We start from the raw sequence: 57671 nt of genomic DNA, 5'->3' as shown, positions 1-57671 counted from the left end.
GACAGCTTCCGTCCTCTTTTATAAGTCCAGCCGCCCTATCTTCCGCGTGTTCTTTTGCCCCATAGCCAGTTCCGACAAGGACTCCGGTCACGCCGAAGTTTTTTCCTGCCTGCGCGTCGATGCGCTTGTCCCCGATCATATAGGAATGCACCTTATCAATGCCCTCCGGCAGATCTCGCTCTGCCATCTCAAACATTCCCGTCTCCGGCTTGCGGCAATGGCATTTTTTCTTATAAAGTCCAATCCCATGCTCCGGGTGGTGCGGGCAATAGTAGAACGCATCTACGTGTGCTCCGTCACGCTCCAGCACCTCATTCATATAATCATGAAGGATTTTTACATCCGCCTCGGTATAGTAACCTCTCGCCACGCCCGCCTGGTTGGTAATGACGATCACCTTATATCCGGCCTCGTTCAGGAGACGGACTGCCTCTGCGGTGCCGTCAATCAGCTTCAAATCTTCTTTTCGGTGAAGATAATTGACCTCCACGTTCATCGTACCGTCACGGTCAAGGAATACTACTTTACAGTTATCTTTACACATGGAATGTATACTCCTTATCCGGCATCTGCACCTGAATATCACGGTAATCCCAGCGGTCCTCATCGCAGATCCAGCTCTGTGCACCGCGCAGTTCGAAATTCCAATCCATCAGCTGTCCGCCTGCCGCTTCCAGACGGTGCGCCACCTGATGTTTAACGTTGTATGGGCAGTACACAAGAAGGAAGCCGCCGCCGCCAGCACCTAAAAGCTTTCCGCCGAGGGCGCCCGCTTTTTTCGCCTCGTCATAGAGCATATCAATCTGCGGATTTGTGATCTTGCTGCTCATCCGCTTCTTGCTCTCCCAGCCGTAATCCAGGAGGCGGCCGAAATTGTGGAGATTTCCCTTTAAAAGCTCGTCCTTCATCGCATAGGAAAGCGCCTTTACCTCGCACATCGCCTGAAATGCATCCGGTTTCTTATAGTTGCTCACCTGATCCTTGATAATATTCGCAGATACATGGATATTGCCCGTGTAGCATAACAACAGGTTATACTGCAGCTCATTGATAATATCGCGGCGGATGCGGAGCGGGTTTACCACGACGTTGTTGCGTCCGTGAAATTCGATAAAGTTAAAGCCGCCGAAGGTCGCCGCATACTGATCCTGATAACCGCCGGAAATCCCCAGATCGATCCGCTCCACGCCGTAAGCCAGATCCGCCATCGCATAATTATCCAGAGTAATTCCTTTCCAGCGCGCCATCGCGGTCAGAAGACTTACCATGACGGTCGAGGAGGTTCCAAGTCCCGAACCAGCCGGAGCATCACACTGTAAATAAACCTCGCATCCCTGCTTGATATCCATCGCCCGCAGCGCTGCCGTGACAAGATCCAGCCGTCCATCGCAGACGTAATTTTCCTTCGCATTGTACTTGACTGTCATATCAAAATCCAGGGAATGAACCGTGATCTGGTCATCATCCCTCGGAATGATCGAACAATATGCATATTTATTGATAGTACTTCCGATAATGGCACCGCCCTGTTCTACACAGAATGGTTCTACATCCGTACCGCCGCCGCCAAAGCTCACGCGCAGCGGCGCTCTTCCTCTGATTACCATGTAATGTCTCCTTTTCTTACGTCCTCCTGAAACCGGAAATAATCCTCCGGCACACCGATATCAATAAAATAGCCATCATTTACGATGCCGCCGAGACGTCTTCCCTCCTGCATCCACCTGGGGATGCACTCATTTTCCAGCGAAACTTTTCCCTCCGGAACCTCGTCCAGCAGCGCCCGCTTCATCAGGTACACACCGCCGTTGATCGTGCCCGCCCCAGTATTGCCGTTTTTCTCATTAAAAGCGGTCAGCAGCCCGTCAGTCAGGCGCGCCGCCCCATAACGGGAAATATCCGGCACACCGCGCAGAACCAGCGCCATCTCCAGATTTTTTTCCTGCTGGATCCGTCTCAAATCGCCGAAATCCATCTGATAAAATGTATCGCCATTCAGGACAAAAAACTGCTCGTCCGTCACATATTTCCCGGCATTCTTGATCGCGCCCGCCGTGCCGAGCAGCTCTTCCTCATACGCATACCGCGCCCGGATGCCAAACCGCGATCCGTCTCCAAAATATTCTTCCACCATGCCGCCCTTATAACCGACGGCAAAAATAATATCATCAATTCCGCTTTTTTTCAGCCCCTGAAGCACATACTCCAGAAACGGCTTACCTTCAACCAGCGCCATCGGTTTCGGACGATCGCTTACCACACTGCGAAGCCGCGTCCCCAGTCCGCCAGCCAGAATGATTGCCTGCATACTGTACTTCCTTTCTGTCTGTTGTTTCCAACTCAATTTTTACTGTTTTTATACTGAAAGATACAATTTTTACTTTTGTCAATCTGTCAACCGCTATTAAGTCCAGTTTAACTTATATATCTTACCACATTTCCCTAATGATTTCCACTAGATAGGGCGGTTTTATGCTGCTCCAACTCCTGTTACTGTTCACACATGTGTGCCCAGTAACGGGAGCTTGTCAATGCTTCGCATTCCAAATCGGCATGATTCGACAGATTTTTTTATTTGGCAGACACTCTGTTCCGTGCTACAATCTTGGTTATAAATTGGGATTTGGAGGAAATGCATATGGCACGTGATATGACAAAAGGAAATATAACCGGACACCTGATCACCTACGCGGTTCCGCTGGTGTTCGGCAACCTCTTCCAGCAGCTCTACCACACGGTCGATTCGGTAGTCGTCGGACAGTTCTACGGAAAAGAGGCGCTGGCGGCAGTCGGTGCGGCGGGTCCGATCATGAATATCCTGACTTTTCTGATTGTGGGACTGTCACTCGGCGCATCGATTTTGATGGCAAGCTACTTTGGAGCAAAAGATTACCAGCATTTGAAAGATGAATTTGCGACCTCTGTACTCTCCGGACTGCTTTTGACCATCGTGCTCTCCGGAATCTCACTGGCCGGAAGCCGCCTGTTTATCCGCCTGACGCAGACGCCGGAAGAGATATCGGCGCAGGCATCCTTGTATTTGCAGATTATCTCGCTGGGTCTTATTTTTACCTTTTTTTACAATATTTTCTCCGCCGCCCTGCGTGCGATCGGAGATTCCAGAGCGCCGCTCTATGTCCTGATCCTGACGACCATTGTCAATGTATTTCTGGATGTATTCCTGGTTGGCATCTGCCGCCTCGGTGTTCCCGGTGCGGCAATCGCTACAATCATCTCGCAGGCAGTCTCTGCGCTCGCCCTCTTTGTCTATATCTGGTCGAAAGTGCCGCTCTTACGGCTCGGCATCCGGGATCTGAAACTGAAAACCTCGATGCTCAAAAAAACGATCGATTTCAGCTCCATTTCCGCCGTCCAGCAGACGATTCTCTACGTCGGCCGCCTGCTCGTCCAGTCCGGCGTCAATGCGCTCGGTGTCGATGCAGTTGCCGCTTTTAATGCCGTCTCCATCATCGACAGCTACGTGCTCGCCCCGGGCGACAGCCTCGCGGCATCTATCACGACGTTCTCCGCACAGAACCTCGGCGCGAAAGAGTATGACCGGATTCCGAAAGGGCTTCGGAAAATGCTGGTGATTGCAGAAATTTATATTATTTTGACAGCGGTGGTCGTGCTGTTCTGCCGTCACCCGCTGCTCGGCATTTTCTTGAAGCCGAATGAAACGGAGGCGCTGCGTCAAGGCATGTCCTATCTGGTGCCGATGGCTAGTTTTTACTTCATCAGTGGTATCACCAATACCTTTCAGGGATATTACCGGGGAATCGGGCACCTGATGATCACCCTGTTCGCGACTCTGGTGCAGATTCCGATCCGCGTTGTGATCAGTTATGCGCTGTTTGGACGGCTGGGAATTCAGGCTGTAGCGATTGGTACGACGATTGGATGGGCTTGTATGGTGGTATTTGAGCTTTTGATGTATCGGAGGTATGGACGGGTGGAAGCGCTGCGGAAGAACGATCGGTAATATAGCTTGCTTTCGCTACATCTGTTCGCCTGTGTCGGACTTACGTCCGCCTCATTCGGACAGATGGCTCAAGATGCGTACAATCGATAAACTGAGAGCCTGCAGCATGACGGCGTAGCTGCCTCTTTTCTTCCTTGAATAACTTTAAATTATCCTTACGCAAGAAAACGATCAGAAGCACATTCCCCTGATCGTTTTCTTTATTATATATAATTTTCTATCTTTTACTATTTTTTATTCAAAATCTTCCTTAATCACATTCCAAGCCGCATCAATACTGAAATGCTCGCGGATATAAACCTGCGTTTTCTCTGCCAGGTCTTCCAGGCGTTTTTCGTCTTTGTAGAGCTCTACGACTGTCTCGGCAAATTCGTCCGGCTGATCCTTGACGAGGAGAACTTTTTCTACATCCGGGATTCCCTCGCTGCCGACGGAGGTGGTGACGATGGGGGCACCGTTATAGATGGCTTCCACCACCTTGCCCTTAACACCTGCGCCGTAGCGGAGCGGTACCACTACAATCCGGCAGTTCCGGTACAGGTCTGCCAGTTCTTCTTCACTTACAAAACCTTTGACGATGATGCCGTTTCCTGGCTGTTCCAACGCTTTGATCTCGTCGGTTACTTTGGAACCTACAATGTAGAAGTTGACCTTGATCTGTTCCCGGATCTTCGGGAATACTTCTTTCGCGAACCAGAGCACCGCGTCTGCGTTCGGCGGATGCGCAAAGCCGCCGACAAACAGGAGTCCTTCCCGTTTGGCGAAGTCTTTGTTCAGATTCTGTAAAAACTCCTCATAGACATATGCCGTGATCGCCTTGACCGGAATCGTCTCATCAACGGCGTGGATCGCCTCTTCTTCGACGTAGGACGGATAATAAGACACCGCCACTTTGTGGAAGAGTGAAAACTCGATCGATTTCCAATATTCGGATTCCTGACGCTTCTTCACATCGCCGGTCAGCTCATACTCGCGGAACTCACGCATAAAATGAAGGTCGTGACCGTAATAAATCATCTTGATATCCGTGTGTTCTTTGATAAAATCCACATATTTTGTCGCGATATGCGGACGGTTCAGATATGCCACGTGGATATCTTTTCCATTTTTCACCAGCCAGTCCCAGATACCGGTCAGGTATTCCTGTCCGTAGAGGACCTCGATCCCCATCTGCTGCAGCGTAGACGTATACGGTTCCTCATGGAGGTAATTATCTCCGATAAATTTAACAACATACCCCTTTTTCAGGAACATTTTCAGGTACTGGAACGTTGTCTTGGAACCAGCGTCTTTGTCAAAGGTCGGCACATAGTGATCGATCACGACAATGATCTTTTTGCCCATGCTGCGCTCGCGTGCGCGGAATGGATTCGGATTGCCGTTGTTGACGCACTGGTTCTTAAACTCTTCTTTCCATTTTTCTTTGAGCTTCTCGCTGTTTTCCACCTGATACCGTTTCAGACCGGTTCCGTTGACATCCGTTCCGTTGGAAATGCCTTCGAAATGGATGACCTTGGATTTTGGCTGGTAAACGACGCGGTAGCCCGCTTTCCGCACCTCAAATGCCAGATCCGAATCTTCGCAGTACGCCGGGGCAAACCGCTCGTCGAAACCGCCGATCTGCTTCCAGAGTGCGGTGGATAAAAGGATCGCTGCGCCGGAAATATAGTCTACATCCTTGACGTAGTTATATTCTGCCTTATCCGGATCGTCGAGGCGGCCGTAATTCCAGCCGGAACCATCGCTCCAGATGATGCCGCCTGCCTCCTGTAAACGTCCATCCGGATATACCAGCTTAGATCCTACCATACCGATGGTGGAGTCAGATTCAATGAGATTTACCAGGGAGCTGAGCCAGCCTTCTGTTACCTGGGTATCGTTGTTTAAAAACATCACATATTTGCCGCGCGCCGCCTTGGCCGCCTGGTTGCAGTTGCGCAAGAATCCCTGATTGGTCTGATTGCGGCAGATCACCAGGTTATCGGCAAACTCCGCCAGATGCTCGGTGGCATCGGTTGAAACGTCATCTGCGATGATAACCTCATAACTCACATCCTTCGTATGCTCCAGAATCGACTGCAGGCACAGATAGGTATAGTGAATCTGATTGTATACCGGAATTACGATGGAAACCGTCGGATTTTCTTCCTTCGGAAGGTGGATTTTTCCGTAGGTCAGGTACTCCTCACCGATCTCAAAATCACCTTTGATAAGGTTCTTTCCTTCCCCGGTCGTGTACATCTTCATCATTTTGCCCGGATGGAGAATCGTCCGTTTCCAGTAGCCGAGCTTCTTGCGGCGTACCGTGCCCTTTGGATAGCACCGGTTAAATGCCTGTCCGAGCTTGCGGCGCACCTTGAAAATGACCGCCTCATGACCATTTAAGTAGGTCAGCGTCTTGCCAAGCTCTGCATTTTCATGGCGCAGATCGGAAATAATAACGTCCAGATTCGCCACGTGGTTATTCGTCAGGCGCTGTACCTCCTGCACTTTGCGGAGTGCCGTATCTTTTTCCGAATTTTCTGCCCGGAGCGCATCCAGACGCTCGTTTGCCCTTGCAAGTTCTCCGTCCACATGAGAAAGATCGGCTAATGTCTTCGTTTTTACCATGTAATCTTCTTGATAGGTGCGCTGGTTTTCCCCGTGCACGTACTCCTGGAAGCCCCGCTCCATCGCCTCGTAAAGCGAAAGCAGCTTCTCATCCGCCTTCACATACTCCGGGAACTGTCCGATAAATTCCCGCTCGGCCTGACCGCCCAACAGGCTCTTATAACGGCGGTAGAAATAAACCAGCGTCCTGTATTTCACAAAGCCAGCCGGAACCGGGAATAAGAAGACCCACTCATAGTCAATTGCGTAGGTTCCGTCCGCCGTCACCAGCATATTTTCAAAAAGGGCGTCAATGTTGGAAGCGCTGTAGCTCTCGTCCGCAAGAACTGCCCCTAAAGAAGCCCACCCGCCGCCATTTTCTGTTTCTTTATCCCGATAGGAATCCAGCTCGCCCAGCGCATTAAATACCTTGATAAATTCCGGTGTCACCGCAAATGGTTTGCGTTCCTCCGGGCGGATGTTGTAGATCTCATCCATCGCAGTCCGGATCGCGGAAACCTCCGCATCCGCGCCCTGGGCAGTCAGAATTTCTCCCAGAAGTTCCGCCCGCGTTTTTCCCTCTAAATACGGAAATACTGCTGTCATTCCCTCGTCCCGAAGCTCCGGTTTTGCCAGTTTCAGGGACGGATTCTGACGGTCAAGCACCTGATATTTTTCTTCGAAGGACTGGATGTGCGCCTTTCCCTCCGGATAGAGCGCCGTCTTCCAGACCTCGCGGGTTCCATTCTTTTCACGGATCTCTGTCCGGATCTGGAAGCAGTCTTCGCGGGTGCGGTTGTATTTCACATAGATAACGTCCTGTGAAGCATTCTCTGCTTCCGGCGCAGCCTGTCTCTGCCAAAACACCAGAAATGCATTCGCAAATTCCGGGAACCGTCCGTCCTCGCAGGCTGCATCGAGCGCCGCCCCCATATCCATCAGCATATACTGCGGACAGTCATAGACCGGTAACACACCGGTCAGATCGCCTTTTTTCGGCAGATAGGCATCTGAAAAAATCTCTCCCGCCGTCCGGTAATCCGGCATCGGATAGTAAAATTCCCCGCCCGGAAGCAGCTGCTTCATTTCGTTCCAGGAAAGTGCGCCTGTCTCCCGCTCTGCGCCTGCCATGTATTTCACGCCAAACCAGTTGGAAGCCGCCGCAATCAAGGTTCCATGAGCAGAAAGAAGCTGTTTTGCGGCTGTCATCTGCGCCGCGCGTCCAGCCCTATCTGCCGCCGTCAAATCCCCGATCAGCACTACATATCCATATGTCCCGCCGCACTTTTCCGCTTCCCTCGCATACGTCTCCACATCCGCACAGACATAGCGGATCTTCGCCACCAGCTCCGGCTCTGTCTGGAAACGACGGCGTACTACCTCCAGATTTTCTTCGGAAACATCCAGCACCGTTACCGATGATAAACGTCTGGCAAGCAGCCCTGTCAGCGCGCCCGCGTCCGCCCCGATCTGCAGCGCCTGCTGTTCCGGGTCAAATTGGCACCAGTCCAACAGGTTTTCCCGCAAATCTGCCAGTGCGTACAGATAGGAAAGCTTCTTATTTTCCCGCAGCGCCTGGCGCCGGTCACTGCCGTATTTATCAAACAGAGCAATCAGCTCCTGATTGATTTTTTTCATCTTATTTCTCCTTTTATCATGCCTGCAGATCTTCCTGTGCCGCCTCATCCGCACTAAGCGACTCCGCCTGCTTCGCTGCCTCTCCGGCCGGCGATAACCTGACTGCTACATCCGGCTCCATGTCGTAGACACCGACCGTATTCTTATTGGAAATAACGGTAATATTGGCCACATCGTAGAGACGGTGGTACACCACGTGCTCGCCGCCCTCAAATCCGGTACAGCTCATGGACAGCAGGTATTCGCCGCCCTGCAGGGTCATCTTCTGCGTAAACGCGACATCGTAAATATCGCCCTCCTTGACCGGATGGACATCCGTTCCCTCAAACAGGGTGTTCGTGCCGGTCAGGTCGGTTCCCTTCTTATCCTTGATCGTATAAGTAAAGATCGGTGCCTGAATCGGTGCATTGAAACGGATGCGCTCGCGGATGGTAAACTCTTCGCCTTTTAAGAGCAGGTTAGTGATATTGCCGCGCGCGTCCACCAGTCCCAGATCGAAGATCTGCGCCCTGCCGTCGCCGTACTCCTCGCGGTTTGCGTTGATCGTCAGCTTGTCGCGCATTAAGCCCGGCTTTTTCGCCGTTTCTCCGTTCAAAGCAGCCGGATTTCCGGTACCGTCCGATGCTGAAGCGACTCCATTTTCTGCGGTGCCATCCACTGCCCCGGAGCCGTTTACATTTCCGGCATCGTTATTTCCAACCTCATTTTCAGATGCACCGTTCTCCGCACTTCCGGCTCCTGATTTCTCCGCTTTTATTACCTTGTCCCCGGAAAAATCGTTCATCACCTCCAGCTCGGCGCGCAGCGCGTCCATCTGTCCTGCCAGAATCTTTTTATAGAGATCGACCATCTTGCCAGCCGAACCCTGTGCGATAAATTCTCCCTTATTGAGCAGCACTACCTTATCGCAGTATTTGATGATACTTCCCATATCGTGGGTTACCATGATGATCGTCGTGCCGTTTTTGCGGATCTCCTCCATGCGGCGGTAGCACTTGGACTGGAAAAAAACATCCCCGACCGAGAGCGCCTCATCGACGATCAGGATCTCCGGCTCGACGTTGATCGCAAGCGCAAATGCCAGACGCACGAACATACCGCTCGAGTACGTCTTGACCGGCTGATAGACGAAATCGCCAATCTCGGCAAAATCGAGAATCTCCGGCAGCTTTGCATCCATCTCTTTTTTGGTATATCCCATCATCGTACCGTTCATATAGATATTTTCGATACCGGTGTAGTCCTGGTTAAATCCGGCTCCCAGCTCCAGCAGCGCCGAAATTTTGCCGCGCACCGTCACCTCGCCGGTCGTCGGCGTGAGAACGCCGGTAATGATCTTAAGGATCGTCGATTTACCCGAACCATTCGTACCGATGATGCCGACCGTCTGACCTTTTTCAACCGTAAAGGAAAGATCGCTCAACGCGTAGAAATCCTTGTGGTATTCTTTATGGCTGACGCTCAGCGATTCTTTCAGCCGGTCGATCGGTTTATCATACAGCCTGTATATCTTGGTCACATTTTTCACTTCGACCGCGTACTTCTCTGCGTTCTCCGCCTCTTGTGCCCCTGTGTTTGTTGTATTTTCAGCAGACATATATCTTTCTCGTTCCTCCTGTTCCACTATTCTCGTAGTATAGCATGTTTTCTATGTTTCTTGCAATTCCTGTACGCAGAAAAACACACCTCTTTCTATGTACTCACGAAAAACATTCGTATTTTTTTGTGAAATGTTTTGTATTTTCTTGACAATATCCAGATGCTATGCAAAAATCATGGCAAAGGAGGATGATTCTATGGATTTTTTAACAATGACAATTCGAAAACAAAAAAATATTGCACTCATCGCACACGACAATAAAAAACGTGAACTCATCGACTGGTGTGAGGCGAACAAAGAGATCCTCAAAAAACATTTCTTATGCGGAACCGGCACAACCGCCCGCATGATTACGGAATATACCGGGCTTCCGGTCAAGGGCTATAACAGCGGTCCTCTGGGCGGCGACCAGCAGATCGGTGCAAAAGTCGTCGAGGGACAGGTTGATTTTATCATCTTCTTCTCCGATCCCCTGACCGCCCAGCCGCACGATCCGGATGTCAAGGCGCTTCTTCGAATCGCCCAGGTTTACGATATCCCGATCGCCAACAATAAAGCGACTGCCGATTTTATGATTACCTCGCCGCTGATGGATGAGGAGTATGAGCATGACATCATCAACTTCCACCAGAATATTAAAGAGCGGGCCAAGACGCTGTAAAAAACACATTCTCCCTTGTATTTATTCTCATTCTTCGGTACAATGGTCGTTACCGTTTATGAGAACAGATACAAGGGAGATTTTTTATGTTGCAGAAATTTTTTAAATACATTTTCCAAAGCATGGCGGGCATGCTGGGAATTTCCGTCTACATCCTCGCAGACACCTATTTTATCTCGGTCTACTCCGGTGCAGATGGTCTGGCGGTCTTAAATCTGATTTTACCGGTTTACGGACTGATCTATGCGATTGGCGCCATGATCGGGATCGGATCGGCGACCCGTTATGCCATCGACCGTGCGCAGGGCAAAAGCGCCAGCTTCTATTTTCTCTCCGCCGTAACCTGGGATATTCTCATCAGCATTCCGCTGGTGCTGGCAGGCATTTTCATCCCGGATAAAATCTTGCAGCTTCTCGGCGCAGACGCGGGGCTGACCGCGCTCGGAAAGCAGTATCTCCGCATTATTCTGACTGCCTCGCCGTTTTTTATGTCCAACTACGCGTTCACGGCGTTTGCGCGCAATGACAGCGCTCCGGCGATCGCGATGCTCGGCTCCATCGCCGGAAGTATGTTCAACATCGTGTTTGACTACGTCTTCATGTTTCCGGCAGGTCTGGGACTGACCGGCGCGGCGCTGGCAACGGCATTCTGCCCGCTAGTGACGATGATCATCTGCAGCACGCACTACCTGGGAAAACACAATCAGGTCGGATTCCATTTCCGCGCTCCATCCCTGCTCCACCTGATCGCCTGCTGCCAGCTCGGCGTATCCGCCTTTGTCGGCGAAATATCCTCCGCCGTGATCGCGATCGTCTTTAATTTCCTGCTTCTGGGGCTCGTCGGAAATGTCGGTGTCGCCGCTTACGGCGTCACTGCCAATCTCTCCGTCGTTGCCATGTGCCTGTTCAACGGACTCGCGCAGGGCACGCAGCCGCTCATCAGCGAGAGCTACGGAAAAGGCGATCACACGCAGAGCCGCCAGTTCCTGACCTGGGGCGTCATCGCCTGCCTGATCGTGGAAGCGCTCATTCTGGTGCTGACCTGGAGCATGACCGATCCACTGATCCAAATCTTCAACCAGGAGCAGAACGCCGAACTTCTGCATTACGCCCACAGTGGGCTCCGGCTGTATTTCCTGGGCTTTCTCTTTGCTGGCATCAACATCCTGCTGGTTGCCTATTTTTCCGCCGTCGCGCAGCCAAAACCAGCCATCGCCGGTTCTCTGCTGCGCGGGGCCGTCGCTATCATCCCTTGCGCTGTCACACTGGCGCGCCTGTTTGGGCTGAACGGTGTCTGGCTGTCTTTCCTGGCGTCGGAAATGATCACTTTCTTCGCTATTTTGCTGCTGGCAAGGTTGGAACATACTTCCAAAGAATTACATAATTTTAAAAAAATTTAATTTTTCCCAAAAAATATTTGATATTTTACATCATGCGTAGTATATTGACAAAAAATCGAACACACCAAAACCGTTGAAACGGAGATCAAAGCAGCATATGCGCGCACAGAGAGTCCGGGAGGCTGAGAACCAGATCGAGATGCAGGCTGCCAAATGGACCTCTGAGGGCGCAGCCAAAAGCTGGATATATTTTCAGCCCAGTACTCTGCGACGTAGGGCATACGTTCGTTGCCGGAGATATGCAGGTATCTCGCAAAGCGCATGGAGTCACTCCATGAATCAAGGTGGCACCGGCGTCCAGAGTGAGATCACGACCGATATCGGCGCGATAGTAAATCTGGTAAAAGAAGAAAGCGATATCCCGTGTGCCGTATATGGCAGAATACGTGAAATCCATGAAAAACGCGATTCGGTAAAAAAGAAAACCGTCTGTAAAAGAATCTTTCATTCTTTCTCAGACGGTTTTCTTTTTCTGGCTTCAGAAGCCTTGTTCTGTCGTAAATGCTTTAGGTTGGTGGTAACTCATCCAATTCTGCCGGATGGTTATAAGCTTGCGAGCAGATTATCCATTACATTTCGCACAGAAACTCTTTTTCTACTTCTGCCTCAGACTCGGTATAACCTAACTGTGCAGCTAAACGATGTACCAGTACCGGCATTGCTTCCTGCTCTAAGGACTCGGAAACTACATGCTTTTCTGCTGGTGTGTTGTAATATGCCTGATATAAATTCTCCTGATATAAACCGTTATTGAATGTTCTTGTTGCTTTCATCATGATAATTACCTCCATCAAATAAAATTATATTTTTTCATATGATAGGCGGAAATCCATTGCAATATTCTTATGATACTATTACGATATCCGTCTGTGAAAATCTCTTGTTTCTTTCGATGGCAATAATATAACACTGTCAAACAAAAAGTACCATCCCCGGAAGTGGTATAAACTTATAAGTTATTTGCAATTATATAAACATAAGTTAATATATGTAATAAGTACCAATTTTGACACCCTGACTATGTACAAAAGTTACAAAAACATCCATATTTGAAATATAAACAAAAACGTCCGGCGGCGATTTTCGGATTTGTGCATCCCGCCTAAAAAAGAATGTACCTTGGCTCATTCGGGCGTCTCGCGCGGTCGCCTGCGAACGGTTCTGGCAGGGCTACGCGGATGGGCGCTGCCTACACAATGCGTGAACGGTGGCTTAACGGGATTCGCGGATTACCTCCTCAATATTTTTGTACGGAACCCGCGTAAAAAGCCCCCGCAGCTCTTCCGCCAAATCCAGTGCCATCGCGATTTTTGTGAGTGACAAAAGGGAAATCTGCCCCGTCGCCTCAAATCGCTTAATTGAGCCATAACTCACCCCACTCATGTCCGCCAGTCTCTGCTGTGAAATAGCGCGGCGTTTCCGGATGTTACGCAGCCGTGATGCCAGTTTCTGATCCAGTTCATCTGCAGTTTCCCAGATAAGTGCTTCCATATTGCTCTCCTGCCTCTCTAAAGATAATGACCTAACATGTCCTGCACACATGTACGAATCTGTTTTATCAGTTCCATGCATCTCGTTTTTTTCATTCCGGCTGCAAGCCCAACTGCAAGCAGCTCCTTCTCACCCGGATTTCGTCCATTGCCATCTACGCTGGTCGTATGTTCCCCATAATATGTGTTGCTGTACGTCAGATCATACGCTGGTCCCAGGCGCCATTGCTCTTCCTCCTCCCGATATATATAAGTAAAATTCTTTGAATGATCATCCCGGTTGTGGGCAAACACATTAAAACACATACGGCGGAACATGTTTTCTATATCTTCTGCCTTCCCGTTCGTCAATATTTTCGTTAATTTCATCAATTGATGGTAATCCAGACTTGGCTGTTCAAAATCCAGTTCTAATAACGCCGCTGCCGTCAGCATATGAACCCGCTTTACCATCCCATTTTCTATTTCCCGATCAAATCGTCTGGTTCCAAAATATCCTTTGCATCGCCTTGAGGGAAACAATCTCGATTCACTCATGACAATTCCGCACTGTTTTGCACAGCACGCATAGTCATACTCCATCTTCCCTGCATCTTTTCCATCTATATGTGCCGGAAATTTAATCAGCCAGTCCTCTCCCTGAATCTGCGTCATAATTTTCGGGCGCGCACCTCCGCTTGTACCGCCCAGCCGGTACAGTTCATCCAGTTTGTCCGAGTATTCGGTATTTAATATTTTCTGGCAGGCCTCCGCAAGTTCGTCCAGATTATCATTTTTCTCCTCAACCGAAAGTTCCCGTTGCGGACGATAGGTCAACGCCCCCATCCCAGATCTTCCCACAACCGCCAGCCGATCTAACACTGTCCAATCGTCTGGCTGCTGCTTATGCGCCAGCAAAAGACGCCGCCAAAGCAGGCGCCCCCACGCATCTGGCAGGCTATCCGCAAACACCCCAAACAAACCTTCAAAATAATCCTTATTTGGAATAAACACCTGCTTTTTCAAAGGCAGTGAAAACGGACTGATCGAAAATCCCTCTTCCAGCCATGCATCATCATACTCAAATGCCACCTTGTGATTCGCTGTTAATGCAAGAGTTCCTACCAGTCTGTCTTCATACATAACCTGAAGTTTCTTTCCTGTCTCCATCCGCCCCATCCTTTCTCCTTTATTATCCCATAAACACAAACTTTGGGGAAATTCTATTTTAATTTTTTCCATTTAAATCATGGATAATATATTATCTATTAATGCTATATTTTATTTGTTTTGTATAATATATTATCCATTTATTTTAATCTATCCACCCCTGATTTTCAAGCCTTCTACCTTCGCTTTTCAAAATTTCCCTCTTTACATCCTCTTCCATTTTTTTATAATAACCCTCGCGCAACAAAATATGGAATCAAGAGGCATAAAAAAAGAATCACCCGAACTAGCACTTTACGAGTGATTCTTTTTATTTAGTTTTAAAAAAACTTTGCAGCCCCTTCCGCCCGGACATCCGGCACCTTACCCGTCCTTCTCCGGCACCTCATCCCGCCAGACAACCGTCTCCACATCCTCAAACAGCTCCTGGTTGCGCTCGACCGTCAGATAGACAAAATCATCCGGCTGGTACTCATCCAGAAGCGCCTCCGTGTATGTGTCAAAAGTCGCAAACACCGTTTTCCGGTACAGCTTCGGCATAAAATATTTAAGGTTCTGGCTAAAGGAATCGCCTACCACCAGAAGTGTTTTATCATTCGGCGAATCCGACTCAAATACTGCAAAGCTGTTGTCCTCGTTCATATCCACCGTCGTAGCCGTCACCTCCGGCAGATAATTCTGAATCACATATTCGGTATCGTCGCTGTACTCTGCTGCCATGTTAAGCATCCGCGCCAGGTCTCCGGACGCCGGTCCTGCCGCCTCAATCGAGACTGCACTGAGCGGTGTAGAGGTTCCAAGCAAAGTCTGTGCAATCTGCTGGCTTCCGATAAAAGAGCCGATCTGGTTCCAGTGCGTATCATATTTGTAATAAAGCTGATACGTGTCCGCCTCTTTCAGAAGCTCCGGCTTCATGTCATACACCGGAAGTCCCTGCGCCGCAAGCTCCGGGAGCGCCGCATCCAGACGCGACTCACTTCCGTATACCCGGACCGAATCCGGCATATATTCCGCATAGACACTTTCCTTGTTGGGTGCCTCAAACATCACAAACCGGATGCCGCGCTCTTTCATTTTCTCGTTTACCGAGGTAATCGCGTCCGCCAGCGCTGTTTTCTCATCCGCCGTATAGAGATTTGTCCGCTGATAATCCGCCAGCGCATCCTCGCCGTCCTCCGAAACGGTGTAAAACAGCCAGTTTTCTTTTCCGACCGTCACATCCGAAATCGAGCTTTCATTTAAAAGCTCCAGATCCAGCTTTGTCTTCGCCTTGACAAATAGATTTTTAAACGGAACATGGTCGTTGTAATACGCTTCAAATTCCGTCGGAATATTGTCAAAATTGGCAGCCGACAGTTCCGGAAAGGATGCCAATTCCCTGTTTTCATAATTCTGCTGGTCCAGATGGCTCCTGACCGCCGGATAGACAAGCGTCGGCAGCACCAGGCTCGCCGCAAAGGAACCGATCAGAAGTATTTTTGTCCCTGTCTCTCGATTCATATCTCTCGTTTTCTTCTCCCTGCATGAATCCATCTTTCTGTACTTTCACGCCCTGCCGCCCATGCCTTCATTTTTATGTTCTCATTGCACAGGCAAGCATGCTTTCTACACCGCTTTTAAAAACGGAAATAAATAAATGGATTGTATGTATTGTTGACAAGCAGCAAAATGGAAAACCACAGGATCGCCATGTAGCCGATCCAGCTTGTGACCGTCACCGAGCCATCCTGCGCCAGCACGCGCCCTTTCCATTTCATCCAGAACCACTGCACCGGACCACATGCCAGCAGCGCCGCCGCCAGAAACATCCAGAGTTTCCGGTTCATGTAGCGTTCCATCAAAACGACTGCGCTGTGCGGCACAAACATATACCGGATAAAGGAAAATGCCTGCCCGATCGTGTCCGCGCGGAAGAAAATCCAGCCGATCAGCACGACAAACACCGCATAGATATGCGCCAACGGCCGGAATTTCTCCTGCTTCAGCCATTTTCCCAGAAAACAGCGCTCCAGCACGTTGAAAAAGCCATGGTAAATGCCCCAGAAAATGAACGTCCAACCCGCTCCGTGCCAGATGCCGGTCAGCAGAAAGACCGTCCAAAGGTTGACATACGTCCGCGCCGTGCCCCTCCTGTTTCCGCCGAGCGGAATGTACACGTACTCTTTAAACCAGCTGGAGAGGGAAATATGCCATTTCCGCCAGAAATCCTGGATCGAAGTCGCTGTATACGGCAGCCGGAAGTTTTCAATAAATGTAAAGCCAAACATTTTTCCAAGCCCAATCGCCATGTCCGAATAGCCGGAAAAATCGAAATAAATCTGCAGCATATAGAGAAGCGCCGTCAGCCAGAGCATCGCCTGGCTCACATCCGCCGCCTGATACGCGTAGACCGCGTCCACCACCTCGGCAAAGGTATTTGCCAGGATGACCTTCTTTCCCAGACCGAAAATAAAGCGTTTCACGCCGTAAGAAAAGCCCTCCAGCGTGACGGTCCGGTTTTCGATCTGCTCCTCGATGTCATGGTATTTCACGATCGGTCCCGCTATGAGCTGCGGGAAGAAGGAAATATAAAGCATCATGTTGAGCGGATTTTTCTGTGCCTGATTTTCGCCCCGGTACACATCCACCACGTAGGAAAGCGCCTGGAAGGTATAGAAGGAAATTCCGATCGGCAGCGTCACCTGAATCGCCGGAAGCGCTATATCAAACCCGCGAAGCAGCGGATTCAGCACCTCGGCGAGGAAATTGTAATATTTAAAATAGCCGAGGATCAGAAGATTGAGCGTCACGCAGAGCGCCAAAAGCCATCTCTTTTTCCCGAATTTCTCCACCAGACGCCCGAAACCGTAGTTGAGCAGAACCGAAAAAATCATGAGCACCACATACCGCGGTTCGCCCCAGGCATAGAAAAAGAGGCTGAATACGGTCAGGATGCCGTTTTTGAACGGTTTGGGGCTCACGTAGTAGAGGAGCAAGATGCAGGGGAGAAGAACCCATAGGAAGATGATTGAGCTGAAAACCATTTTATGTAAACTCCTATTGATAAGTTGTCGCAGAAGGGAGCTGCCGGAGTCGGCACTGGCAGCTTCTCAGATTATCGTTGTTCGCATCTCGATAATCCAATAGCCATCAACACCATCTACAGCAGCTCCCTTCCCATCTACAGTACGTCTGAGAAATGGGGACGAAGTTTTTTGAATACCTTCAGTCCTATTATCATCAAAATAAATGTTACCACCCAGAAATAAATCGTCATCGTCGGCCGCTCGAAGAACCAGCTTCCCGTAAGCATGCTGTCGCGGTAGCCTGCGGCGATGTAGTAGAATGGGTTAAGCTTGAATACCCACTCCAGCCAGGATGCGCGGCTGGTGAAGATTGCCTCGTCGTACATGATCGGGGTCAGCCACATGCCGAACTGGAGGCAGATACCGACGATCTGCGCCATATCTTTAAAGAATACCTGCACGGCGCTGGTAAAATAGGTAAGCGCCAGTCCAAGCATCGACGCCGCAAAGGAATAGTATAACACCTGAATCCAGGTTGCAGACGGCATACGCCCGTCAATCAGGTACAGCCCCGCCATAATGATCAGGAAGCAGGCATGTACCAGAAAACAGGAGATAAGCTTGATAACCGGAAGCATCTCCACTTGGAATACTACCTTTTTAACCAGATAATGGTACTCCTGCAGGCAGTTTGTGCCCGTATTTAAAATCTCGCTGAAATAAAACCACGGGATGATACCCGGCGTCAGCCAGATGACATAGGTCGCCCCCGGAACCGGCGGCGCATTTTTCATGCCATGTTCACCGAAGATGAACGCATAGATCGCGATCGTAACCATCGGCTGGATAAACATCCAGACAATTCCAAAGTACGAGCCGACAAAGCGCTTGCGGAAATCCGCCTTGGCAAGCTCGGTGACCAATTTTCTTTTTCCTATCAGTTCCCGAAACAGGGAAATCAGTTCCCGCATTCTATCCTAACTCCATTCTTAAAATTTGAATGCATCCCGGAAGCCGCCCCATTTCTGGTCTTTCTCCGAAATAATCAACTCCATGCCTTCCTCGATCGGCCACTCAACGCCAATCTCCGGATCGTTCCATGCCATACCGCCCTCATCGCCAGGATGATAAAAATCGGTACATTTGTATGCAAATTCTGCCTCATCGGACAGTACCAGGAAGCCGTGTGCAAATCCTTCCGGAATGTAGAACTGCTTCTTGTTCTCCGCGGAAAGAACCACGCCAAACCATTTTCCGTAGGTCTCAGAACCAGTACGAAGGTCTACCGCCACATCAAATACGGTACCACGCACTGCACGCACCAGCTTGCCCTGCGGATACTGTTTCTGGTAATGAAGTCCGCGCAGAACGCCCTTGACAGACATGGACTGGTTGTCCTGTACAAATACCATGTCGAGTCCCGCCTCATGGAAATCGTTCTGATTGTATGTCTCCATAAAATAACCGCGCTCGTCCTTGAAAACAGTCGGTTCAATTACATAAAGTCCCTTGATGTCACATGGTGTTACTTTAATCTTTCCCATTTTTCTATCTCCTTCTTATGCAGGTATTTCAATTCATTTTTCAATACGTAACTGGCATCATCCTTTTCGGCTGTGCCATCTTTAACTATATCATTCGTTTTTCTGGCTGACAACCTTTTTTACAGATGTTTGTGCCTCTTTCCCCCGCTCATTTTCATCCAGCGCAATCTTCTGCGCCAGATCCTTGATCTTCGTCTCCAGCTGCGACTGTTTGATCGACATATGGAACATTTTCACAATCAGGAGGAAAATAACCGCCAGATAAATAAAATTGGCAGTCGTGTACGTTCCCGCCAGCTCCGCCAAAAGATCCGGCAGCCCCGGAAAGATACTGAACACAATGAGAATGGACGAGAATCCCAGCCAGAAAATCGAATCCTCGATCTGAAGTTTTGACTGCCGGATCTTCCGCATAATCATAAAGGTTGTCAGGATCGACACGACGATCAGGACAACTCTGAGTGTTGGCGTCATGGCGCTACCTCCTCTTTCTGAAATTCTGGATTAACAGAATCGAAATCAGCATTTTAAGCATATACCGCATCGCATTGACCGGTGTCAGGTAACTGACTCCCAGAATCCGTTCATCCATGATGACCGGCACCTCCGCCACCCGCGCGCCCTGTCGGATCAGGTAGGAAACGGTATCCGGCTCCGGACCGTAGTTAAGCCCCGATGCAAATTCGCGGATCATGCGCTTGCTGAACATCCGCATTCCCGAGGTCGGATCCTTGATATTGACACCCGTTGTGAAGCGGATCGCCAGCTCGATCAGATTACTTCCAAGCATCCGCATCGTAAATGGCTTTTTCTCCCCGACAAACCGGGAACCGATGACGATATCGTAACCTTCTTCCATTTTCTTGATCATGGATTCCAGATACTCCGGACGGTGCTGTCCGTCTCCATCGAGCTGGACCGCATATTGATATCCGTACTTGTCGGCATATTTAAGTCCCGCCTGAAATGCCCCCGCCAGTCCCAGATTGACCGGAAGGTTCAACAGATTATATCCATTTCTCTGGCAGATCGCCGCCGTCTCATCGCGCGATCCGTCATTGACGACCACATAATCATACTGCGGAAAATTGGCAGTCAGATGGTTCACAACCCGCTCTATATTTTCGGCTTCGTTGTACGCCGGTATGACTATCAAAAGTTCGGCTTTTTCCGCCCCAGAAGCTTCTTCTGTGGACAATAACGCCTTATCTTCCATCGCCCGCTTCTCCTTCCCAGTATGCCGGATTCATCGTCAGGCTTCGAATCAGCCCCTCCGGCAGCTTTTTATAATGCTTTCCCAGCCAGTACCCGGCATATTTGCTTCCGCTCGCCATCACAAGCTGTGGCAGAAGAAGCACATGACCATTTTCCACCAGCCATTTCGCTGTTTTCTTCACCAGACAGATTCCCTCGCCCTCCGAATGAAGGTGCCCAAACACCTCGGGGTGATCCGCCTGCGATACGCCAAGGTCGAAATTCCGGTGCAGCTGCTGCATCGCCGTATAATTGTGGGAATGGATGACCTGCGCGTCCGCCGCGTAGGCAATCTGATACCCGGCTTCCACCGCGTGTCCGGCAAAAATCATATCCTCGTTGAAAATGGTTTTCTTCGTAAATCCGCCAAGCTTCAGGTAAATATCCCGCCGGTATGCCGCGCAGACATTGGAACAGAAATACGTCTTGATTCCCAGCTCGTCCTCGTCCTCTTTCCCTTTCAGACGGCTCACCGCCGGATAATTAAAGTCCCTCGTATACCGTTCAATCACACCGCAGTCCGCCGCCGGAAGCTGTCTCGCATATGCTGCCGCCACACGTTCCGAAGCATCCAGCGCCTCCAGAAGCTCTTTCACCAGATTCCGGTCATACGGCACGCAGTCGTGCGTCATGCAGATGCAGACATCCGCATCTGATTTCAAAATTCCCTCATGGCGCGTCCTTCCATGGTCAAATTCCGACTGGCGGATATGGCACACGGTCAGCTTCGTATCTTCCCCCTCAAATAAGGACTCAAACCGCTCAGCATCCCAGTACTTTTCTTCCGTATTCATGATGATCACACGGCCCACCGGCACACTCTGTTCCAACAGCCGTCGCAGAAGTTTTTCCAGCTTATCCCCCGGTTTGAACGTAGGTATAATCACATCGGCTTTTCTCATTTTTCGTACTCCTTATAGGCTTTTCTGTAAAAATGCATCAGAATCTTTACCATCCAGTCCGGCCACATTTTCCGGAACATCGCCATCTCATCCGCCGGGCGCCGGTTGTCCTCAATGCAGGCTTTCGTCGTCGCCGCCGCATGGACGCGGTAGGCAATCAGCGGTTTTTCCGAACAGATAAAACGCCCTTTTTTGCCCGCCAGCTCGTAAAGGTTGTCCCAGTCCAGCGCAAAATCATACTCCGAATGGAACATATCGTCCCCAATCTGTTCTTTATTGTACGTGCAGGACGGACAGCAGATCGAATTGCCAAACCAGACACTGCTCCGCTTGATCCAGGTGCGGTCCGCCAGAAAATGAAAACGCAGCGGCAGGCGCAGTATCTTTTTTACCAGCCAGACCATGTTAAATGGCTCCGGAATGGCTTTCATTTTCCCCTCTTTCTCCGTCATGCGGATCGTGAGATAATCGCTCGCAAACAGCAGCAGATCCGGATATTTCTTCCATGCTTTTAAAAGCTTTTCGGCATAATCGCTGCGGTATCGGTCGTCCTGATGCGCGATCGTGACGAAACGCCCCTGCGCTTTTCCATAGGCAAACATCCAGTCCTCACGGATATTGCTCGCCCCGTCCCGCACATAGAGCGGCACCTGATACCGCGCTGTCAGCTCCCGGATATAGCTGCTCGGCGTCGAGGTACAGCAGATCACCTCCGATTTGACCGTCTGGCTCGTCACCGAACGCAGACATTCTTCCAGATACGGCGAATCCTTGTATGCACAGACCGCAAATGTATGAATGATTTCCTGCTGCATCTCGTTTCCCTTTCTCTCTCGCTCTTTCATGCCGCACTTCTGCCTTCTCGTTTTTCAAGAGCGGTACCTGCTTGAATTTATTTTTATCAGACTTATGATCGATTTTAACGTTTCAAACATCTTTTCCTGTTACTGTTCACGCATACGTGCCCAGTAACGGAATTTGCCGTGGCTTCGCATTTAAATACGGCAAATTCCTGCTACCACCACGTTTTCTTACGGCACTTTCGGTTCCAAAAGTGCCTACCCGTATACAGTAACCTTTGCCTTCTTCTAGCTTGCTTATGCTTACCGGCAGAACTTCATCCAGATATCCAGATAAACCGTTGCCGCCAGAATCAGCGCCGCCGCCCCTAACACCAGCGCATGATAGTTTTTATTCTCCATCCGCACCATCACCCGCTCCGGGTTTAATACCAGCCAGACAAGCGGCAGAAATGGCAGGTAATAGCGCCCCTGTACGCCGTCGATATAGGTATTACCCGGTCTGGTAAATGCGATGTACATCGAAGTCCAGACCAGCACCGCCGTTCCCACACAGAGTATAAATATCCACAGCTTCTGTTTTTTTGATAGACGTTTTCCACAGGATGACTGCCCGGCTGTGAGGATAACGGCCGCCGAAGCAGCATACAGCGCCCACGGAAATGACATCGTTCCCGTGTGTCCCAGAAGCCCCAGGGAATTTTCGCCCAGCACATAGGACGGAAGCGTCCGGAACAGGTTGCACATCAGCACCCATGCATAGGCAAGCGGCTGTCCCAGAATGTATGCCATCTGCCCTTTCTCGCTGGTGCTGTCGCCTCTCGTATCCCCGATATCGCGCGGCGCGATCAGAACCGGCAGGATGAAGGATAGCATCATCAGACCGCAGATCACGATAAATCCGCCCTTCATCAGGTACATTTCCCGTTTAGAACGGAACTTTTCTGCCGGAATCATCAGTCCCAGCAGAATGAGCGGCGCATATACCGCCTTGACGCGGCAGCCCCAGACAAAGGTAAGCACGATGAGCGCATACGCTTTCCAGTCCATTTTCCGCCCGCCAAGCGCCGCTTCCAGAATGCCCGCAAAAGACAGCCACAAAAACGCTGTGACGGTCGGGTCATAGGAATATGCCCCCGCCAGCATCATCGGCTCAGGCATCAGCGCCAGAAATGCCAGGATTGCCTTGCCGACCGGTGTTTTTTTGATGGCAAAATACAAAACTGCCGCATAGACATAGAGATTTCCCAGCCGCCCCAGCTTATACAGGATTCCAAATGGGATATGAAGCAGCCCGCCCGCTTTCAGCACCAGCGCCGAGCCCACATATCCGGTCATCGTCGTTTTGTTGAGATCCGTACTCCAGAGATGTTCACCGTGCCGGTAACCCGCATTCTGATTCAGATACGAAGTGAGCGCCGCCTGCTCGTCCTGGTTTTCCGGCTGATTGTACGGCCAGGTATCTACGCCCGCCGTAAACTCCTGTAAAAGCGCCGGATCCGCCTGCACCGGCGTCCGGTAATTTGCCATCCAGAACGCCTGCGCGAAATGCACTTCCTCATCCCAGCTCACCTTATTTGCCGGGAGCGACAGTGAAAATATTGTTCCAAACGTCAGGGAGATCAACAGAAATCCAACCTCGATGCGCTTGGCCACGAAATCCCGGAAACAGAGAAGTGCGATCAAAACCGCCGCCGCACACCAGAAAAGTCCCAGCCGGTACCAGTTGATACCTGCCCGCGCCACCGTCGCAAACCCGGTCAGTGCAAGCGGCATCCCGCCAAAATTCATGTAGGAAAGCCCTTCTTCGTCTAGATCCTCCCGCGTGATCAGAAGATCCACGTAGTCCAGCTTCCCATTCACCGGAACCGAAGAAAATTTCAGCACCCGGCAGTTGCGGTCCATGACCATCTTTGCGTCGTGCTCCCGCTGCTCGCCGTAGATGTTGCGGTAACCGAGGCGGACGGTGGCATTTAACAGACCATCGTAATCATAGTGGTAGAGAAACTGGCTGACATAGCTGCCGTCCAGTGGAATGTGAAGATAACCGCTTGCATCCGAAAGCTGCAGCACCTCTGTATTTTCCACCTGCCGCCTATTCTCTCCAATGGTTTGACCCGGCTCTCCGGTGATTTCACCCAAACCGTTCTTTTCTGTCTCTACCCGCTCAAATCCGCTCACCTGCACCTCGTCCAGAGCGATCGTCCGCGTCGTCTGCCGCGTCCATCCATTTGCCCGGAGCGCCGGGAGATTGCAGACAAACTCGCCCAGAACGCCCATCACAAGGACTGCCACAAGCGCCAGAAGCAGCCGAAGCACATCTTTTTTCTCTATTCGATTCATAAAATGCCTGTTAAACTGCATCTGTACTTCTCCCTTATTTCTCTTCCTGCTTTGAATCGGCAAAATCCACTGCAATTCCGTCATTATACAGCACTTTCAGTTTCAAAAATCTGTCCGTAAGCAACAAGCAAATCCATCATAATCCATCACGTTCGAAACAATTCAATTCACTTCATCCGTTCCAAGCGCCACAAAGTCTCGCCTGTTCCACGCTTCAAATCAAATCTAGCGCACTATCTTCTCCACACCTCTATGTTCCAGGATGCGCTCATAATCCTCAATATAATCAACCTCCGCCCAGAAATGCCCGCTGACGTCCTCGACATAGACCGGCTGCTGCCCAGTCATGCTGTAAACAACATTTTCCCACCAGACGCCGTGCTCCTGGCGGTCGATCATCTCCTCCATCCGGCAGATAAATTCCGGCATAAATGCCGCTGAAAACCGTCCGATTCCGATGTACTCGCCCGTCACATCATCCCCGGTCAGCTCTTTTCCATATTTTTTCAAAATTCCATCTTCATAGAAGAACTTATAATCCGCTGTCTCCCGTCGGCTCTCGTCCGCAAACATCACCGGGCTCCTGCCCTGCGCGAGGATCCGGTCAAGCAATTTTTCCTCCAGGTATACATCACCGTTCATGATCAGCAGATCGTCCCCTGTCAGGAACTCCTTCGCAAACCATGCAGACGCGATGCTGTTTGTCACATCATAAAACGGGTTGTAGAAAAAGGAAACTCCCTTGTCTGCCAAGACCTCGCGGATCACCTGCGCCTCATAGCCCAGCACGATGCCTATATCCTGGATGCCGCGGGAATGAAGCAGGTCAATCGTGTACTCGATCAGGCATTGCCCGCCGCCGATATCCACCGTACATTTTGGTTTTCCCGACAGATAACGCGAGATCCGGGTTCCCCGTCCCGCTGCCAGAATCAATACTTTCACAGAAGTCCCCTCCTTTGCATATCTTTCCACGCCGCAATCAGGCTGTCATTATCTTCCGGCGTCAATGCGCCGATATGACCGACGCGGAACACCGTGTCGGCAAGCGCGCCGCCGTTCGGACAGATCCAGATGCCGTATTCATCCTTCAAAATCTCAAAAATCCGATGCGCCGAGACCGGTTTTCCATCTTTATCCACACCCGTCGGGTGAAGCGGCGTCAATGCAGCCGAGAGAGAATTGGAAACAATCTCAAACGGCAGATCTTTAATTTTGCTTCGGAAATCTTCCGCCTGACAGCGGATCCGCGCCTGTTCTGTCGCAAGCCCTTTTTCCTCGATCATTGTCAGCCGTTTATAAAGCTGTAAAAGCACTCCGACCGCTGGTGTAAACGGTGTCTGCCCCCGCTCGCCATTTTTCAGATAGTCGCGCAGATCAAAATACATCGAACGGACCGCCGTCTCCTGCACTCTCGCGATCGCACGCGCCCCCAGCACCAGAATCGATAGTCCCGGCGGAAGTGCCAGTGCTTTCTGCGAGCCGGTCAGCACCAGATCAACTCCCCATCTTTCCATCCTAAATGGATCGGCAAGAAACGAGCTGACCGCGTCAACCGCCAGAATCAGCTGGTTTCGTCTGCAAAAGTCAGAAATCAGCTCCATATCATAGAGAACGCCCGTGGAAGTCTCATGGACATTGACTAAAAATCCGGTAAATTCTTTTCCCTCATACGGCGCCAGGTCTTCTGCCCGAAGCGCCCGTCCGCTCTCCAGCCGGATCTCCTCATGAGGAACTTCATGGATCTCACAAATTTTCGCAAACCGCGCGCCAAAACTGCCGCCGTTTACGACCAGCACGCGGTCGCGCTCTGTAAAAAGGTTCATGACTGCCGCTTCCATCGCCGCCGTGCCCGAACCTGTCAGAAAAACCGCCCGTGCATCCTCAGGCGCCCCGGTGAACTGCTTCATCAGGCGCTCATTTTCCTTCATAATTGCAGAAAATTCCGTCGTGCGGAAATACGGTACTTCTTCCGCCCCGATCGCCCGGATTTCCTCGTCCATCTGAACCGGTCCTACCGCAAAATTAATCATACATTTCCTCCAAATCTATCTAATGTACTCTCGAAATCTTTCTGTGCTCGATTTTGTGAGATGATTTTTTGTCAGTTGTGCCCAAATTTCTGAGGCGTACGCGGTGCGTACGTTGATAAAATTCGGGTGCGGCTGGCGGAAAATCAGCCACAAAAGCAAGTGCTGAAAGACTCCGAGAGTACATTATAAACAAGTTCTATATCCCACGTGCCCGTCTCCGGTACATCACAAGCGACGTCAGTCCAAAGCAGGCAGTCAGTGCCGCCATCAAAAGCAGATACGAAAGCGATCCGCCCAGCAGTCCTGCCGCGCGTACGCAGGGCGAAGAAATAAGGAGCGCCGCTGCCGTCACACCGACATAACCCAGAAAAATACGTTTCTGCTCCTGCATAATGATGAGTGCATAATAAAACAGATTCACATACGCATTGAACGCGCCGCCTAGAATGATAAACACCAGCGCCAGACGGCATTCTCGCAGCATGTACGCAATTTTCGGATATAATATTGAGAGAACCGGAATTCCGAGAATCCAGGCACCCCCGACTGCCAGCACCGTAAGCGCCGCGATGATTGCCGCCAGCCGGCCTACCGTCCCGGCAAATTCCGGGAGCGCATTCCGCTCCCACTGTTCCGAGAGTTTCGTGATATACGGGCGGATGACGAAGCCTGCCACCAGATTGATGACGCTGGTCGGCATGAAGATCGCACCGAATACCGCCTGATACTTGTCCGCCATATTGCCCTCGATCGCATATTTCGCGGCAGAAAAAATATAAAAATCCAGGATAACCGATAAAAACAGGACTACATTTTCTTTAAACAACAGCCCGACACGTCCGGAGCGGACCTCCCAGTCCACCTGCGGCAGATGACCGATTACCGAAAAATCAAACAGGCACACGCCCGCCAGCTGCGCCAGCACTGCCGCCAGGCAGGAGCCGACCAGGTTATGGGTCGCATTCAAACAGCCCAAAAAGACACCGACTGATAAAACCGTCCGGAATGCGTTTGATTTGCCCGTCAGATACAGGCGTCCGTCACGCTGAAATTCTGCCTCATAAGCGTCCGCGAAACCATCGATCACCTTGTACGCTACCATCAAAAATACCGTCGCCGCCTTGACAAAGGCATAGTCCCGGTTGATCACCGTCACATAAAAAAGCCCGGCCACCAGTGCCGCACCACAGGTCATCAGGCGCAGCCGCAGATATTCGCCAAACGTAAACCGCCGCCTCGTATCCGTGATCTGGAACGGGCGGATGCCAAAATAGGCCACCATAAACATATGCTGACCAAATGTAGAATACGCAAAGGAGAAGATACCGCCCTCATCCTCGCCGACAATCTGGATGACCGCGATCGTCAGCACCATGGACGCCAGCGCATAGAGAAAGCTCCCTATCATATTCCAGCTCATATTTCGTTTTTCAATCTGCCCGTCTCCACCAATCAGGGCGTTCGCTAAATATTTTATCACTACAGTATCTCTTCCTTTGAAAATTCCAGCCGGCTCGGTGTGTGTGTTTTGCGCTTCTCAACCGGCGGAAGATGCATGAAATCGCCGTACATATTTGTCAGCATTTCCTCGATATTTCCCGGAAAATTCATGCGCCTGCCCTCAAATTCCAGCTTTCGGAGCGGATAACAGCGTGTCCGGTCCACGACATTCCAGTATGGGCTTGTGTCCGGCAGAAATGCCATCCGGCGTGTCCGGTATTTATTGTATTTGCGGCAGACCCGCTCACAGCGCATCCGCAGCCACTGAGGCGAGATATGGAGCAGCTTCATCGCCTTGTAGACCATCCCGCAGACCGCCCAGATAAGCTTCGCCTTGATGCCCCGCTGCTGCAGCGTCGGGCGCGGAATCGCCCGCAGAATCATCAGCTTACTCCAGAACCATGCCGTCCACGACTGAATCTGGTATAGAACCGGGTTGTCCGCCACATTGTCAAGCACATACAGATCCAGAAAGATACCGAACGGACAGTCCACATCCTTCATAACCTCCTCGACAAACACCGTCCCCTTCTTCACCAGACGGGTCGTCATCAGCGGATAATTGGGATATCGCTCTGCATTGAGAACCAGATACCGGTCGCTCATCTTCTTTTCCACGATCCGGAGCAGGTGCTCAAAATCTCGCCGCGGCATCGCAATATCGATATCATCGTCCCAGGGAATAAATCCCTTGTGCCGCAGCGCACCGATTCCCGTTCCGGCTATCCCGAAATATTCCAGATGATAGTCTTCACAGATCCGGATAAAATCATCCAGAATCGACAAAATCTCTCCCTGCAGCTGTTTCAGAACTTCTGGCTCATAAAATTTACTGTCCATATCGATGTCTGTCCCCTCCACCAAGCCCGCAGAATACCCCACTCCTGCCGCAGCCGATCATATTTTCCTTAATAGTACGAGGGTATTCTACTATATTTTAAAGGAAAAGTAAACCGCGGCTACTTTTTACCTTCTTTCTCAGGTTCCCACACCTCTATCTCCCGCTTCCATCCAAACAGATGTCCCGGAAGCGAATATGCCGCTCCGATCCCCAGCCCGATTGCGATCGCCATCTTGATTGTATCCATGCCATACTGGAGCGCCAGCGCTTCCTGTCCCATGAAGAAGTTGTAGGCGGTATAGTAGATCGCCGCTCCGGGCACAAGCGGGAAGATGCCGCATACCAGAAAGAGGATCGTCGGCGCTTTCCGCTGTATCGCCAGACAGCGCGACAGCATCGTCAAGACCGCGCTCGCCGCGAAGGTCCCGATGATCGGCGTCTGATAAGCTGCCATGACCGCCAGATACACGCCCCAGCCGACTGCCCCGCAGATACCACAGTCCAGCCAATACTTCTTCGGGACTCCAAACAGTGCCGAAAAGGCGGCAGTTCCGACACAGGCCGCCAGAAGCTGCCCCAGAATTTCCCCTGCCATTTCCATCAGAGCATACCTCCCATCGCAAACATCCAGAACCGCAGTGCCACACCAACTCCGATCGCAATACAGCCCGCCGTCAAAAAGGCGTCTACAAAACGGATCAGACCGGATAAATAATCATTTTCCAAAAAATTCCGGATCGAATTGGTCAGAGGCACACCCGGCGCCAGCGTGAACACAGCTCCGATCATGACATGATCCAGGCTTTCTCCCAGCCCGATCCAGCACAGCAAACAACAGCACAATGCAAGCACGCTGCTCGTCATGATCGTCTGCATCATCCGGGACGAAGAAAAGCGCGGAGCTGCGTATAAAAGGAACAAATACAGCAGCACTCCCGCCACAAATGCCGCCGCCGTATCGCGCAGGCTGCCCTGGAACAGGTAACAAAATCCAGCGCTTCCAATTCCTGCCGCCAGAACCTTTCCCCGATTTTCGAGCACTTTCATGTGTTCAATCTGCTCAAGGCGCATCCGCATCTCATAAGGACCGCATTTACCCGCCGCAATCTTTCTCGACAGATCATTTAAGGCATCCACCCGGCATAGAATCGTAGGTGCCAGCGGCACATAACAGATACGGCTGGAATAAAACCGCCCGTCAATCACCACATTTGAAAAAATCCCATTCGCAATCACATACGCATTAAATGCTTCAAGACGCAGCGCCCGCGCCGCATACTCCATCGCCTGCTCCGCCCGGAATACCTCCCCGCCGTTGGAAAGAATCGCATTTCCCAGACGGGTCACCAAACGGAAGCGCTCGATCTGGGAACAATCCTCGATCGAAGCACGTACTATTTCCTTCATTCTGTTTCTCCCCCTGTTTTTATTTTCTGTCCACCCGTTTTCTCTATCCCATTTTCTCCCCCTTCTATCCGCTCACTGGTTCACTTCTCCAAATCCGCCGCCCATTTTGGTTTTTTCCCAAAAAATCGTTCCATTTCGAATTAAATTTACCCGTCAAAACTACCCCTTTAGTTGACGTTCCAACAAAAATCCTGTATAGTGGATATGTTATATTAAAGAATGATGCCGCAAGGGGGATATATCTATGGATCATAATGTTACCATCGGTGCCAAGGTGAAGGCCTTCCGTACCGCAAAAAAATACACACTAAAACAGCTCAGCGAAGAGTCCGGTCTGTCCATCGGCTTTCTTTCCCAGTTGGAGCGCGGTCTCTCTTCGATCGCAATCGACTCTCTGGCAAAGCTTGCTACGATCCTCGGAGTCAGTCTGTCTTCGTTCTTTGACTCCTCCGCCGATCAGGAGAAATCCCCGGTCAGCCGGAGTTTTGCCATGCACTGTTCCCAGATCAACCCCCAGATCGTACAGTACCTGGTCAATGGAAATGCACAGGGATTTGCCTGTCTTCCGCGTATTTTCCACCTGATGCCGTCTGCCACCACAAGCTCTGAAAACCAGCTTGAGATGAATCAGCACGACGGTGAAGAATTTATCTACGTTCTGGAGGGTATCCTGACCGTATATCTGGACGGCAGCGAATACTGCCTGAATCCGGGCGACAGCATCCAGATCCACTCCCAGACCCCGCATGACTGGGTCAACAACACAAACCGTGTCGTTAAGATTCTGACCGTACACACGCCGAATCCGTTTGTTCATGGGAATGAAGTCGTATTTTAAATAGTCTGCGCGGTATAGAAACATAATAAAAGCTGTCTCTTTTAGAATTTCAAGATGTTTTTATTTTCTTTTTGGTTTTTCCCATCTCAGGAAACAAAAACTCCTGCATTTCTGAAAAAGACAGCTTTTTCATATCTTTTACACCGTATACACTATTTCTCCTGCCAGATACACTTCCTGCACATCATCCAGCGCACGAATATTCTTTGAGACATCCCCCTTTACAACCAGCAGATCCCCCGCCAGGCCCTCTTTCAGGCTACCCGTCTCCTTCTCGATTCCAAGCACGCTCGCCGCATTGTAGGTTGCGGTTCTCACTGCCTCCACCGGCGTGATTCCATAGTCTACCATATAGCCGAGTTCCTGATGAATCGGAAGCGGCGGTGCTTTGTAGAGTACCATGTCGCTGCCTGCCAGCACCGTAACTCCCGTGTCATAGAGCTTTTTGAAATTGTCCCGGTACGCCTCAAACGCCGGTTTGAAAAATGCCTGATCGTGAACGGCTCTGGCGGCGATCGGGTTGTCCATGTCCACACCCGCCTCGATCATCTGCTTCGTCTGCTCATACAAATACGTGTACGCCGTGATCGTCGGCGTCCACGCGATTCCTTTTTCCGCCATCTGGCGCGCCTGCGCCTCTGTTAAAAAGGTTCCGTGCTCGATCGTGTCAAATCCCGCGTCAATACACATCTGAATCGACGGCTGTGTACCCGAATGAACCGCGATCTTCACCCCCTGGCGGTGCGCCTCATCGACCGCTGCATCCAGCTCTTCCTGCGTAAATTCCGGGATATCGCCACGGTTGCTCGTCAGGATCTTGACCCAGTCAGCTCCCGCACGCAGCTGTCTTCGGATAGCGGCGCGCACACCCCACGGGCTGTCCGCCTCCTCGACCCCATCCTGATGTCCGTGTCCACCGGTCATGCAGATACCTGCGTCCGCATGGATGATACGCGGAACCGTCACATACCCCTTCTGCCCTGCCAGACGCAGCTGCTTCATCAGATTGGGCGGACAGGACAGATCGCGCACCGTCGTGATGCCGAGCCGCAGCGACTGTTTCGCCTGTTCCAGCGCATAGTATGCCACCATATAATCGTCATAATTATCCAGATCCGGCTGGCTGTAGTAGTAGCCGAAATGTACATGCATATCAAACAGTCCCGGCAGGATCGTCGCCTCGCCGTAATCCTTTACCATCTCTTCCGGGTAGCGCCCCGCCGCTTCCGCAGCGTCTCCTATCCAGCCGATTTTTCCCTCTTTATCCAGATACACCGCCTGATCCTGCAAACAGGTTCTGCCATCTCCGGTAATTAAATACTTCGCCCTTAGAATCATTTTCACGGACTTCCTTTCTCTTTTTCATAAGCATGAAATTTTCAGTCGAATATCGTCATTTCACGCAGTTTTTCAGTTTTCTATATCGTAACACCGGAATTTTGTTCTTGTCAATATTGGAATGCGGAGTATCCGGTGAAACCTGTTTTAAAAAAGATGGGCAGGCAGAAAAAGAGCGGCACACATTTCTGCATACCGCCCAAACCAGCGACTGTCCACACGTACACAAGCAGTCACCCTGAATTGATTCATTTTAATTTTTAGTAGAACAATCTGTTTACCGCACTGAAGATACCGCGGATAGATGCTCTCGTAATGTTGGAGCTGATGCCGACACCGTAGGTTGCCCGGCCGCTCTTTACATCCATCAGGTGGATGTAGGAAGCTGCCTGTGCGCCGGAACCGGAACGAAGTGCATGCTCGTTGTAGTCCAGAACACGGATCTCAATGCCAAGTGCCTCCTCGATCGCTCTCTGTACCGCATCGATCGGTCCGTTACCTACGCCCTCAACGGTACGCTCGGTGTCATGATCGGTAAAGGTAAGAATTGCAACGGTTGCGAATGCGCCGCCCTCGTACTCCTTGTCTGTGATCTGGCATTTTTTGAAGTGCATCGGCTCTTTTCTGTCCAGATAGTTTGCACGGAACTCGTCCATGATCTGCTCCGGAGCTACCTCGCCCTGCTTTTCTGCAATCTTCTGGATAATGTCAGCAAACTCTTTGTGCATTCCCTTCGGAAGACGGAATCCGTAGAAGGAATCCATAACGAAGGCTACGCCGCCCTTGCCGGACTGGCTGTTGATGCGGACAACCGGCTCGTACTCGCGTCCGATATCGCTCGGATCGATCGGCAGGTACGGAACCTCCCAGATGCCATCGGTTCTCTTCTGAAGCGCCTGCATACCCTTGCTGATCGCATCCTGATGGGAACCGGAAAATGCGGTAAATACCAGCTTGCCTGCATACGGATGTCTCGGGTCAACGGTCATCTTTGTGCAGCGCTCACAAACCTCGGTGATCTCCTTTACATTTTCCAGATTTAACTCCGGGTTGATACCCTGGGAGAACATATTGTAAGCGATATTTAATACATCGATATTACCAGTACGCTCGCCGTTTCCAAGCAGTGTACCCTCGACACGGTCTGCACCTGCTAAGAGCGCCAGTTCGGTCGCTGCAATGCCGGTACCACGGTCATTGTGCGGATGGATACTTAAAATAATGCTGTCACGGTTCTTAAAATGCCTGTTCATCCACTCGATCTGGTCTGCATATACGTTCGGAGTCGTCATCTCAACCGTTGCCGGAAGGTTGATGATGATCTTATTGTCCGGTGTAGCGCCCCACTCTTCCTGTACAGCGGTGCAGATATCCAATGCGAAATCAAGCTCGGTTCCGGTAAAGCTCTCCGGAGAGTACTCAAGGATTACTTTTCCGTCGTAATCTTTCATATATTTCTTTACCATGCGGGTACCATCGATCGCGATCTGCTTTACTTCCTCGCGGTCTGCATGGAATACAACCTCACGCTGTAAGGTAGAAGTTGAATTGTAAATATGTACGATCGCCTTCGGAATACCCTGGATGGCATCAAAGGTTCTCTTGATCAGGTGCTCGCGGCACTGGGTCAGAACCTGTACAACTACGTCGTCCGGGATAAGCTTGCGCTCTACTAACTGGCGCAGAAAATCGTACTCAATCTGGGAAGCTGCCGGGAAGCCAATCTCGATCTCTTTAAATCCAAGTTTTACCAGGAGGTTGAACATCTCGATCTTCTCCTCTACGACCATCGGCTCAACCAGTGCCTGGTTGCCGTCGCGCAGGTCAACGCTGCACCAGATCGGCGCTTTCTCAATCTCTTTATTCGGCCACTCACGCTCCGGGTAATCTACCACCGGAACTCTCTTATATTTCTTGTAATTTAACATGTCTTTCTCCTCCATCACGCTATCCCTGATCTCGTTCCAGGTACCTCATCATCAAAAAACGCAGTTCCTATCATCCTAAGCTTTGGAGTCGATAGATCACGCCGTACCTTTTAACAATGAATAAAATTACTGATTCTGGTCTAACCCCATCATAATCATCCCTTTTCTATCATAAAAGAAATTATTTCGATTATAGATTATACCATCGGAAATAAAGGATATCAAGAGAAAAACGGGGCAATTACAGGTATTCTGGCATTACTGTTCACGTATGCGTGAACAGTAACTTCTGGCATCTCTTACATAAAATTATCTATTTTTTCTGTCCTCTGGTTTTTTCATCTTCTGTCTCCAGGACCGTATCAGATGCGCCGCCAGCCGGTTTCCAAAATACCCCGCCGCGCATCCCACAATCATGCCGCCCAAAACATCGGTCGGGTAATGCACATATAAATACATTCTTGAAAACGCCATCAGGATCGCCAGAGGCAGCGTGATTTTCCACCATTTTTTCGCCCCGGCAAAGTACAGAGCCGCGACCGCAGCAAACGAAGCCGCCGTATGTCCCGACGGGAAGGAATAGTCCGCCGGGCGGGCAATGAGCAGCTGAACTGTCTGGTTCACATCGCACGGACGGATCCGGCAAACCATAGGCTTTAGTAAGATATTACAGATGATCGCATCCAGACAGAGCGCTGTCGCCAGCGCAGCTCCCCATCTTCTCGTCCGCGGAATCATAAGCAGCAGGCATGTAAACAGAATCCAAATCATTCCTGCATTTCCAAGCCGCGAAATAAACACCATCCAGACATCGCCCACCGGCGTCCGCATCTGCTGAATCCAATCCAGTATTTGTAACTCCATTTTCATTTTGCTCCCTCTGTTTTTTACACAACTTTATGCGCGAGCCATCTCCGGCCCATAAAGCGGAATGTGAATACGATGCCCCGGATCGTCCAGTCTGTAAACATGCCGATCCACACCGCGATCGGTCCGAAGCCGTGGACGCGGCAGAGATAAATGCACAGCGTCACCCGGAACGCCCACATACTGATGCAGGAGAGAATCATCGAAAACCTCACATCCCCGGCAGCCCGCATTCCATATGCCGGAATAAATGCGAGCGTCCAGACGATCGGCTTTACCACCGTGATCCATCCGACCATGTAGAGACACATCTTCGCACTCTCCGGCTCCATGCCGCCCAGAATCGTGACCGGTTTCGTCGCCAGAAATACGAGCGCACAGCTTGCGATGATGACGACCTCCGCCACTGCCGTCAATTTTTTGATATAATAGATCGCCTCATCCTTGCGCCCCGCGCCGAGACACTGTCCGACCACCGTCATCATGCCGATTCCGATACCGATCGCCGCGATGCCGTTTAAGTTTTCCAGAATATTCGTCATCGCCTGGGCTGCGATCGCGATCGTCCCGAGGGTCGAGACGGTTGACTGAATCGCAAGCTTTCCAAACTGGAACATCGCATTTTCGATACCGTTTGGGATTCCCAATGAGAGAATCCGCATAATCCGGCGTCCGTCCGGACGGATATGCAGATAGTCACGCACCGCAATTTCCTGGCTGGGATTGTGCAAAAAGGCGAACACCACCACTGCCGAGATAACGCGGGAACCGAGCGTGGCAATCGCCGCACCGGCAACTCCAAGATGGAAGCCCCAGATAAGCACCGCATTTCCGGCGATATTTAACCCGTTAGAGACGACCGCGATCGTCATCGGAAGCCTTGTATTTCCCTGCGCCCGGTAGATCGAGGAACCAGCATCATAGAGGGCGATAAATGGGAACGAAAGCGCCGTGTAGAAGAAATAGATCTGCGCTGCCTCCATGACATCCGCCTCGACGCTGCCGAAAATCAGCCGCAGCAGCGGTCCGCGTGTCAGAAGGCAGACTGCCATGACCGCCGACGAGATGCACGCCACCACAAAAGATAACTGTCTCGCGGATTCCTCCGCATTTTTCTTATCTTTCTGCCCGATGTACTGGGAGCAGACGATCGTGCCGCCTGCCGCCAGCGCATAGAATGCCTGTATCACTAAAATATTGATGGAGTCAACCAAAGAAACCGCCGAGATCGCCGCCGATCCCACGTTGCTGACCATAATGCTGTCCGCTGTACCCATCAGGGAGTTTAAAATCTGCTCTACGATCAGCGGAACCAGAAGAATCCGCAGATCGCGGTTGCTGAAAAGATGATTTGTCTGCTCTTGTCTGCCCATATGCTGTCCTGTAACTTTCTATATTTTATTCTCTGTCCAAATGGTCTGTTTTTCTAACGGTCAGGCATCACATGCACGGACGCCGCCGCATCTGAGACGAAATTACCCCCTTAGCATGATAACGGATACATATAATAATTCCGCACCATTTCCCTATCCTTCGTTCACCAGCGTCAGAATCCAGTACAGCCATGCCCGCACTGAACTTGACCTCCGCACGATCAGATTCTCCCCGCAGACCTGGTATTCCCGCATTTTCTTTGCGACATACTCCTTGTCCGGAACATCTCCGATCTGAAGGGCAGCTTCAAATAAATCGTGGAAAATCGGGTGTTCCAGAATCAGGCGGACGTATTCGAGCTGGCGCGCCCTATACGGCAGTTTCAAAAGCCGTCTTCCTATCGCCGTGATATGCACTTTCACGCCGTCCTCATCCGTCTGCTTCTCCGCCAGCCCCAGATAGCGGCACGCGTTGAAATAATAGTCCGACTGTCGCTCCTTAAATCCAAAAAGCTGCGCGATCTCCCCGCCCGTCATTGGATTCTCGTTCAGCCGTTCTACCAGTGAAATAACCTTGTAAAAGCTGTCCGCCTGGATAAAGGTAACCGCCGGTTCCGGCTTGACCTTTGTTCGTGCCCAGACATCGTATAAATCATCCAGCGTGATCTCGATTTCCTCTAAGCTGTAATTTCGCTCCTGCACCAGCCGCAGCGAATTGTAGTAGCGCAGGTCCGTAAATTCATATTCCAGCAGGCGGAAAATATTATTCGAATACACCATAAACACCGGACGGATCGGCTTGTGTATCTTCTCCGCCCAGAGTCTCGCCGGATAATAGAGCTGCCGGATCAGAAAATTGCTGTGGACGACGTTTTTTCCCTCGATCAGCGTAAATACATTCTCATTTTCAAATCCACCGTCGATCTCGACTTGCGAATTCTGTACCTGGATAAGCGGCTTTTTCTCAATCGGCTCTGATTTTTGATAGTCGCTGACATAAAACTCAAAATTTCCAGACCCCATCCGCCCCGAAACCGTCTGCACCATGCGATCCTCGCCCAGAAAATCATCCAGAATCCCCGTGATGCTCATAACGTTGATCGCGCTGGCTTCCGAGCGGATGTCATGAAGGTCGATCGACTCAAAGTAATCGGGTATCTTCGCGCTCGTCACCCGTTTGATATCGGACGGAATCTCCGGAAAATCCTGATACAAGTCAAACTCGCCCAGCACATAGCCGCCGCGCGACACCGGAAGAATCGAAATCTTCTTTCCAAACACCCGCGGCAGGGATTCCCGCGTGTCAAATTTCGTCATCAGACGCGGTTCCTTGACTTCGCGGATCTGGTCAGCGGTGATGTAAAACCGCCCATGTTTCTCAATTTCCCGCTCAATCCGGTATTTATCAAACAAAATTCTCCATTTATCATCAATCAAGCTCATAATTGCGTACCAGAACTTCCTGAATCTCTCCGCGCTTCTCCGGTTTCACGTTGATCGCGCGCTTGGCATCCACGTGGTCGATGATGTAATCTTTATATAAATCCTCGATAAATTCGCAGGACGAATTGGAAAGCAGGAACTTGATGCCCTTTGCATTCAACATGTCACACTGCTCTTTTAATGCGATCTGCTCTTCCTCCCCGAAGCCGCCCGCGGTGTAGCCCGTGAACGACGCCGACGAGCTGATCGGCATATAAGGCGGGTCAAAATAGACGAACGCGCCCTTCCGGATGCCCTTTAACGCCTCGCGGTAATCGCCGCATTTGATCGTGATGTTTGCTTTATTTAAATACGCATTCAGCGCATGGATGGTCGCCTCGTTCGTGATATTCGGGTTCTTATATCTGCCCCACGGAGAATTGAACTCGCCGGAGCTGTTGACGCGGAACAGGCCGTTGTAGCAGGTCTTGTTTAGGTAAATGATCCGCGCTGCCCGCTCGACGTTGGTCCGCGTCTGATACGTCTCCTTGTCGCGATCCCACGCCCGCACCGTATAATAATACTCCTCGCAATTCTGTTCCTTATGGGCGCTCAGCGCCGCAATCAGCTCTTCCGGCTCTTCCTTGATCATCCGGTATACATTGATCAGCTCTTCGTTGGAGTCATTGATCACCGCCTTGTTCGGCTGTCTCCCAAAGAGCACCGCACCGCCCCCGATAAACGGCTCATAATAGGTCGAACATTCCGGGATCAGCGGATTGATGCTGTCCAGCAGCTGCCGTTTGCCGCCTACCCATTTGAGGATGGGCATGACGAACGGATTTTTTCTTGACATCGGATAGGGTACCTCCTTCTGTTTGTCTTCCGGATACATTGCAATACAAAAACGGGAAATCAGATGTCCGCTTGTGCTCTGATTACCCGTTTATTATAATCGTACAACTGTTCTAGTTCATTATACTTGACTTTGGGGTGGATGTCCAGCATTAGAACCGGAAATTCCTTATGTATTCTCAAGCTATATCATTGTTTCGGTTTCGTATACTCCACTCCTAAGCCTAAGTAACATTTTTCATGACCTTTATTACAATTATACGCAATTTGATATCCTTTATTCTCAACAAAAGAAACTCCACATATTCCAGCCTTCATCTCAGCCTTATGCCCATCTAAAAAAGTCACCGAATTCCAATCATAATCTTTATCTATACCCGAAATTTTAACTTTCGGATTCTGCTGCTGGGTAGACATATAATCTGCCTGTATTTCCGCATAATATGCCCTGAGATTCGCCCAGTCTGCCGCCACCTCTGCCTTGTGCATCTGTGCCGTAAAAATCGGGATTGAAATTGATACCAGTATTCCAATAATAACAACCACTATCAAGAGTTCAACCAGTGTAAAACCTTTCTGTCTCTTCATCACAAATTTCTCCTTCTGTCAGTTTATGTTATTATATTCGTTTTTTCCTCCTAAAGCAATTACATGATGTTGGGGTCAAAAATTCTCCCGCAAGCAAGCTTGCGTCGAACTTCTGACCTTTTGACCCTGGTATCATTACATATTTTTAACAAAATCGATATTCATAAATCAAACAAGACAAACGTATGTATTTCGTTTCCGTACATCCAAATTTATCGAGACGGCTCCACTTTCTCAGTCGGCCAGGATTTTCTCAGTGCCGCATAGGAAACCAGAAAGTTGGCAAGCCATCCTGCCGGCACGGCAAGCCAAACAAAATCAATGCCAAAACGTGGTGCACCGATCAATGCCACGGACAGGCGGATCGCAAGATTTACCATGTTGGCAACGAGGAATGGCCGCATGATTCCGAGTCCGCGAAGGACTCCATCGGTCGCCATTTTAATTCCCATAAAAATAAAGAAGTAACCAAGCCATCTCATATAATCCCCAGACACCTGATAAGCCAGGGCGGTTCCGTCTTTTCCAAGGAACAGTGATGAAATCTGCGTGTGCAGCGTTTCAATGACAAGGAAAGCAAGCGCCGCAAAACACACATCCAGCACCAATGCTGCGTGGTAGCCTTTTTTGATGCGCTGGGTTTTGTTTGCGCCAAGATTCTGGGAAACAAATGGGGAAACCGCATTGCCGATGGACACAAAAATCAGGGAAAAAACATTCTCCACACGCATCGTTGCCGCGTATCCGGCGAGTGCCTGTGTGCCAAAAGGATTTACCACCGCCTGTACGATCATCATACCGATGGATACGGTAGACTGCTGAAGAACCGACGGAACAGCAATCCGAAGCATCGAGCGCAGCTCCTGTCCCTCAAACCAGGCAAAGATACTCTTATACCGCCGCATCCGGTAAAAGAAAATCAAAAGTGAAAACACAGCCGAAATGCCCTGTGCGATCAAAGTTGCAAGCGCCGCACCGAACACGCCAAGTCCCAGACCGGCTACCATCCAAAGATCCATTACAATATTCAGGATTGATGAAAAGATCAGCAGTCCCAACGGAATTTTTGATTCACCGATGGAAGTGAACATGGTAGAGAGAATATTGTACATGAACAAAAACGGAAAGCCCACAAAATAGACCCGCAGGTACAGCACTGCTTCCTCCAGAATATCGGCAGGAGTCTGTAATCCGCTCATCATCGCATGGGAAAAACAAAAGCCAAAGACACCAAGGATGATGCTCAGCAGCAAAAAGCTGATCAGTGATGTAGACACAATCGTTTTCATTTTTCCATACTCTTTGGCACCGAAATAGCGGCTCACAAGCACACCTGCACCAGCACCGGCCCCCAGTGCCACACAAATGAAAACATTCGTCAGCGCTGCACAGGCGCCAACCGCCGCCAGTGCGGAGGAACCCACAAACTGGCCGACGATAATGGAGTCCGCCATATTGTATACCTGCTGAAAAAAACTGCCGAGAATCATCGGCATTGCAAAAACCGTCAACGCTTTCAGCGGCGCATCGGTAATCAAATACTCATCTTTTGACATGATCCTATTCCTCCACAACTTCCTGCTTTTTACCCGAAAGCACTAGCTTAGCAAGTGTGATCGCAATTCGTGTACAAAAATCCCGGCAGAACCAAAACAGCTTTCCGAGATAATTGGCATAATAAAGTCATACATATTAGAAGTCATACCGCACCACCTGGCAGTTTTTTACGCCAAAGGATGCAAATTCTTCATTGGTCATATCCGTAAAATACGACTGAATCATCCTTGAAATTCCATTGTGTGCCACCAGAATGTATGTCTTATGGTCAGACTCCTGTTTTATCTCATCCAGCAGATTATAGATACGCTGCGCAAGCTGCAGCATGGATTCTCCCCCTTCATATCGGCAGGCAAATGACTCTTTCGCCTTCTTAAACTCTTTCCCGTCTCTCGGCGTAGACTCCCATTTTCCAAAATTCTGCTCTATGAGTCTTGGTTCTTCCCTGCAGGGGATTCCACTCATTTCGGAAATGATTTTTGCTGTATCTGCCGCACGGCTAAGGGGTGAATAGAGAATCTCATCTGCCTTGATTCCGCTTTCTACAATATTTTTCCCGGTTTCAGCCGCCTGCTGCCGTCCATGCTCCGTCAGCGGACTGTCTGTTGCTCCGCAAATCTTATTTTCCACATTCCACACAGTCTGTCCATGTCTCACAAAATAAAAATGTCCCATGATGTCGTTCCTCGCTACTCTTTTTATGTCCATTCTATCAGATCTTGCTGCCAGATTCCACCCTGATTCAAGTCGAACTTCCGCCCTTTTCGGTTACCGTGTTACTGTTCACGCATACGTATCCTTTTGCTTTCTCCCCTTAACCTATATTGACTTTCTCTACGCTCTGTAGTATCATTTGATACAGTTCAAAAAAATACCATTTAAAGGAGGGGTCTATAGAATGAATCCATTCACATTTATTGCCTTTTTTCGTGATGTATTAAATGCTTACAATAAAATGTGTGAACCGGTTCTTCACGCATTTGATATTCCGCAGGTATCCTTTGACATTTTAATGTTTCTTAATAACAATCCCGAATTATGTACGGCCCAGCAAATAAGCGAGTTTCGGAACATAAAAAAGAATCTGGTGTCCGTCCATGTTGATAAACTGGTAACGGCCGGTTATCTGCAGCGGGGAACTGTGGTCGGAGACAGACGAAAGATTTTACTGTCCTGCACGGAAAAGGCCCGGCCCATTCTTAACGCCGGACTGGAAATGCAGCAGAATTTCAAGCAGAAACTCACCCGGGATATACCCGAAGAGCAGATATACATTTACAAAGAAATCATTGACTCTATGGCGGTGAATGCACGCCAGATACTGAATGAATAACGCAATGTACTATCGAAAAACAAAGGAGGGAACATCCATGCAGGATAACAAAAATTTCCTGGGTACGGAACCTATCGGAAAATTGCTTCTCAAGCTGTCTATTCCGACCGTAATCGCCCAGCTTATCAATATGCTTTATAATATCGTTGACCGAATCTATATCGGTCACATTCCTGGCAATGGCAGCCTGGCTCTTACCGGAGTCGGAGTCTGTATGCCAATCATCATGATCGTCTCTGCTTTTGCGGCGCTGGTCAGCTCCGGCGGTGCACCAAGAGCCTCTATTTCCATGGGAAAACAGGACAATGAATCAGCCGAGCAAATATTGGGCAGCTGCTTCGTTCTTCAGATTGTTATTTCCTTTATTCTGACTGCCGTTCTGTTAATCTGGAGTGAAGATTTATTACTGGCTTTCGGTGCCAGTGAAAATACCATCCGCTATGCTGTCGATTATATGCACATCTATGCGATCGGTACACTGTTTGTTCAGCTGACCCTTGGTATGAATGCTTTTATTACCGCCCAGGGCTTCACAACCATTTCGATGGTTTCCGTTCTGATCGGTGCTATTTGCAATATTACGTTAGATCCTGTATTCATCTTTGGCCTTCACATGGGTGTAAAAGGTGCAGCCCTGGCAACCGTCCTGGCACAGGCGATTTCCACCATCTGGGTCATTCTTTTCCTTTGCGGCGAAAAAACACAGCTTCATCTTAGGAAAAAAAATATGCGCCTTGATTCAAAGATCATTCTTCCCTGTGTTGCACTTGGACTTGCCACTTTCATTATGCAGTCCAGTGAAAGTGTTGTAACGGTCTGCTTTAATTCATCCCTGCTCCGTTATGGCGGAGATATTGCCGTGGGAGCCATGACGATTTTAACCAGTGTGATGCAGTTTGCTATGCTGCCCCTTCAGGGAATTGCCCAGGGATCACAGCCTATTTCCAGCTATAATTACGGAGCAAAAAATGCAGACCGGGTTAAGAAAACGTTCCGGTTACTGCTGATTACCTGTTTAACCTATTCCATATCGCTCTGGACCGCTGTACAGCTTGTTCCGCGAATGTTTGTAAGCATTTTTACGGCTGATGCAAGTCTCGTTGATTTTACGGCACCTATGCTGAAAATCTATCTGGGCGGTTTATTCCTCTTTGGTATCCAGATTGCATGCCAGATGACATTTACCTCTCTCGATAAAGCAGTCAACTCCATCATCGTTGCGGTTGTACGAAAATTTGTATTATTGCTCCCGCTTATCTATATCATGCCTCACCTTGTATCCAATCCAACCGTAGGCGTATATACGGCAGAGCCAATCGCTGATATTGTTGCGATACTCTTTACATCCGTTTTATTTACCGTACAGTTTAAAAAAGCACTTGCAGAAATCCAGAAATAAATAAGGACTACAAGCTGGCGATGAAACGTCATCTTGATATTGACCTTCTGGACGACATCATTCGCAAACCGGCAAGTCCTGCATCGGTCAAAGTAGCACCCGCATCCTGCACCCTTGTTACCCATTTTGCTTTCTTTTTTCTGTGAGTGCGGTTTCTACCGTACTCCATTGTTCTTTCGTTTTTGTTTTGGTAATGGCAATTCATCGCACATTGACTCAAACAGCTTCGTAAGAAACTCTTTATTGTCAACTTCATCCACCAGCAGCATTTCTTTTGCCCCCTCATAGGGGAGCTCACAGATTGCCGCAGGCATAAGTTCCAAAGCGGATCTTGTTTTCTTTACAAGCAACCGGTCATCATATATCCCACCGACAATTTTACCTCGATAGTAGAGGATAAACTCCCCCATCATCGACCGGTAAGAAACCGCTTCCAAATCCGATAGCTGTCCTAAAATGAAATGAAGATACTCTTTACTGGATGCCATTATTCCTCCTTTTCAAAACAGCTGTCCCGGCAGCTTCTGCTTTTCTTTTGCTGGAAAAGTGGCTTCAAACTGTTGAAAGCCCTCCGGATCTTTCTCACAGACAAAATACCCCTCCGGGTCTTTGTAAGTGCCGGAGATGCCGTCCAGAAATCCGGGCTTCAGTTCTTTGATGAGAAAATAGTCCGCCTCCGGGTCGTCAGCATACCGCACGCCCTTAGTTTTAGCAGGAACAAATCCAGACTTGCCGTAAAAGTCAATATTGCCGGTAATGGCAAGCGCCCCTGCCCCCATCTCCCTGGCTTTTTCCATGGAATAGTCGAGCAGCTGCTTTCCATAACCCTGCCGCTTGTATGCGGGTGTGATGCCAATGGGGCCAAAGGTCATAATCGGCACCTTTCTTCCATCGTCACAGTCGATCTCCGACCGCACATAGATGACCTGCCCGATCCGCTCACCGTTCAGTTCCATCACAAAATCCAGCTCCGGCACAAATGCCGGGTCATTCCGATAACAGTGCAGCACATAGTGCTCCATACAGCCGGGCCGGTAAACATTCCAGAATGACTCGCGGGTCAGGTTTTCGACGGCTCTGTAATCGTCTTTTGTTTCCGGGCGAATGATAATATTCTTTTCTGACATAACTTCTTCTCCTTCTTTCTTCTCACACATCTTTTTCATTTTTGCATCGGCATAACAATAGCATGTTGATTGGTCTTGTCTAACCCCTACCGCACTATACCAATCGAGAACAGCGCTTAGATTTTCCGCCTTGACCCGCTCGCCGCCATGAAGCATCATATCCAGCATATCGTTCTCCTCCGTCGTGCGGTCTTTCTTTGCTGCCAGACTTTTACCTACTGTCTTGACCATGATCTCCATCACAGGGCGGTAAATGCCGTGGAGCTTTTTCACATCAAAGTTTCCTTGCAGGGTAAACAGCGGAATGTTGGCTGGAATCGCTGACTTTTTCCGCACGCTTTCTATCTGTGTTCCGGTTTGTCCCATGCCGACGCCGCAGACGGCGCACACCCGATAACGCTTCGCAGCTTCGTCATACCCTTTGACAGAGCCTGCCATGATCCAGCCAAGATAGACAACCTCCGCTTTGGCAAAAATCTGTTTTTTCGCTTCTGCAAGGGTATACGCCGGAAGCCCAGTTTTCTGCGCCAATATCTTGGCATACTGCTCGGTACTTCCAGTGTTGGTGGTGTAAATAATTGCATCCATTGTACTCCTCCTTCAAAAAAAGGACGCAGCGCATGACCGGCTTTGCGATCAGCACTGCGTCCTAGCGTCTGGCTGTTTGGTTTCAATGATAAAATTTTTTGCATTGATAATACTCTCATGCCTGCATTTGGGGCAAAACAGAGGAAAAGTTACTAATTCCGTCTCCCGCAATATCTGCAAGCGCGTCTTGGCACCGCAGCACGGACATAAAACCCAGCGTTTTTCTTCTTCGCCATCTTTCATGTTGTTCTTTCCTTCTTTCTGTAATCAGACTCAACCTTTGCAATAAAGCGATCAATGTGTGTTGCCAATAAGGAAGAAACCGATTCTTTTTTCTCTGCACCGTCGTAGACACTGTATAAAAGATACATTGGCCCATAAAACTCCAACGCCAGCTGCATAGCGTCCTCATCAGAATCTGCCAGCTTGCGGAAGATGGCCGCCATATACTCCAAAGGACCGCCCGCCAGATAGTCGTGGTGAAGCTGTGCAAGCTTTGGATCACGGTATTGCTCCAGCGTCAGCATTTTACGAAAATTGGAGGAAAACGTTTCCTTTGTCCAATGGTCAAACTGGGCAAGACTGTATGTGCGAATTTTTTGAATTGGTGTATGCAGATATGCTTCCGCAAAGCCGTCTGGTTCCGTTTCCGGCATTTCATACGCCTCAGCGCGCTCATAGTCCATCTTATTCATTCGCTCCACGATCTTATCTAAGATTTCTTGTTTGCTGGCATAGTGCTTATATAAGGCGGCTTTCGTAATTCCCAACTGCCCTGCAATATCATTCATAGATGTCCCCAGATAGCCGTTCTGCGCAAACAGTTCCAGTGCTGTTCTCAAAATCCGTTCTTTTGTACCCTCTGCCATAATTATCCCCTTTATCAAAGTAACCATTCGGTAACTTTATTATAGTTACCGAATGGTTACTTGTCAAGAACTAATGAAAGAAGTTTCACACAGACCACAACTTAATGGGTGCTTGCTTTCTTCATGAACTCCAGATAAAGGCTGAACAGCACGGCGCAGACGGGAACGCTGAACAGCATCCCTAAGATGCCGAATGCTTCGCCGCCAATCGTAACAGCCATCAGCACAAGCAGTCCAGGAAGTCCGACGGACTTGCCGACCACCTTGGGATAAATCAGATTGCCCTCCACCTGCTGCAAAACGATCAGAAAGAGAATGAACCACAGAGCCTTGCCAGGTTCTGCCAGCAGAATCAAAAACGCACCAAAGCCGCCGCCAATCCATGCGCCAAAAATCGGCATCAGCGCAGTGACGGCCACAAACGCGGAGACAGCACCGGCATACGGAACCCCAAGAATCAGCATTCCAAAGAAGCACAGAACACCGATGATAACCGCTTCGGTAAGCTGCCCGCTGACAAAATTTGTGAAGGTCTGATTGGTCAGCGCGGCAATACTAAGAAGCCGCTGCGCCGTCTTTTGCGGAAGGACTGTCTCAATGAGTTTTTTCAAATGTGCCGCGACGGTCTCCTTCTTTGCAAGCAGATAAAGTGCAAAAACAAATCCCAAGAGAACGTCTACAAAAACCGACAGGACAGAGGTTGCCGCGCCCCATGTCACGGTGAGAATCCCGCTTTTCTCGTCACTGATCAAGGCGGTGACTTTCTCAATCAACAGGTCAGAGTCTATGACATATTCGGGCAGGACAATGTTATATTTTGCAGCAAACTGGACAACGCCAGCCCACCACCGCCCGATTTCCTCCACATAGACCGGAATGTTTTGGATAAACTCATCGCCGGATTCCCGCAAGCTGGGGAGCATCATAAATACCACAGCAAATAGAATTCCAAGGATAAGCACGGTGCTTGCTGTCAGGCACACGGGGCGGGTCAGCTTTGCAGGAGCTTTGCGGCACGCCTTGTTCCAGCAGCATTCTATCGGCCGAAGAACTACGTTGATCAAAAAAGCAATCGCGCCGCCGATCAGAAACGGAGTGAACAGTGCAAGCACCTTGCCGAGAAAACACAAAACAGCGTCAAGGTTTACCAGCGCCCATGCGAATACAATAAGCAGCAAAAAAGCACGGATGATATAACGAATGATCGTCTCGTCCGGCCATTTGCCTCCCTGCGGTGCGGGTGTTTCATTTTTGTTAGAGGTTGGATTTTGTAATTTTTTCTCCATGTTTTTCCTTTCTGTCAGTATCAGAATCCCTTTTTTAAATCCGAAAGCACTTTTGCAGGGCTTTATACTCACTCCTTGTGAATCGCGCGATAGCTTTATTGTGTATTACAACGGTGTCAGGACCCAAATCCAGAGACGAATAAACAGAGCGCTGAACAACGCAAAGCGTTCAGGGATATCCTTCGCAACACCCTTTGGGGTGATCGCATCAATATCTCCGTAAAGTTCGACAAACAGAAGCGTGCCGATGCTTCGCATTCCAAATCGGAAAAATCTGCTGCCGGTACGATATCATACGGAATTTTCAGTTCAGAAAATTCCTATCTGCAAGTAAAAATGCATATTCTACAAAATCACTGCACATCCTCGCGGAGCGTTTATGTTGCGACTCAAAAGCGACACAAAAATAGCGGAGTAAAATCAATTTTGTAAACCTGCCAGTGCTAGGAATTTTTTATCTGACTGGATACTCTGTGTCAGAAACTGACCGTCCCGAAACAGAGCATAGGTCGTGACCGGTGCAGATACATTCTGTGCGCTTTCTTTATCAGTGATATGGATAACCTTAAACGGGATACCATGTTCCTTCGCCGCCTCCTGCACTCTTGGCACCCAATAATAGGTATATGGGCATTGATCGGTGTAATAAAGAACAAAACCTGCTTCTTCAATCACCGGATGTTTCGCACATTCCTTGAAATACGGCGGTTGTGCACCCAATTCAATGGGAAGATACATAAGATTGATCCCGCAGTCGGATATGTCTGCCACACGGAAACCCTTATAAGTAAGGAATTTCGGGTCAGCGAGGAATTCCCGCTTTCGGCCCTCCGCGCACAGAATGCAAATACCTTTCTTTCCCTGCGCCCTGGCATCACAGATACATGCCTCCAGCAGATCATTTGAGTATCCGTGTCCCTTCATGGAGCCGGATACCCATAGACAGTTAATGTAAAGATAACCATCTGCCGCAATCGGCACCCAGGCGTTTTCAGCTGGAATGTATTCGATAAAGCATTTGCCGCGCTCCTCGCTGCGATAGAAAACAAGTCCATCATCAAAGCGCTGCCGCAGCCATTCCTTTTTTGCAACACTCTGCTTGCCAGACATGGCGCAGCAGATATGTTCCTTGTCAATATTTTCTTTTGTGATCCGAATATAGTTCATCCGTTATTCCTCCTGCTCAAAACAGCTGTCCCGGCAGCTTCTGCTCTGTAACCAGCCTCAATCTTGGCAATAAAGCGATCAATGTGTGTTGCCAGCAAGGAAGAAACCGATTCCTTTTCCTCTGCACCGTCGTAGGCACTGTATAAAAGATACATCGGCCCATAGAACTCCAGCGCCAGCTGCATAGCATCCTCATCAGAATCTGTCAGCTTTCGGAAGATGACCGCCATAATTACCTCCTTTATCAAAGTAACCATTCGGTAACTACATTATAGTTACCGAATGGTTACTTGTCAAGAACGAATGAAAAAATTATGCCCTTTCGTTAAAATGTGCAAACTCCGGCGCAAATTCGCCAAGCGCATTTCTTCCTGCTGTCTGTACTATTTTTTCCATATTCTGTATACTTCCATAACACTGCTGTTTATAAAGAATTTACCCACTCACTGACTTTCTGTTTTGTTCCGCGATTTAACAGACTGCCTTCTGTGATAACAGCCTCTGGTGCGGATGGCTGCAATTCTTTTACAGTATTACCGAATCCACTTCCACCGGATGTTGCAAAAAGGACGATCTTTTTACCGCTGAAATCATAGGCTTCCAAAAATGTATTGATAATTGTTGGAGCTACATACCACCAGATAGGGAATCCCAGAAGAATTTCATCATAAGAGCTCATATCTATCTCTTTCTTCATGATCTCCGGTCTGTATTTCTTATCACTCATTTCCATACTGCTCCGAGATTTTTTATCCATCCAGTCAAGATCAGCCTTTGTATATGGAACTTTTGGCTCAATCTCAAATAAATCAGCTTTTGCTTCCTCTGCAATCATCTCTGCTACTTTTTTTGTTGTTCCGCTTGCACTGAAAAATGCTACTAATTTTTTACTCATAATAAAAAGCCCCTTTCTTTGCGAATCTCTTGTATAAAAATAGATGTATAAGATTTGAATTTTTCGGCGTAGAGTCCGGCAATAAAGTCGCCGAGCGTGTGGGCGAAGCATTCCAAGATGGCTTAAAGCTGAAAAAGTAAGGTGTGCAGAAAAGGAGCTTTCGCATAAGCGAAGACTCCTTCTTAAAATATGTGGATTTCACAAATCCCGAATTGTCATTCCCAGTATACCATGCCTTCTCCCCGCAGAAAAGCATGGCGAAAAACAAAAATGTCCCTGGAGAGCTTGTGCGTATGTTTTTCAGCGTTTCCGATCTGAATTTCTCAGAACAGAATATCCTCCGGCTTGAACTTATCTTTTTCGGTAATGGGGCGGATCACCTTGCAGGGCACCCCTGCTGCGATGACACCGGCGGGAATGTCATGGGTGACGGCGCTTCCCGCCCCGATAACCGAGCCTGCCCCGATGGTAACGCCGCCGCAGACGGTGGAATTTGCACCGATCCAGACGTTTTCCTCCAGCGTAATAGGTGCTGAGGTTCCAATGCCGTGGCTGCGCTGCTCCGGGTCGATGGCATGACCAGAGCAGGCAAGGCATACGCCGGGGGCAATAAAGGCACCTGCTCCGATGTTTACCGGAGAGGTATCCAGAATGACACAGTTATAGTTGATGACCGCCAAGCCGTGGGTATGGATGTTGAAGCCATAGTCACAGTGGAAATCCGGTTGAATACCGGTCATGGAAGAGCAGGTGCCCAGCAGGGTCTGCAGGATGCTGCGCCGCTTTTCCTGTTCGTTGGGAGCGGTGCGGTTGTACTCCCAGCACAGTTGCTTTGCACGGTTCTGTTCCTCCGTGGGGGTGTTTTCATAGCCGCTTACGTAGGCGGCAGGGCGTTTCATAATATCCAGAGCGTTCATCGTGTTTGTCCTTTCCATACAATGTTTTCTCAAGGATTATACCACATTCTCTGTCGGTGTGTAATAGGCTGCTTTCCCCTCCCTCATTTGTTTGTCCGCTTGATCTTCTCCATCGCTTTGCCCTTAGCCAGCTCATCCACTAGCTTGGGATATATTTTTGCAAATGGCATGGCATATACTTTTTCAGTTTCCATTTTCGTCCCTCCCTCAAAAAACGGATTTTCCGTTTTTATTTTCCAAATTGTTTTTGGCACTTCCTCAACAGCAACTGGCTTCAGGGTTATATGAAAAACGCAAATTATATCATGTACGGTGTTTCCGCACATGATACAGCACATGATCCATCATAATCACGACCTATGATGCACACATTCAATAGGCTGTTCCTCCAAAAATAATTGTGGACTTTTCTGTGAATTTTGTGTCTAATAGATTGACTATGCAATGCAATTAACATATAATATAAGTGCAATAGCAAGGAAAGGAGTTGACATTCATGGCTACCACAACTAATTTCAGTGTCCGTATGTACAGCGACATCAAAAAACAGTGCGAAGCACTGTATGGTGAATTAGGCATCAACCTTACTACCGCTATCAATGTGTTTCTTCGCCAGTCGCTCCGCGTCGGCGGTTTTCCTTTTGATGTTCGTATGGAGCAGCCGAACAAGGAAACAATGGCAGCAATGCTGGAAGCAGAACGCATTGCTCGTGGTCCTTCTGTAAAACGCTACTCTGATGTAGAGGAAGCATTGAGGGCGTTAAAAGAATGAGTGCGCATTTAGATATTGTTTGGACAAATCAATTTAAGAAGGACTACAAGCTGGCGATGAAACGTCATCTTGATATTGACCTTCTGGACGACATCATTCGCAAACTGGTAAGCAGCGAACAGCTTCCAGAAAAGAATAAAGACCACGCTTTAACCGGAAACTGAGTCGGGCATCGTGAGTGTCACATTCAGCCGGATTGGCTATTGGTCTATCGGATTGAGAATGATTTGCTCGTCTTGACATTATCCCGAACAGGAACGCACAGCGATTTATTTGGAAAGTAAGAAAATGCACTCGGTACAAACGCCGGGTGCATTTTTCTTTCCGCAGAAATGAAAAAGCACTCTATCATGGGCACAGCCAATGATAAGTTCTATGACGCAACCCATGATAACTTAGATGGTGACACTCACCAAGCTATCCACCAAGTTAGCCACCAAGATTCAACGCCGTCAGCAGTTATATTGCGCCTAATACCCCATTCCCAACTCGACCAAAAGCGAATCCTGCGGCAGCGAGGCAAACACATCATTCTCGACCGCACAGCGTAAAGAGGCTGTATTTCGTTTCAGTACATCCGACGTAGAAACAGCAGAAACCAGATATATGCTTTCCTCCAGATGCTTACGCAAAAACACATAATATGCTGCTTTATCTCAAATACGCCGTAAAGAATGCGTTGAGCTTTTCAAACGGAATGATGTCCATCTGATCGTAAAGGTCAGTGTGATTTGCACCAGGGATAATGAGCAATTCCTTGTTATCGCCGGTCAGCTTGCTGTACGCTGTTTCGCTGAAATAGCGGGAGTGTGCCTTTTCCCCGTGTACCAGCAGCACGGCAGAGCGGATCTCGCTGCTGTATTGCAAGATTGGCATATTCAGGAACGACAGCGAGGATGTCACATTCCAGCCGCCGTTGGAGTTCAGGCTGCGGGGATGGTAGCCTCGCGGAGTCTTATAGTAGGCATAATAGTCCTTTACAAACTGCGGTGCGTCCTCCGGCAGCGGATCAACTACGCCACCCGCCAGCGCATAGCTTCCGTTTTTATAATCCATGGTGCGCTGTGCATTCATGGCTTTTTTCTTCTCATAGCGTGCCTGCTCAGAATCCTCAGCATCAAAATATCCGTTGGCAGTTACACGGGTCATGTCGTACATGGTCATAGCGGCGGCAGCTTTGATGCGGGTGTCAATGGCTGCGGCATTGAGCGCCATGCCGCCCCAGCCGCAGATACCGATGATACCGATGCGCTCCGGGTCAACATTCTCCTGCACGGAGAGGAAGTCTACCGCTGCGCAGAAATCCTCGGTGTTGATGTCCGGCGATGCTACATAGCGGGGCATACCGCCGCTCTCGCCGGTATAGGACGGGTCGAAGGCAACCGTCAAGAAGCCAAGCTCCGCCATTTTCTGTGCATACAGACCGGAGGACTGCTCCTTTACCGCACCGAACGGACCGCTGACGGCAATGGCGGGCAGCTTGCCCTCTGCGCCCTTCAGCGTATACATATCCGCCGCCAGTGTGATGCCGTAGCGGTTATGAAAGGTCACTTTTTTATGATCCACCTTGTCGCTTTTCGGGAACACCTTGTCCCATTTCTGTGTCAGATTCAGTTTTTCCATATTCAGACCTCCTTGCCTGTTGCCTTAAAATATACTGTATTGTTCACGACCTCCAACCATTCATTGGAGGTTTCGTCGCCCGGAACCTCTACCGCCAGATGAGAGAACCAGCTATCCGGCGCAGCGCCGTGCCAGTGCTTTACGCCCACAGGAATATTTACCACATCGCCGGGGCGCAGCTCCTGTGCCGGTTTGCCCCATTCCTGATAGTAACCATGCCCGGCTACGCAGACGAGGATCTGTCCGCCGCCGTTTTTTGCATGATGAATGTGCCAGTTGTTGCGGCAGCCGGGTTCAAAGGTCACATTGTAAATGCCAACCTGCTGCTTAGAAAGAGGTGCGAGATAGCTTTGCCCGACAAAATATTTCGCAAAGTCGTCATTGGGTGCGCCGATGGGAAAGACCATTTCATTCTGATGCTTGGCCTTTGCATCGGCGGCATCGTTCTCCGCCCATACCTCCTTTGCCATGCGGAAGGCTGCCCACGCCTTTGGCCAGCCCGCATAAAATGCCGCATGTGTCAGGATCTCCGCAATTTCCATTTTCGTCACGCCGTTGTTCTTCGCAGTTGTCAGATGGTACTGAAAGGACGAATCCGTCAGTCCCTGCGCCATCAGCGCCACCACAGTTACAATGCTGCGGTCTCGCAGGGAAAGCTTGTCTTCCCGGCTCCACACCTGCCCGAACAGCACATCATCATTCAATTCCGCAAATTTAGGAGCAAATTCCCCCAGAGCCTCTCTGCCTGCCGTTTGTTTGATTGCCATGGCTCACACCTCCTTGCCCATCTGATAGGCCTGATCCAGTGCAATATGACCTACGATCTCTCCCACGCCGTTTACACCGCCTGCAAACACTGTGCCAACCAACGCACAGCGTGGAAAACAGTCCACCCAGCCCTGCACGGCCTTCTCTGTGCCCGAAAAGGTTTCTGGTGTGTTCTCTGCCGCCGTTGCAAGCAGATAGGCTTTCGTAAAGGCGTAGTCCGTATCAAACAATGGGTTGGCACGGTCCAGCATAGTCTTGAGCGGACCGCTGACGCAGTAATAGTAGACAGGCGTTGCGAACACCAGCACATTTGCATCGTGCATTTTGGCGGCAATTTCCACAGCATCGTCTTGGATGACGCAGTGCCCCAACTTCAGACAGGCAAGGCAGCCCTTGCAGAAACCAATCTGCTTTTCCCGCAGATATACGGTTTCTACCTGATTGCCTGCCTCCCGTGCACCCTTGGCAAATGCTGCCGCCAACGTTTCGGAGTTGCCGCCCTTACGGGGACTTGAGGAAATGATTAGTACCTTTTTATTCATCGTAGAACACTCCTTGCATTTTTATATTTTTTGTGTTATTCTCATCGTAATTCATAAACTTGACTTTAGGTCAAGATATTTTTCAAAAATTTTTGGAGGGAAATTTATGTATTCAATCGGACAGGTGGCAAAGATGTTCGGCTTGCCCATCTCCACGCTGCGCTATTATGACAAGCAGGGACTTTTTCCGAACATGGAGCGAGTATCCGGCATCCGCAAATTCGGGGACACGGAGATTGAAGCACTCCGGGTCATTGAATGCCTGAAAAAAGCTGGCATGGAGATCAAGGACATCCGGCAGTTCATGGATTGGTGTGTAGAAGGACCGTCCACCTATCCGCAACGCAAGGCACTGTTTGAGGAGCAACGGTCGCACATGGAGGCAGAGCTTGAGCAGATGAACCGCACACTGGATATGCTGAAATTCAAATGCTGGTACTATGAGCAGGCAATCAAAGACGGCAGTGAGGACAGATTAAAGGAACTGATTCCTGACCGCTTGCCGGACGGTATCCGAAAAGCATATGAAAACGCGCATAGCTAACCTTTCCGTACTCCGTATCGTCTGATTCGGAAGAAAAAACCGGAGTGAATCATCACCCCGGCTTCAAAAAACTTTACTTGCGTTTGCGGCCTCCGCGCTTTTTGTAGTCCTCGTCTATACGCTTTTTCCAGTCTGCACTCAGCGGGGCACTGCACCAGACAGAGCTGATAGCTTCGCTGAGCACCTCATGACTAAAATAATTTGCAAATGCGATTTCAAAATTTTTATTCTAAAATTTCTATAATTGCATGTTCAACTTGATGCTCTTTTATTTTGTCAATGATTATATGCATATTTTCTATTTCTAATTCTATTTTTGTATCGCCATCCTTTGGTACCATACCAAATTTTTGAAATACAAATCCAGTAAATGTGTCACAATCTTCTGCTGTAAATGTAACACCTATAGCGTCTTCAATATCACTTAATCGTATATTTCCTTTCACTTCCCACTTGTTATCGCTTATTCTTATAATAACAGTTTCTTCTTCCGACGATATTGGTTCAATATCGTTTAAATCGCCAACAATTTCTTCTAATAAATCAAAAAGAGTTACTATTCCAACCACTCCACCATGCTCATCTAATACAATCGCCATAGATTGCTTCGATTGTTTCATATTTTTAAAAAGCACATCTGCTTTTGTAGTTTCCATAACAAAGTATGGTGCAGAAATTGCAGAATCTATAACCATATCCTTACTTTTTTCTTTTAATCTAAAATAGTCTTTTGCATTTAAAATACCAATAACATGATCTATCGAATCTCCACAGACGGGATAAAGGGTATGTCGTGTATTGTGGATCGTTTCATCCCACTCCTTCACATCATCAGACATCCATAATATTGTCACATCTGTTCGATGTGTAGCAATCGTACCAGCCATAATATCATTAAATTCAAAAACATTTTGAATAAACTCTTTTTCTTGATGATCTATTGTTCCTTTTTCACTTCCCGCATCAACAAGCATACGTATTTCTTCTTCACCTACTTGATCTTCCGCTTCATTTGGATCAATACCACAAATCCTCAAGACAATATTTGTTGATATTGAAAGAAATGAAACGATTGGCTTAAATAGGATAGAGATTCCCGTAACCAATCCTGAAATCCCCATTGCCAGTTCTTCAGATTTTTTCATTGCGATTCTCTTTGGAACTAATTCGCCAAAAACCAACGTGAAATATGATAAAATCAATGTAATCAATATAACAGCTATGGTATCTAAAGTAGAACGTGGAATATTCACACCCATCCCAACAACCCAATCAACTAAAGGTTCTGAGAAATTATCTGCTGCAAAAGCACTTCCTAAAAATCCCGACAATGTGATTGCAACCTGAATTGTCGCAAGAAATCGTGCCGGCTCTTGCGTTAATCGTACTAATCTCTTTGCCCGACCATTACCTTGTTCTGCCATTCGTTCTAGCTTTGTTTCATTCATTGATAAAACAGCGATCTCTGCACTCGCAAAAATCGCGTTTAATATAATTAAAATAATCTGCACTACTAAAAGAATAAAAATTGATGTACTCATAAATAAAACCTTTCTACAATAAAATTATCTAAATATCACACTTACTTAAAAGCAACAAAAGACATGGTCTATGTTCCGAATACATAGTCCATGCCTTGCGATATATAAATAAAAATTCTATTGAATTGGTTCGCTTCAGAATCATTATCACTTTCGTCCATGTTAAATATTCCTCCTCTCAAATAGTATTGTAGTACAGTATAACAAAAAGACCTAACATAATCAATTCGAAAAAAGCAAAAGTGTGTTAAATTTATGTAAAACATAAAATCCGATTATTTTTATTTTCTTTGTGAAATTCAATTTTCTTTATCATCACTTAACATCATTTTAAAGTAAAAAGCAAGCCATTTTCAGACTTGCTTTCCACCATATCATCTTCCTTATTGATGGACTCCTGACCAATGCCGGAAAACTCATGACCGATCAGCTCACGGTTTATAACTCCCGTATGTTCTGTATCCGGTGGAATGGCTTGGAAAAAGGCTCTATCTTTGATGATGCGCTGGACGATAAAGAATACGAGGGAAATTTGATTTATTTACTGAACAGCGGCAGTGAATTTATTCGCAATAATTCCAAAGTCCGTTTTGTCAAAAAGGCACAGTATCGTGTAGACAAGACGGATTATGCTGAACGAGCTGTGACAGAGGCTCTTGTTAATGCGCTTATCCATCGTGATTATATTGTGCTTGGCAGCGAAATCCATATTGATATGTTTGATGATCGGGTGGAAATCACATCTCCGGGCGGTATGTTTGGCGGCGGCTCAATTCAGGAATACGATATTTACAGTATCCGTTCCATGCGACGAAACCCTGTGATTGCTGACCTGTTCCACCGCATGAAGTATATGGAACGCCGTGGAAGTGGCATACGCAAAATCGTCAGTGAAACCGAAAAGCTGCCTGGATACACAGAGGCATATAAGCCCGAATTTTTCTCAACAGCGACAGATTTCAGAGTCATCTTGAAAAATGTAAACTACAACATGTGCGGTGCTTCCGTACATGATGCCGCACATGATGGCGCACATGATACATCTGTGATCAGCAAGCAAAACTTGCTATTGGAATTTTGTGCAGATCCTAAAAGTCGAGATGAAATGCAAGCATATATTGATGTTTCCAGCCGTTCTCACTTCAGCAAATATTACCTCAAGCCTTTATTATCTTCTGGTAAACTTGAAATGATGTTTCCAGACAAACCCAAAAGCAAAAACCAGAAATACACTACCGTTCATTCCAAATAACCCAGAAGCAGGGCATTGGGTCTCATCTCCCATTGTCCTGCTTCTTTTCATTCCAGATTATATTCACATCATTTACCCATACATCCAATCCTGGATCGCAAATTTCAAATCCTGCGCCTTACCCAACAGCCAGATCGCCGCCAG

At 49.1% G+C, this 57671-nt stretch carries 54 protein-coding genes and 3 pseudogenes (2 of these 57 cut by a window edge); 10 read left to right on the top strand and 47 right to left on the bottom strand.

Annotated elements, in window-relative coordinates; all coding sequences use genetic code 11:
- The 3 genes in view from DXC57_RS07045 to DXC57_RS07035 are tightly spaced (each overlapping or abutting the next) and all read right to left on the bottom strand, a layout consistent with a single transcriptional unit that may run on beyond the window.
- Positions 1-544: the 5' portion of an HAD family hydrolase gene (locus DXC57_RS07045; RefSeq protein WP_118651735.1), read on the bottom strand. 74 nt of this gene lie to the left of the window's left edge; 544 of the gene's 618 nt are visible here — the first part of the coding sequence; the start codon lies at positions 542-544; its stop codon lies off the left edge, out of view.
- Positions 537-1607: a GHMP kinase gene (locus tag DXC57_RS07040; RefSeq protein WP_118522164.1), complete on the bottom strand. Its 1071-nt coding sequence runs from the start codon at positions 1605-1607 to the stop codon at positions 537-539. The genes DXC57_RS07045 and DXC57_RS07040 overlap by 8 nt, the downstream gene beginning before the upstream one ends.
- Positions 1601-2308, bottom strand: coding sequence for a nucleotidyltransferase family protein (locus tag DXC57_RS07035; protein ID WP_118651733.1), 708 nt, complete (start codon positions 2306-2308; stop codon positions 1601-1603). Before DXC57_RS07035 ends, DXC57_RS07040 begins: the two co-directional genes overlap by 7 nt.
- A 330-nt stretch (positions 2309-2638) precedes the next feature.
- Here DXC57_RS07035 and DXC57_RS07030 point away from each other — a divergent pair, with 330 nt between their 5' ends.
- The gene (locus DXC57_RS07030; RefSeq protein WP_118651731.1) at positions 2639-3982 is read left to right on the top strand and encodes an MATE family efflux transporter; all 1344 of its coding nucleotides are present in this window, start codon (positions 2639-2641) and stop codon (positions 3980-3982) included.
- A 234-nt stretch (positions 3983-4216) separates the two neighbouring features.
- On the opposite strand, the gene DXC57_RS07025 is transcribed toward DXC57_RS07030, so the two are convergent.
- Positions 4217-8209 carry a glycosyltransferase gene (locus tag DXC57_RS07025; RefSeq protein WP_118651729.1) on the bottom strand — a complete coding sequence of 1331 codons (3993 nt, stop codon included), beginning with the start codon at positions 8207-8209 and terminating at the stop codon, positions 4217-4219.
- 16 nt (positions 8210-8225) lie between these two features.
- Positions 8226-9806: an ABC transporter ATP-binding protein gene (locus DXC57_RS07020; RefSeq protein ID WP_118651727.1), complete on the bottom strand. Its 1581-nt coding sequence runs from the start codon at positions 9804-9806 to the stop codon at positions 8226-8228.
- Between the two features lie 199 nt (positions 9807-10005).
- Here DXC57_RS07020 and DXC57_RS07015 point away from each other — a divergent pair, with 199 nt between their 5' ends.
- Positions 10006-10470 carry a methylglyoxal synthase gene (locus DXC57_RS07015; protein WP_022360055.1) on the top strand — a complete coding sequence of 155 codons (465 nt, stop codon included), beginning with the start codon at positions 10006-10008 and terminating at the stop codon, positions 10468-10470.
- Positions 10471-10556: 86 nt separating this feature from the next.
- Positions 10557-11870 (top strand): MATE family efflux transporter, encoded by a 1314-nt coding sequence (locus DXC57_RS07010; protein ID WP_118651725.1) that lies wholly within the window; start codon positions 10557-10559, stop codon positions 11868-11870.
- A gap of 569 nt (positions 11871-12439) precedes the next feature.
- Here DXC57_RS07010 and DXC57_RS15455 read toward each other — a convergent pair.
- From DXC57_RS15455 to DXC57_RS06915, 18 genes are all read right to left on the bottom strand, one after another.
- The gene (locus DXC57_RS15455; protein WP_107000704.1) at positions 12440-12646 is read right to left on the bottom strand and encodes a hypothetical protein; all 207 of its coding nucleotides are present in this window, start codon (positions 12644-12646) and stop codon (positions 12440-12442) included.
- A gap of 436 nt (positions 12647-13082) precedes the next feature.
- Positions 13083-13361, bottom strand: coding sequence for a helix-turn-helix transcriptional regulator (locus DXC57_RS06995; protein WP_107000705.1), 279 nt, complete (start codon positions 13359-13361; stop codon positions 13083-13085).
- Between the two features lie 17 nt (positions 13362-13378).
- Positions 13379-14509: a type II toxin-antitoxin system HipA family toxin gene (locus tag DXC57_RS06990; protein WP_118651801.1), complete on the bottom strand. Its 1131-nt coding sequence runs from the start codon at positions 14507-14509 to the stop codon at positions 13379-13381.
- A gap of 363 nt (positions 14510-14872) precedes the next feature.
- Positions 14873-16009 carry a hypothetical protein gene (locus DXC57_RS06985; protein ID WP_181357195.1) on the bottom strand — a complete coding sequence of 379 codons (1137 nt, stop codon included), beginning with the start codon at positions 16007-16009 and terminating at the stop codon, positions 14873-14875.
- 116 nt (positions 16010-16125) lie between these two features.
- Complete coding sequence (locus DXC57_RS06980; protein WP_118469204.1) at positions 16126-17532, bottom strand: MBOAT family O-acyltransferase; 1407 nt, start codon at positions 17530-17532, stop codon at positions 16126-16128.
- A 137-nt stretch (positions 17533-17669) separates the two neighbouring features.
- The gene (locus DXC57_RS06975; protein WP_022360049.1) at positions 17670-18485 is read right to left on the bottom strand and encodes an ABC transporter permease; all 816 of its coding nucleotides are present in this window, start codon (positions 18483-18485) and stop codon (positions 17670-17672) included.
- A gap of 18 nt (positions 18486-18503) precedes the next feature.
- Complete coding sequence (rfbC, locus tag DXC57_RS06970; RefSeq protein ID WP_022360048.1) at positions 18504-19058, bottom strand: dTDP-4-dehydrorhamnose 3,5-epimerase; 555 nt, start codon at positions 19056-19058, stop codon at positions 18504-18506.
- Positions 19059-19148: 90 nt separating this feature from the next.
- Positions 19149-19532 (bottom strand): DUF2304 domain-containing protein, encoded by a 384-nt coding sequence (locus DXC57_RS06965; protein ID WP_022360047.1) that lies wholly within the window; start codon positions 19530-19532, stop codon positions 19149-19151.
- 4 nt (positions 19533-19536) lie between these two features.
- On the bottom strand, positions 19537-20274 hold the full coding sequence (locus tag DXC57_RS06960) for a glycosyltransferase family 2 protein (RefSeq protein WP_118651723.1): 738 nt from the start codon (positions 20272-20274) through the stop codon (positions 19537-19539).
- A complete protein-coding gene (locus tag DXC57_RS06955; protein ID WP_118651721.1) occupies positions 20264-21214 on the bottom strand; it encodes a glycosyltransferase in 951 nt (316 codons plus the stop codon). Before DXC57_RS06955 ends, DXC57_RS06960 begins: the two co-directional genes overlap by 11 nt.
- Positions 21211-22059 (bottom strand): glycosyltransferase family A protein, encoded by an 849-nt coding sequence (locus tag DXC57_RS06950; RefSeq protein WP_118569932.1) that lies wholly within the window; start codon positions 22057-22059, stop codon positions 21211-21213. The genes DXC57_RS06955 and DXC57_RS06950 overlap by 4 nt, the downstream gene beginning before the upstream one ends.
- A gap of 258 nt (positions 22060-22317) precedes the next feature.
- Complete coding sequence (locus DXC57_RS06945; protein WP_118651799.1) at positions 22318-24357, bottom strand: DUF2142 domain-containing protein; 2040 nt, start codon at positions 24355-24357, stop codon at positions 22318-22320.
- Between the two features lie 225 nt (positions 24358-24582).
- Complete coding sequence (locus DXC57_RS06940) at positions 24583-25302, bottom strand: phosphocholine cytidylyltransferase family protein (protein ID WP_022360042.1); 720 nt, start codon at positions 25300-25302, stop codon at positions 24583-24585.
- The gene (locus DXC57_RS06935; protein ID WP_118651719.1) at positions 25299-26390 is read right to left on the bottom strand and encodes an aminotransferase class V-fold PLP-dependent enzyme; all 1092 of its coding nucleotides are present in this window, start codon (positions 26388-26390) and stop codon (positions 25299-25301) included. The genes DXC57_RS06940 and DXC57_RS06935 overlap by 4 nt, the downstream gene beginning before the upstream one ends.
- A gap of 196 nt (positions 26391-26586) precedes the next feature.
- On the bottom strand, positions 26587-27870 hold the full coding sequence (locus DXC57_RS06930; RefSeq protein ID WP_347501852.1) for a lipopolysaccharide biosynthesis protein: 1284 nt from the start codon (positions 27868-27870) through the stop codon (positions 26587-26589).
- A complete protein-coding gene (locus tag DXC57_RS06925; protein ID WP_118651717.1) occupies positions 27870-28730 on the bottom strand; it encodes a LicD family protein in 861 nt (286 codons plus the stop codon). Before DXC57_RS06925 ends, DXC57_RS06930 begins: the two co-directional genes overlap by 1 nt.
- Before the next feature lie 119 nt (positions 28731-28849).
- Positions 28850-29332: a threonine/serine exporter family protein gene (locus tag DXC57_RS06920; protein ID WP_243015195.1), complete on the bottom strand. Its 483-nt coding sequence runs from the start codon at positions 29330-29332 to the stop codon at positions 28850-28852.
- Complete coding sequence (locus tag DXC57_RS06915; protein ID WP_022360037.1) at positions 29332-30138, bottom strand: threonine/serine exporter family protein; 807 nt, start codon at positions 30136-30138, stop codon at positions 29332-29334. Before DXC57_RS06915 ends, DXC57_RS06920 begins: the two co-directional genes overlap by 1 nt.
- Before the next feature lie 244 nt (positions 30139-30382).
- Here DXC57_RS06915 and DXC57_RS06910 point away from each other — a divergent pair, with 244 nt between their 5' ends.
- Complete coding sequence (locus tag DXC57_RS06910; RefSeq protein WP_022360036.1) at positions 30383-30976, top strand: cupin domain-containing protein; 594 nt, start codon at positions 30383-30385, stop codon at positions 30974-30976.
- A gap of 138 nt (positions 30977-31114) precedes the next feature.
- Here the strand turns inward: DXC57_RS06910 and DXC57_RS06905 are convergent, their stop codons facing one another.
- The 9 genes from DXC57_RS06905 to DXC57_RS06865 all read right to left on the bottom strand — a co-directional run bounded on the left by DXC57_RS06905 (position 31115) and on the right by DXC57_RS06865 (position 41579).
- Positions 31115-32314: an amidohydrolase family protein gene (locus tag DXC57_RS06905; RefSeq protein ID WP_118626969.1), complete on the bottom strand. Its 1200-nt coding sequence runs from the start codon at positions 32312-32314 to the stop codon at positions 31115-31117.
- 260 nt (positions 32315-32574) lie between these two features.
- Complete coding sequence (gene leuA, locus DXC57_RS06900) at positions 32575-34242, bottom strand: 2-isopropylmalate synthase (RefSeq protein ID WP_118626970.1); 1668 nt, start codon at positions 34240-34242, stop codon at positions 32575-32577.
- 309 nt (positions 34243-34551) lie between these two features.
- Positions 34552-35106 (bottom strand): phosphatase PAP2 family protein, encoded by a 555-nt coding sequence (locus DXC57_RS06895; protein ID WP_347501849.1) that lies wholly within the window; start codon positions 35104-35106, stop codon positions 34552-34554.
- 23 nt (positions 35107-35129) lie between these two features.
- Positions 35130-36482 (bottom strand): MATE family efflux transporter, encoded by a 1353-nt coding sequence (locus tag DXC57_RS06890; protein ID WP_118493359.1) that lies wholly within the window; start codon positions 36480-36482, stop codon positions 35130-35132.
- A gap of 153 nt (positions 36483-36635) precedes the next feature.
- Positions 36636-37925, bottom strand: a complete 1290-nt coding sequence (locus tag DXC57_RS06885; protein WP_118469225.1) for a hypothetical protein — start codon at positions 37923-37925, stop codon at positions 36636-36638.
- Complete coding sequence (locus DXC57_RS06880; RefSeq protein ID WP_118651713.1) at positions 37912-38760, bottom strand: DNA adenine methylase; 849 nt, start codon at positions 38758-38760, stop codon at positions 37912-37914. Before DXC57_RS06880 ends, DXC57_RS06885 begins: the two co-directional genes overlap by 14 nt.
- A gap of 188 nt (positions 38761-38948) precedes the next feature.
- Positions 38949-39347 (bottom strand): prepilin-type N-terminal cleavage/methylation domain-containing protein, encoded by a 399-nt coding sequence (locus DXC57_RS06875; protein ID WP_118493353.1) that lies wholly within the window; start codon positions 39345-39347, stop codon positions 38949-38951.
- Between the two features lie 212 nt (positions 39348-39559).
- Entirely contained in the window at positions 39560-40903 is a 1344-nt protein-coding gene (locus DXC57_RS06870; RefSeq protein ID WP_118651711.1) for an MATE family efflux transporter, read from the bottom strand.
- A 136-nt stretch (positions 40904-41039) separates the two neighbouring features.
- Positions 41040-41579 carry a histidine phosphatase family protein gene (locus DXC57_RS06865; RefSeq protein ID WP_117796838.1) on the bottom strand — a complete coding sequence of 180 codons (540 nt, stop codon included), beginning with the start codon at positions 41577-41579 and terminating at the stop codon, positions 41040-41042.
- Positions 41580-41802: 223 nt separating this feature from the next.
- Here DXC57_RS06865 and DXC57_RS06860 point away from each other — a divergent pair, with 223 nt between their 5' ends.
- Complete coding sequence (locus DXC57_RS06860; RefSeq protein WP_118651709.1) at positions 41803-42237, top strand: MarR family winged helix-turn-helix transcriptional regulator; 435 nt, start codon at positions 41803-41805, stop codon at positions 42235-42237.
- A gap of 37 nt (positions 42238-42274) precedes the next feature.
- Positions 42275-43636 (top strand): MATE family efflux transporter, encoded by a 1362-nt coding sequence (locus DXC57_RS06855; RefSeq protein WP_118651707.1) that lies wholly within the window; start codon positions 42275-42277, stop codon positions 43634-43636.
- A gap of 155 nt (positions 43637-43791) precedes the next feature.
- Here DXC57_RS06855 and DXC57_RS06850 read toward each other — a convergent pair whose 3' ends face one another.
- From DXC57_RS06850 to DXC57_RS15695, 10 genes are all read right to left on the bottom strand, one after another.
- Entirely contained in the window at positions 43792-44124 is a 333-nt protein-coding gene (locus tag DXC57_RS06850; protein ID WP_118651705.1) for a TfoX/Sxy family protein, read from the bottom strand.
- Between the two features lie 12 nt (positions 44125-44136).
- The gene (locus DXC57_RS15880; RefSeq protein WP_347501843.1) at positions 44137-45351 is read right to left on the bottom strand and encodes an N-acetyltransferase; all 1215 of its coding nucleotides are present in this window, start codon (positions 45349-45351) and stop codon (positions 44137-44139) included.
- A gap of 48 nt (positions 45352-45399) precedes the next feature.
- Complete coding sequence (locus tag DXC57_RS06835; RefSeq protein WP_118651703.1) at positions 45400-45594, bottom strand: cysteine-rich KTR domain-containing protein; 195 nt, start codon at positions 45592-45594, stop codon at positions 45400-45402.
- Positions 45591-46220, bottom strand: a complete 630-nt coding sequence (locus DXC57_RS06830; RefSeq protein ID WP_118651701.1) for a TetR/AcrR family transcriptional regulator — start codon at positions 46218-46220, stop codon at positions 45591-45593. Before DXC57_RS06830 ends, DXC57_RS06835 begins: the two co-directional genes overlap by 4 nt.
- Before the next feature lie 101 nt (positions 46221-46321).
- Positions 46322-47506 carry an AI-2E family transporter gene (locus tag DXC57_RS06825; RefSeq protein ID WP_118651699.1) on the bottom strand — a complete coding sequence of 395 codons (1185 nt, stop codon included), beginning with the start codon at positions 47504-47506 and terminating at the stop codon, positions 46322-46324.
- A 420-nt stretch (positions 47507-47926) separates the two neighbouring features.
- Complete coding sequence (locus tag DXC57_RS06815; protein ID WP_118651697.1) at positions 47927-48673, bottom strand: YoaP domain-containing protein; 747 nt, start codon at positions 48671-48673, stop codon at positions 47927-47929.
- Entirely contained in the window at positions 48670-48903 is a 234-nt protein-coding gene (locus DXC57_RS06810; RefSeq protein ID WP_243101342.1) for a hypothetical protein, read from the bottom strand. The genes DXC57_RS06815 and DXC57_RS06810 overlap by 4 nt, the downstream gene beginning before the upstream one ends.
- A 194-nt stretch (positions 48904-49097) precedes the next feature.
- Positions 49098-49568, bottom strand: coding sequence for a flavodoxin (locus DXC57_RS06800; protein WP_118651695.1), 471 nt, complete (start codon positions 49566-49568; stop codon positions 49098-49100).
- A 323-nt stretch (positions 49569-49891) separates the two neighbouring features.
- Positions 49892-50485, bottom strand: coding sequence for a sugar O-acetyltransferase (locus DXC57_RS06795; RefSeq protein ID WP_118651693.1), 594 nt, complete (start codon positions 50483-50485; stop codon positions 49892-49894).
- Positions 50486-50568: 83 nt separating this feature from the next.
- A complete protein-coding gene (locus DXC57_RS15695) occupies positions 50569-50679 on the bottom strand; it encodes a DUF2200 domain-containing protein (protein WP_243101340.1) in 111 nt (36 codons plus the stop codon).
- 302 nt (positions 50680-50981) lie between these two features.
- Between DXC57_RS15695 and DXC57_RS06785 the strand changes: the two genes are divergently transcribed.
- Entirely contained in the window at positions 50982-51257 is a 276-nt protein-coding gene (locus tag DXC57_RS06785; RefSeq protein WP_118651689.1) for a type II toxin-antitoxin system RelB/DinJ family antitoxin, read from the top strand.
- Positions 51254-51541 (top strand): annotated as a pseudogene (locus DXC57_RS06780) (type II toxin-antitoxin system YafQ family toxin). The gene DXC57_RS06785 and the pseudogene DXC57_RS06780 overlap by 4 nt, the downstream one beginning before the upstream one ends.
- Positions 51542-51908: 367 nt before the next feature.
- On the opposite strand, the gene DXC57_RS06765 reads toward DXC57_RS06780, so the two are convergent.
- Genes DXC57_RS06765 through DXC57_RS06755 form a run of 3 tightly spaced genes read right to left on the bottom strand, consistent with a single transcriptional unit; the run spans position 51909 to position 54190 of the window.
- The gene (locus DXC57_RS06765; RefSeq protein WP_207665176.1) at positions 51909-52886 is read right to left on the bottom strand and encodes an alpha/beta hydrolase; all 978 of its coding nucleotides are present in this window, start codon (positions 52884-52886) and stop codon (positions 51909-51911) included.
- Positions 52883-53647 (bottom strand): carboxymuconolactone decarboxylase family protein, encoded by a 765-nt coding sequence (locus tag DXC57_RS06760; protein WP_118651683.1) that lies wholly within the window; start codon positions 53645-53647, stop codon positions 52883-52885. Before DXC57_RS06760 ends, DXC57_RS06765 begins: the two co-directional genes overlap by 4 nt.
- Before the next feature lie 3 nt (positions 53648-53650).
- Positions 53651-54190, bottom strand: a complete 540-nt coding sequence (locus DXC57_RS06755; protein ID WP_118651681.1) for a flavodoxin family protein — start codon at positions 54188-54190, stop codon at positions 53651-53653.
- Between the two features lie 106 nt (positions 54191-54296).
- Between DXC57_RS06755 and DXC57_RS06750 the strand changes: the two genes are divergently transcribed.
- Positions 54297-54734, top strand: coding sequence for a MerR family transcriptional regulator (locus tag DXC57_RS06750; protein ID WP_118651679.1), 438 nt, complete (start codon positions 54297-54299; stop codon positions 54732-54734).
- 224 nt (positions 54735-54958) lie between these two features.
- Here DXC57_RS06750 and DXC57_RS06745 read toward each other — a convergent pair whose 3' ends face one another.
- A complete protein-coding gene (locus DXC57_RS06745; protein WP_107000749.1) occupies positions 54959-56275 on the bottom strand; it encodes a hemolysin family protein in 1317 nt (438 codons plus the stop codon).
- A gap of 388 nt (positions 56276-56663) precedes the next feature.
- Between DXC57_RS06745 and DXC57_RS06740 the strand changes: the two are divergent.
- Positions 56664-57527: pseudogene (locus DXC57_RS06740) on the top strand (ATP-binding protein); the annotation flags it as partial.
- 72 nt (positions 57528-57599) lie between these two features.
- Here the strand turns inward: DXC57_RS06740 and DXC57_RS06735 are convergent.
- A pseudogene (locus tag DXC57_RS06735) lies at positions 57600-57671 on the bottom strand (CD1845 family protein) (its annotated part continues 90 nt past the right edge of the window); the annotation flags it as partial.

The organism is Clostridium sp. TF06-15AC, from assembly GCF_003481165.1.
GTDB classification, from domain to species: domain Bacteria; phylum Bacillota; class Clostridia; order Lachnospirales; family Lachnospiraceae; genus Otoolea; species Otoolea fessa.
Note: the sequence above shows the minus strand (reverse complement) of the source record. Positions and strands in the feature narration are given on the sequence as shown.

What these genes read in the sequence shown, in the direction of transcription:
- DXC57_RS06945 (WP_118651799.1), bottom strand. Translation starts at nt 24,357, where the DNA reads ATGAATCGAATAGAGAAAAAAGATGTGCTTCGGCTGCTTCTGGCGCTT.
- DXC57_RS06915 (WP_022360037.1), bottom strand. Translation starts at nt 30,138, where the DNA reads ATGAAGGAAATAGTACGTGCTTCGATCGAGGATTGTTCCCAGATCGAG.
- rfbC (WP_022360048.1), bottom strand. Translation starts at nt 19,058, where the DNA reads ATGGGAAAGATTAAAGTAACACCATGTGACATCAAGGGACTTTATGTA.
- DXC57_RS06980 (WP_118469204.1), bottom strand. Translation starts at nt 17,532, where the DNA reads ATGGTTTTCAGCTCAATCATCTTCCTATGGGTTCTTCTCCCCTGCATC.
- DXC57_RS06880 (WP_118651713.1), bottom strand. Translation starts at nt 38,760, where the DNA reads ATGTCAAGAAAAAATCCGTTCGTCATGCCCATCCTCAAATGGGTAGGC.
- DXC57_RS06810 (WP_243101342.1), bottom strand. Translation starts at nt 48,903, where the DNA reads ATGGCGGTCATCTTCCGAAAGCTGACAGATTCTGATGAGGATGCTATG.
- DXC57_RS06995 (WP_107000705.1), bottom strand. Translation starts at nt 13,361, where the DNA reads ATGGAAGCACTTATCTGGGAAACTGCAGATGAACTGGATCAGAAACTG.
- DXC57_RS07030 (WP_118651731.1), top strand. Translation starts at nt 2,639, where the DNA reads ATGGCACGTGATATGACAAAAGGAAATATAACCGGACACCTGATCACC.
- DXC57_RS06905 (WP_118626969.1), bottom strand. Translation starts at nt 32,314, where the DNA reads ATGATTCTAAGGGCGAAGTATTTAATTACCGGAGATGGCAGAACCTGT.
- DXC57_RS06890 (WP_118493359.1), bottom strand. Translation starts at nt 36,482, where the DNA reads ATGGGCAGACAAGAGCAGACAAATCATCTTTTCAGCAACCGCGATCTG.
- DXC57_RS06950 (WP_118569932.1), bottom strand. Translation starts at nt 22,059, where the DNA reads ATGAAAGAGCGAGAGAGAAAGGGAAACGAGATGCAGCAGGAAATCATT.
- DXC57_RS07035 (WP_118651733.1), bottom strand. Translation starts at nt 2,308, where the DNA reads ATGCAGGCAATCATTCTGGCTGGCGGACTGGGGACGCGGCTTCGCAGT.
- DXC57_RS06885 (WP_118469225.1), bottom strand. Translation starts at nt 37,925, where the DNA reads ATGAGCTTGATTGATGATAAATGGAGAATTTTGTTTGATAAATACCGG.
- DXC57_RS06850 (WP_118651705.1), bottom strand. Translation starts at nt 44,124, where the DNA reads ATGGCATCCAGTAAAGAGTATCTTCATTTCATTTTAGGACAGCTATCG.
- DXC57_RS07015 (WP_022360055.1), top strand. Translation starts at nt 10,006, where the DNA reads ATGGATTTTTTAACAATGACAATTCGAAAACAAAAAAATATTGCACTC.
- DXC57_RS06985 (WP_181357195.1), bottom strand. Translation starts at nt 16,009, where the DNA reads ATGAATCGAGAGACAGGGACAAAAATACTTCTGATCGGTTCCTTTGCG.
- DXC57_RS06910 (WP_022360036.1), top strand. Translation starts at nt 30,383, where the DNA reads ATGGATCATAATGTTACCATCGGTGCCAAGGTGAAGGCCTTCCGTACC.
- DXC57_RS06755 (WP_118651681.1), bottom strand. Translation starts at nt 54,190, where the DNA reads ATGAATAAAAAGGTACTAATCATTTCCTCAAGTCCCCGTAAGGGCGGC.
- DXC57_RS06965 (WP_022360047.1), bottom strand. Translation starts at nt 19,532, where the DNA reads ATGACGCCAACACTCAGAGTTGTCCTGATCGTCGTGTCGATCCTGACA.
- DXC57_RS06920 (WP_243015195.1), bottom strand. Translation starts at nt 29,332, where the DNA reads ATGGAAATGGCAGGGGAAATTCTGGGGCAGCTTCTGGCGGCCTGTGTC.
- leuA (WP_118626970.1), bottom strand. Translation starts at nt 34,242, where the DNA reads ATGTTAAATTACAAGAAATATAAGAGAGTTCCGGTGGTAGATTACCCG.
- DXC57_RS06785 (WP_118651689.1), top strand. Translation starts at nt 50,982, where the DNA reads ATGGCTACCACAACTAATTTCAGTGTCCGTATGTACAGCGACATCAAA.
- DXC57_RS07040 (WP_118522164.1), bottom strand. Translation starts at nt 1,607, where the DNA reads ATGGTAATCAGAGGAAGAGCGCCGCTGCGCGTGAGCTTTGGCGGCGGC.
- DXC57_RS06975 (WP_022360049.1), bottom strand. Translation starts at nt 18,485, where the DNA reads ATGCGGGAACTGATTTCCCTGTTTCGGGAACTGATAGGAAAAAGAAAA.
- DXC57_RS06990 (WP_118651801.1), bottom strand. Translation starts at nt 14,509, where the DNA reads ATGGAGACAGGAAAGAAACTTCAGGTTATGTATGAAGACAGACTGGTA.
- DXC57_RS06800 (WP_118651695.1), bottom strand. Translation starts at nt 49,568, where the DNA reads ATGAGTAAAAAATTAGTAGCATTTTTCAGTGCAAGCGGAACAACAAAA.
- DXC57_RS15455 (WP_107000704.1), bottom strand. Translation starts at nt 12,646, where the DNA reads ATGATGAAAGCAACAAGAACATTCAATAACGGTTTATATCAGGAGAAT.
- DXC57_RS06870 (WP_118651711.1), bottom strand. Translation starts at nt 40,903, where the DNA reads ATGTCAAAAGATGAGTATTTGATTACCGATGCGCCGCTGAAAGCGTTG.
- DXC57_RS15880 (WP_347501843.1), bottom strand. Translation starts at nt 45,351, where the DNA reads ATGGATGCAATTATTTACACCACCAACACTGGAAGTACCGAGCAGTAT.
- DXC57_RS06745 (WP_107000749.1), bottom strand. Translation starts at nt 56,275, where the DNA reads ATGAGTACATCAATTTTTATTCTTTTAGTAGTGCAGATTATTTTAATT.
- DXC57_RS06825 (WP_118651699.1), bottom strand. Translation starts at nt 47,506, where the DNA reads ATGGAGAAAAAATTACAAAATCCAACCTCTAACAAAAATGAAACACCC.
- DXC57_RS07010 (WP_118651725.1), top strand. Translation starts at nt 10,557, where the DNA reads ATGTTGCAGAAATTTTTTAAATACATTTTCCAAAGCATGGCGGGCATG.
- DXC57_RS06925 (WP_118651717.1), bottom strand. Translation starts at nt 28,730, where the DNA reads ATGGACAGTAAATTTTATGAGCCAGAAGTTCTGAAACAGCTGCAGGGA.
- DXC57_RS06955 (WP_118651721.1), bottom strand. Translation starts at nt 21,214, where the DNA reads ATGAGAAAAGCCGATGTGATTATACCTACGTTCAAACCGGGGGATAAG.
- DXC57_RS06835 (WP_118651703.1), bottom strand. Translation starts at nt 45,594, where the DNA reads ATGAAAGATGGCGAAGAAGAAAAACGCTGGGTTTTATGTCCGTGCTGC.
- DXC57_RS06875 (WP_118493353.1), bottom strand. Translation starts at nt 39,347, where the DNA reads ATGAAGAGACAGAAAGGTTTTACACTGGTTGAACTCTTGATAGTGGTT.
- DXC57_RS06830 (WP_118651701.1), bottom strand. Translation starts at nt 46,220, where the DNA reads ATGGCAGAGGGTACAAAAGAACGGATTTTGAGAACAGCACTGGAACTG.
- DXC57_RS06860 (WP_118651709.1), top strand. Translation starts at nt 41,803, where the DNA reads ATGAATCCATTCACATTTATTGCCTTTTTTCGTGATGTATTAAATGCT.
- DXC57_RS06795 (WP_118651693.1), bottom strand. Translation starts at nt 50,485, where the DNA reads ATGAACGCTCTGGATATTATGAAACGCCCTGCCGCCTACGTAAGCGGC.
- DXC57_RS06855 (WP_118651707.1), top strand. Translation starts at nt 42,275, where the DNA reads ATGCAGGATAACAAAAATTTCCTGGGTACGGAACCTATCGGAAAATTG.
- DXC57_RS06960 (WP_118651723.1), bottom strand. Translation starts at nt 20,274, where the DNA reads ATGGAAGATAAGGCGTTATTGTCCACAGAAGAAGCTTCTGGGGCGGAA.
- DXC57_RS06750 (WP_118651679.1), top strand. Translation starts at nt 54,297, where the DNA reads ATGTATTCAATCGGACAGGTGGCAAAGATGTTCGGCTTGCCCATCTCC.
- DXC57_RS06895 (WP_347501849.1), bottom strand. Translation starts at nt 35,106, where the DNA reads ATGGAGTTACAAATACTGGATTGGATTCAGCAGATGCGGACGCCGGTG.
- DXC57_RS07025 (WP_118651729.1), bottom strand. Translation starts at nt 8,209, where the DNA reads ATGAAAAAAATCAATCAGGAGCTGATTGCTCTGTTTGATAAATACGGC.
- DXC57_RS15695 (WP_243101340.1), bottom strand. Translation starts at nt 50,679, where the DNA reads ATGGAAACTGAAAAAGTATATGCCATGCCATTTGCAAAAATATATCCC.
- DXC57_RS06935 (WP_118651719.1), bottom strand. Translation starts at nt 26,390, where the DNA reads ATGATTAATTTTGCGGTAGGACCGGTTCAGATGGACGAGGAAATCCGG.
- DXC57_RS06760 (WP_118651683.1), bottom strand. Translation starts at nt 53,647, where the DNA reads ATGGCAATCAAACAAACGGCAGGCAGAGAGGCTCTGGGGGAATTTGCT.
- DXC57_RS06815 (WP_118651697.1), bottom strand. Translation starts at nt 48,673, where the DNA reads ATGAACTATATTCGGATCACAAAAGAAAATATTGACAAGGAACATATC.
- DXC57_RS06865 (WP_117796838.1), bottom strand. Translation starts at nt 41,579, where the DNA reads ATGGGACATTTTTATTTTGTGAGACATGGACAGACTGTGTGGAATGTG.
- DXC57_RS07020 (WP_118651727.1), bottom strand. Translation starts at nt 9,806, where the DNA reads ATGTCTGCTGAAAATACAACAAACACAGGGGCACAAGAGGCGGAGAAC.